Consider the following 55,408-nt stretch of genomic DNA (forward strand, 5'->3'; position numbering starts at 1 on the left):
CACTATCTCGATATCGGCACCAGTGGCGGCGTGCACGGGCTGGAGCGCGGCTATTGCCTGATGATCGGTGGCGACAAGGAGACCGTCGCACGGTTGGACCCGCTGCTGAAGGCGCTCGCGCCCGGCAAGGGCGATATTCCTGAGACCAGCCATCGCGACGGTCGCAACCCGACCAGCGAGGAAGGCTACCTGCATTGCGGGCCGGTTGGCGCGGGCCATTTCGTCAAGATGGTCCATAACGGCATCGAATACGGCATGATGCAGGCCTTCGCCGAGGGCTTCGACCTGCTGCGCAACGCCTCCGCCAAGGAGGGCCTGCCGCCTGAATACGGCTTCGATTTCGATGTCGCCGAGATTTCCGAGGTCTGGCGGCGCGGCTCGGTCGTGACCTCCTGGCTGCTCGACCTGACGGCATCGGCGCTCGCAGCCGACGAGGATCTGTCGGCCTATACCGGCAATGTCTCGGATTCGGGCGAGGGACGTTGGACGGTGCAGGCCGCGATCGAGACCGCGACGCCGGCCGAGGTCCTGACCTCCTCGCTTTATACCCGCTTCCGCTCACGCAAGGATCACACCTTTGCCGAGAAGGTGCTCTCGGCCATGCGCGCCGGCTTTGGCGGCCATGTCGAGCCCAAGAAGCCGGTCTGACGCGCCATGATCAATTCGAAGAAGGGCGGCGGGCCTGCCGCCATCGTCGTCATGGGCGTCGCGAGCTCGGGCAAGACCTCGCTGGGCGAACGCCTGGCCGAGCATCTGGGCTGGCCGTTCCGCGACGCCGATTCGTTCCACCCGCCGCAGAATGTCGCCAAGATGGCGGGCGGCACGCCGTTGAACGACGAGGACCGCAAGCCCTGGCTCGCAGCCATCGCCGCCTGGATCGACGAGCTTCGCGCTTCCGGCAAGAACGGTATCGTCACCTGTTCGGCGCTGAAGCGGGCCTATCGCCGCGTCATCATCGGCGATCGGCCCGATGTCGCGCTGGTCTACCTCAAGGGCTCGCGCGAATTGATCGGCGCGCGCATGGCGGCGCGGCAGCACCATTTCATGCCGCCCGCGCTGCTCGACAGCCAGTTCGCCGCGCTGGAGGAGCCCGGCGAGGAGGAACACCCGCTGGTGATGCCGGTCGAGCTGCCGAAGGATGAGATCCTGCGCGCGGTGCTGACGAGGCTTGGTTTGACGGAGCCAGGTTTGAATTGACCCTGTCAGGGCTGGCGCTGTCGCGCCGGCCAAGCGATCGTTCCAGAGCAGAACAGCGCCCACCAGATCAGGATCGGTTGCAGCGCCAGTCTCGGGCCGTGATACCACCAGCTCGTCGGCAGCCCTGGAACTGCAATGGCTTCCATGGCGTGCTTGATGTTGGCTGGAAAGACGCAAAGTGCGTAGAGCGCCAGCCCGATGCCTGCTGCTTTGCGCAGACTCGGGACCAGCAAACCCGCGGCACCGAGAATTTCCGCGACACCTGTCAAAATGACGACCTCGCGCGGCGCCGGCACCCAGCCCGGCATGATCGGCAGGAAGGCCGTGGGCGAGCGCAAATGCAACAGGCCGGCGGCAAGATAGAACGCTGCCATCAACCAGCGCATCGCGGCGCGCAAGTTCACGTTACCTCGAACCAGGACCAGAGCCCGAGATCGAAGCGCTCCAGGACCGTCGAAGAGATCATCCAGCGCCCCGGATTCTCGGCGATGAAGGCGATGTGCAGCCGCTTGCCCTCGGGAATCTGCACCGTGTCCATGAAATAGGGCTCCCAGCCATCGTCGAGCGGGTGCAGCAGCCGGAAGCAGTGGCCATGCACATGGATCGGCTGGAGGAAGGCCGTCCGGTTTTCGATCGCGAGCACGATCGGCGTGCCGCGCTTGACGCTGACGAGCGGCTTGCCGGCGTCTCCGACGCCGCCATTGATCCGCCAGGGTTTGGAGAGATCGAGGCCGGCGAGGTCCAGCTTGAGCTCGGGCATGACCTTCGCCCCGCCCTCGATGATGATCTGGGGGCGGACCGCATCCTGGAGGCGCACAGCGGCGGGAAGCGTCGGGTTGGGCTTCAGCGCGGCAGGCGCCGTCGCGGCCGCTTTCTTTGCGCCCTCGGCCACCAGCCGGACAAGCGGCACGCCGGCGCCGATCAATGCGGTCACGATCGCGGTCGCGCCCGGCTCCTCGGGCATGTCGACGATCAGATCGTAGCGCGTGCCCGGCGCGAAAGGTAGTTGCGCGCGCACCGGCTCGAAGGTGTCGGTCGGCTGTCCGTCGACGGCGACGACCGAGGCCTTCACCCCGTCGAAGCGCAGCCGCATGATCCGGGCGTTGCAGGCATTGGCGAGGCGCAGGCGGACGCGCGCGCCCGGCGCGACCGGAACGCGCTGCGGCGGCGGCGCGCCATTGACCGTCAGCCAGCTTCCGAGCCGGCCGCCGGCCGCGCCCTCGGAGCTTGCCGTGGCGAAGGGGCGGATGGCGTGGTCGTCGCCGAGCAGCCAATCCGCGACCAGCACCGGCAGGTCGAGGTCGACCGCCAGCGGTTCCGCCTCCTCGACGATTAGCAGTCCGCCAAGGCCCCGGCCGGCCGGCTCGGACGAGGCGCCGACGAGCAGCGGCCGATAGAGGAAGGTGCCGGCATCGGGCGGCGTCAGCCGGTATTCGAAGCTCGTGCCTGGAGCGACCGGCGGCTGACTGAAGCCGCCGACCCCGTCCATGGCGGCGGCGCCACGCAGGCCTTGCCAATGCAGGGACAGTGGCAAGGCGGTTCGGTTGTCGAGCTTGAGGCGCAGCGTCTCGCCCAACTTGATTCGCAGAGCCGGGCCTGGAGACGCCCCGTTCAGCGCCAGGATGTCCGTCTCGCCCGCCGGCGCCGGCCGCAGGCGCGCCTTGCCCGGTGCTGCAACCAGCAGGCTCAATGGCGGCTCGGCTCCGGCTGGGCCGGCTGGCGGCCTGGCCTGCGACGAGGCCCCACCGGCAAGCACGATCGTCGTCGTGGCGCCAAGGGTCGTGGCGCCAAGCCCGGCGAGCGTAGCGCGCCTTGTCGGCGCAAGGAGTGGTCGCATGGACGAAGTGAGGCCTTTGTCGGTCATGCGCCCGGCATAATCTGTGGCGTGCGATCTGGCGAGAGGCGGCCTTCGCACGGCCCGGCGATGTGTCGCGATACGGCGCGGTGGGGCCACCTTCGCAGAAACGTCGCATTTTTTTGCTGCATGGCCTGCTCGAAATGCGTATAGCACCGCGGCCCAACGATGGCCGCGCTGCGTTTGCTCGCGTGCAGCGCTATCGGGCCGGCGGGCGTGGCGGAATTGGTAGACGCACTGGTTTTAGGTACCAGCGGCGAAAGTCGTGGGGGTTCGAGTCCCTCCGCCCGCACCAGCAGGCGTGCGATCGCATCATGACGTTAGCGTCGTGGCGCGGGAATCGTTCGCTGAAGAAAAATGGATTTCGCGAGCGCGGCGGCGGTCACCCGGCGTCGCGCTTTGGACATTGAAGTAACGCTGTTGGCGGATCGAAAACGATGAACGTGACCGAAACCCTGTCCCAGGGCCTCAAGCGCGAGTTTCAGGTGGTGTTGAATGCCGCCGACCTCAAATCCAGGCTCGATGACGGCCTTCAGGGCCTGCAGGGCAAGGCCAAGATCAATGGCTTCCGCCCCGGCAAGGTGCCGGTTGCCCATTTGCGCCGTCTCTATGGCCGCTCGGTCATGTCCGACGTGCTGCAGAACGCGGTCAACGAGGCGAACCAGAAGATCGTCACGGATAACGGCCTGAAGCTCGCCTTCGAGCCGCAGATCCGCTTCCCCGAGAACAAGGACGAGATCGAGGCCGCGATGGAGGCCAAGGGCGATCTCGCCTTCACCGTCGCGCTCGAGGTTCTGCCCAAGATCGAGCTCGCTGACCTGTCGGACGTCGCGCTGACCAAGCCCGTCGCCGAGGTGCCCGATGCCGATGTCGATGCCGCGCTGGAGCGCATGGCCGGCCAGAATCGCACCTATTCGAACAAGGGCGAGAAGGCCAAGGCCGCCAGCGGCGACCGCCTGATGATCTCCTTTGTCGGCACGCTCGAGGGCAAGCCCTTCGACGGCGGCACGGGCGAGGGCATCCCGCTCGATCTCGGCGCCGGTCAGTTCATCCCCGGCTTCGAGGAGCAGCTCGAAGGCGCCAAGGCCGGCGAGACCCGCACGGTCAAGGTGACCTTCCCCGAGAACTACACCGCGACCCATCTTGCCGGTAAACCGGCCGAGTTCGAGGTCACGGTCACCGAGGTGCAGGCGCCCGAGGCCGTCAAGATCGACGACGAGCTCGCCAAGGCCTTCGGCATGGAGTCGCTCGATGCGCTGAAGACCGCGATCCGCGAGCAGATCGGCCGCGATTTCGGCGAGCAGTCGCGCCGCAAGCTGAAGAAGAGCCTGCTCGACGCGCTCGATGTGAAATACACCTTCGAATTGCCGCCGACCCTGGTCGAGCAGGAGTTCGCCAGCGTCTGGAGCCATGTCGAAGTCGACATGAAGGAAGCCAAGAAGTCCTTCGAGGATGAGGGCACAACCGAAGAAGCCGCCAAGGCCGACTATCGCAAGATCGCCGAGCGCCGGGTTCGCCTCGGCCTCGTGCTGGCCGAGATCGGCGAGCAGGCCAAGGTCCAGATCTCGGATGACGAGGTCACCAAGGCCCTGGTCGAGCGCGCCCGCCAGTTCCCCGGCCAGGAGAAGCAGGTCTGGGAGTTCTACCAGAAGAACCCGCAGGCCCTGGCCGAGATCCGCGCCCCGATCTTCGAGGAGAAGGTCGTCGACCACCTGCTGGAGCAGGTGAAGGTCGAGGATCAGAGCGTCACGCGCGAAGCGCTCTACGCCGACGACGAGGCGGACGAGACTGCCGAGGCCAAGCCGAAGAAGGCCGCCAAGAAGGCCAAGAAGGCTGACGCCAAGGGCGAGGACAAGGCCGAAGACACTTCGGCCTGATTGTCGGCAACCTTAATCGCAATATTCGCGCCGCCGAGCTTCATGCTGGGCGGCGCTTCTCTTTTCAGCCGCGTTTGCCGTGCTTATGTGGGTGTCCTCCGAGACATTCGCTGATTCTCCATCCGCCGAAGCCGGCGCTGCCACCCAAGGACGATTTTCATGCTGCGCGATCCGATCGAGACCTACAACAATCTCGTCCCGATGGTGGTCGAGCAGTCCAGCCGTGGCGAGCGCGCCTTCGACATCTATTCGCGGCTGCTGCGCGAGCGCATCATCTTCCTGACCGGACCGGTCGAGGATTATTCCGCCTCGCTCATCGTGGCACAGCTCCTCTTCCTCGAGGCCGAGAACCCCAAGAAGGAAATCTCCTTCTACATCAACTCGCCCGGTGGCGTTGTGACGTCGGGCATGTCGATCTACGACACGATGCAGTTCATCCGCTGCCCGGTCACGACCTTGTGCGTCGGCCAGGCCGCTTCGATGGGCTCGCTGCTGCTGACAGCCGGCGCCAAGGACATGCGTTTCGCGCTGCCCAACGCCCGCATCATGGTCCACCAGCCCTCGGGCGGCTTCCAGGGCCAGGTCACCGACATCCTGATCCACGCCCGCGAGGTCGAGAGCCTGAAGCGCCGGCTGAACGAGATCTACGTCAAGCACACCGGACGCTCCTATGCCGACATCGAAGCGGCGCTGGAGCGCGACAATTTCATGACTGCCGAGGCGGCGCGCGACTTCGGCCTGATCGACAAGGTCATCGACAAGCGGCCTGAAGAAGCAACGGCCTGATCGGCCGCGCGGGCTGCGACCAGCCGCCCCGTTGCCTGTGGGTTGGCGCGGCGGCTGTGAAGGCCCATATTGCAAGGGGACCGGCCCCATGTTTGCATGGGGAATCGGGCGAGCGGACTGGCGCTCCTAAACGGTCCGGTTTTGGGTCGGCTCTGTCCACCGGGTGTTCCGGAACAGGGCGTTAACCTAATGATCGTGATCTGAGCGTCTATTAATGACGGAGAGACGACGGTTGCATCCGCTCAGGCTGATGTGGTCGTCCGGCTCCGAGAATGGAGATGGACGATGAGTAAGGTCAGCGGCGGCGATTCGAAGAGCACCCTCTACTGCTCTTTCTGCGGCAAGAGCCAGCACGAGGTTCGCAAGCTCATTGCGGGCCCGACCGTGTTCATCTGCGATGAATGCGTCGAGCTCTGCATGGACATCATCCGCGAGGAATCGAAATCCGCGCTGGTGAAGTCGAAGGACGGGGTTCCGACACCGCGCGAAATCCGCAAGGTGCTGGACGACTACGTCATCGGCCAGGACCACGCCAAGAAGGTCCTCTCGGTCGCGGTCCACAACCACTACAAGCGCCTCTCGCACGCCTCGAAGCACAATGACGTCGAGCTGGCGAAGTCGAACATCCTGCTGATCGGCCCCACGGGCTCGGGCAAGACGCTGCTTGCGCAGACGCTCGCCCGCATTCTCGACGTGCCCTTCACCATGGCCGACGCGACGACGCTGACGGAAGCCGGTTATGTCGGTGAGGATGTCGAGAACATCATCCTGAAGCTGCTCCAGGCCTCCGACTACAATGTCGAGCGGGCGCAGCGCGGCATCGTCTATATCGACGAGATCGACAAGATCAGCCGCAAGTCGGACAACCCCTCGATTACCCGTGACGTCTCGGGCGAAGGCGTGCAGCAGGCCCTGCTCAAGATCATGGAAGGCACTGTCGCCTCCGTGCCGCCGCAGGGTGGGCGCAAGCATCCGCAGCAGGAATTCCTGCAGGTCGACACCACGAACATCCTGTTCATCTGCGGCGGCGCTTTCGCGGGGCTGGACAAGATCATCTCCAGCCGCGGCAAGGGCACCTCGATCGGCTTCGGCGCGACGGTGAAGGGGCCTGACGATCGCCGCACCGGCGCGATCTTCCGCGAGGTCGAGCCCGAGGATCTGCTGAAGTTCGGCCTGATCCCGGAATTCGTCGGCCGTCTGCCGGTCCTGGCGACTTTGGAGGATCTCGACGAAGCGGCGCTGAAGACCATCCTGACCGAGCCGAAGAACGCGTTGGTGAAGCAGTATCAGCGCCTGTTCGAGATGGAGGACACCGAGCTGACCTTCACCGACGAGGCCGTCAGCCTGATCGCCCGCAAGGCGATCGACCGCAAGACCGGTGCGCGCGGCCTGCGTTCGATCATGGAAGGCATCCTGCTCGAGACCATGTACGAGCTGCCGGGGCTGGAAGGCGTCGAGCAGATCGTGATCGGTCCTGAGGCCGTCGAGTCGAAATCGCGACCGCTCTTCATCTATTCGGAGCGTGAGGAAGAGGCGAAGTCGGCCTCTGCGTGAGATGCCCGCCAAGCATCCAAGACATTGCAAACGCGCGCCTGTTGGCGCGCGTTTTGCGTCGTGGGGCAGGTTGGGCGGTCGCCTGTTTCACCCCGCGACAATCCAGCCTGGGGATGCTTCGAAGGCTCGCTTGAAAGCCGGCGAGGAAGTCTCCACTTTAGGTGCACTTGCGAGAGTCGCATGCCTGTTGAGGGTGTGATGCGCGAGGGCGGACGTGGCGATAGTCGTCTCGGCCGCATACGTCAGGTGGCTCCGCCCATTTGGGGGTAGGCCTGGCGCAACCACAAAGGACAAGTCATGACTGGCTCGGCGCCCCGCGCTCCTTTCGTTCCCGGCGAGACCGGCCTCTACCCGGTGCTCCCCCTGCGCGACATCGTCGTTTTTCCGCATATGATCGTGCCGCTCTTCGTTGGCCGCGAGAAGTCCATCCGCGCCCTTGAGGAGGTCGTGAAGACCGATGGCCTGATCCTGCTCGCCACCCAGAAGAATGCTGGCGACGATGATCCTGCGACCAAGGATATCTATGAAATCGGCACGCTTGCCCGCGTGCTGCAGCTGCTGAAGCTGCCCGACTCGACCGTGAAGGTCCTGGTCGAGGGCGTCGGCCGCGCCAAGGCGACCGCTTACGTTGCCGATGACGCCTTCTACCAGGCCGAGGCCGTTGGCCTGGCCGAGGAAGACGGCAAGAAGGTCGAGGTCGAGGCGCTGGGCCGTTCGGTCGTCAGCGAGTTCGAGAGCTATGTGAAGCTCAACAAGAAGATCTCGCCCGAGATCGTCGCCGCCGTCTCGCAGATCGACGAAGCCTCCAAGCTCGCCGACACTGTCGCCTCGCATCTCGCCGTCAAGATCGCGGACCGCCAGGCGGTGCTCGAGATCACCCATGTCGCGCATCGGCTGGAGAAGGTTCTCTCGCTGATGGAAAGCGAGATGTCGGTGCTCCAGGTCGAGAAGCGCATCCGCTCGCGCGTCAAGCGCCAGATGGAGAAGACACAGCGCGAGTACTATCTCAACGAGCAGATGAAGGCGATCCAGAAGGAGCTCGGTGACGGCGAGGAAGGCCGTGACGAGTTGGCCGAGCTGGAAGAGCGCATCGCCCGCACCAAGCTCTCCAAGGAGGCCCGTGACAAGGCCGTCGCGGAGATGAAGAAGCTGCGCCAGATGTCGCCGATGTCGGCCGAGGCGACGGTGGTGCGCAACTATCTCGACTGGATGCTCGGCATCCCGTGGAACAAGCGCTCCAAGATCAAGAAGGATCTCTCGGTCGCGCAGGGCGTGCTCGACGACGATCATTTCGGCCTCGACAAGGTCAAGGACCGCATCGTCGAATACCTCGCCGTGCAGCAGCGGACGAACCGGCTCGCCGGCCCGATCCTGTGCCTCGTCGGTCCTCCCGGTGTCGGCAAGACCTCGCTCGGTAAGTCGATCGCCAAGGCGACTGGCCGCGAATTCGTGCGCATGTCGCTCGGCGGCGTGCGTGACGAGGCCGAGATCCGCGGCCATCGCCGGACCTATATCGGCTCGATGCCCGGCAAGATCATCCAGTCGATGAAGAAGGCCAAGACCTCCAACCCGCTCATCCTGCTCGACGAGATCGACAAGATGGGCCAGGACTTCCGCGGCGACCCCTCGGCGGCCCTGCTGGAGGTGCTTGATCCCGAGCAGAACGGCACCTTCAACGATCATTACCTCGAGGTCGATTACGACCTGTCGAACGTGATGTTCGTCACCACGGCCAACACGCTGAACATCCCGCCGGCCCTGCTGGACCGGATGGAGGTGATCCGCATCGCTGGCTACACCGAGGATGAGAAGACCGAGATCGCCCGGCGTCACCTGATTCCGAACGCGATCAAGAAGCACGGCCTCGAATCCAAGGAATGGTCGATCGACGATGAGGCGCTGATGACGCTGGTCCGCCGCTATACGCGGGAGGCGGGTGTCCGCAACCTCGAGCGCGAGCTCTCCAACACCGTCCGCAAGGCGGTGAAGGACATCGTTCTCTCGAAGAAGAAGAAGGTCGCCGTCACCACGCCGGTGCTTGAGGAGTATCTCGGCCCGCCGCGCTATCGCTATGGCATGGCGGAGACTGAGGATCAGGTCGGCGTCGTCACCGGGCTTGCCTGGACCGAGGTCGGCGGCGAACTCCTGACGATCGAAGGCGTGATGATGCCCGGCAAGGGCAAGATGACCGTCACCGGCAACCTCAAGGATGTGATGAGGGAATCGATTTCGGCGGCGGCCTCCTATGTCCGCTCGCGTGCCATCGATTTCGGCATCGAGCCGCCCTTGTTCGACCGGCGTGACATCCACGTCCACGTTCCCGAGGGCGCGACCCCGAAGGATGGTCCGTCGGCAGGCATCGCGATGGCGACCACCATCGTCTCGATCCTGACCGGCATCCCGACCCAGCGCGACGTCGCCATGACCGGCGAGGTGACGCTGCGGGGCAGGGTGCTGCCGATCGGCGGTCTCAAGGAGAAGCTCCTGGCGGCTCTGCGGGGCGGCATCAAGAAGGTGCTGATCCCGGAGGACAACGCCAAGGACCTGATCGACCTGCCCAAGTCCGTGAGGGAGGGCATGGAGATCATCCCGGTCTCGCGGATGGAGCAGGTGCTGCAGCATGCGCTGACGCGCCAGCCCGTTCCGATCGTCTGGGAAGAGGATCTGACGGCGCTGCGGCCGAAGGCCGGCGAAGAGGATGCCGCGGGCGGCCTCGTCGCCCACTGAGTTCGTCGCTCATGAGTTAAAGAGGCCGCAGGCATTGCCGGCGGCCTCTTTCTTTGGCAGGCCGCTTGAACAAGACCCTGCGTTCTGATCCGTCCGCGACGAACAGGGCGGCTCTACGGCACCGCCGAGGTCGAGCGGTTGCGCGAAATCCTGGCGCTGAAGCGGCTGGGTCTCAGCGCAGGGGATCGCCGCGCTCCTGCACGGCAAGGCGATAGATTTCGCGGTGCATGCGCTCTGGAGGCTGTCGGCGCGAACTCAGGCTCGCAAGCCCAGCCTATGGCTTGCGAACTTGCCCTCATGGCCTTAAACGGCGGGCAAGGGCGGTTAGCTCAGTCGGTAGAGCGCCTCGTTTACACCGAGGATGTCGGCGGTTCGAGCCCGTCACCGCCCACCAACCTCGCATTGCACGTGTCAGACTCTGGGCGCTCGTCCGACAGGTTCAGCGACTGCGGGTGTAGATCATTGCGTAGCGGTCGGAATAAGCGCGCGTCCAGCCGGGCAATTCATCAAAAAACGGAATGCGGCTGTCCCCGGCCGACAGCAGCGCCCAGTCGATTCCATACTTGCGCAACTGCGTTTCCAGAAGGGGCTTGCCCGTGCTGCGCCCCGTCGCGTCGTTCGCTTGCGTGAAACCGTTCAGGAACAGCTGGTCGGTGCGGCCATCGATGAAGGTCTTGATGCCGTGGAAAATGAGGGTTCCGCCGAAATCGTAGGAGTTGAAGACGGGCCCCGACAGATTGTGCTGCGCAGCGAAGGCGAGCGCGTCTTTCGCCGATGTCTTTTGGCCAGGTTCGACGGCGGCTCCACCTACCAGGATGACACCGACGCCGATGGCGAGAGCAACACTCGCGGCCAAGGCGCGCCGGTACTGCCCGAGCAGGAAGCGCTCCAGTCCGTCGCGCTGCTCCATCATCCATGTCCGGATCGACAGGGCGGGAAACTGCTCCGCGACCGGCGCCGCCAGCACCAAGGGAACCAGCAGGAAGAACACATAAACGAAGCGCTCGTGCGTGAGATAGAGATGCAGCGCGAACAGAGCAAAGAGCGCCCTCGCCAAGCCGAAGCGGAGGCCCGATAAGAGCAGCCCGAGCAACATCAGCAACAAGGCCGCCTCGCTCAGAGGATTGGCGGAGGCGTTGAAGGGCTGCCACTCCATTATGAGCGGCACGGCTTCGTTGGCGCCGGCGACGGCGAAGGTCGCCAGGATTGCCTTGAGACCATAAGGGTTGACCAGGCTTACCAGCGGGCACAGTGCGCCGAAGATACACCATTGAGCCAGGAGACGCGGCCGCGCTAGCTGGTATCGGATGAGGATATCCAGCCCAGCGAAGGCCGCGATGACGAAGCCGAGCGTGAACGAGGCGTGGAGATTGGTCCACAGCCAGAGCAGTCCAAGCAGTCCGAAGCTAGGTGGTCGGCCGGCGCCTGCTGCCCGGAACAGCGAGGCCGTCCAGACCACAATGATGGGCAGGGTGAAAACATGCGGTCGGGCGGTGAAGACGGGGGCGGACAGAAGGGCCAGGCTCACAGCCAGCGCTATCGCAGTGGTCGGCTTCAGGGTCTCGCCGAGCTGCCAGGCGAGCAGAAAGACCATCAGCGAGATCGCTGCGGTTATGACGAGTGCGACACCGTTCCAGCCGGCGCTCTTATAGGCCAGCGCAAGGAGCACCTGGCTCAGCCATTCCTTTGCAATCCAGGGCTGGCCGGCGAAGCTGTGCGAGTAGCTGTCGAAGGTTGGGAAGGTGCGGGTGGCGAGCATGTCTAGCCCGACGCGAATGTGCCACCAGCTGTCGGGATCCTGAAGAAGGGCTGGGGCGCGGACGAGCAGAACCGTGGCCACGATGGCGGCCGAGAGCAGGCTGAAGATCAGCCTCATGCGCCAGGCTTCCGCAGCGAGCGACGGTGAGCCAGCCATGGGCTGGATGGGTTGACTAGCGTTCATGGCTTTGAACCATAGCCTCAGGTGGCGACGGCACCCGTAAATCGGGACCGGCGACAAACACATACCGGGAAGAGCCGAGATAGAAGAGGACGGAATAGCTGCAGAGGCCCGCGAGCTGGGCCAAGGGCGACTCTACAAAGCCGAGCGATTTAGCCAGGGTCAGGACCGCGAGATTCATGCAGTAGGCAACGAGGAAGACGAGTGCATAGCGGCGGCCTTCTCCCGTGCTTGAGCCTGCCTCGCTGCGGAAGGTCCAGCGCCGATTAAGCGCGAATCCAGCGAGGAGACCAGCAGCATAGCCGGCCACGTTCGAGGTGATATCGCCCCAGCCTAGGGCAAGGCCCGCCAAGATGACGGCGTAGCCGAGTGCCGTGTTGACAAGCCCGACCACCCCAAATCGCAGCGCGCAGCCGCTCAGGCAGCGGATTTAACCGCATGGACAAAATACTGCGCTCCGAGAGGGCAACGGGTGAGATAACGCTCGAGCGGTCGCAGCCACGCTAGCGGCCGCGGAAAGAAGATTCTGTAGACGGCCTTGGTCTTCGGCAGGCCGGCGGCCGCGATTCTCGCGCGCATTTCGTTTGCTGCGATCAGAACGGCATGCTTGTCGAAGGGGCAGTTCCGCACCGCATGCCGGGTCAGCGGGTTGAGAGGGTTATGTTCGAACAGGAAAAGGCTGCCGCGGGGAGCGAGTACCCGCGCGATCTCGCCAAGCAATCCGGCGTGTAGCTGCTCGGGAATATGGTGAAAGACGCAAGCAGCGAAGACGACATCGAATCGTCCCTCAGGAAAAGGGATCGTTTCGCCGTCGAACGGCATAAAGCGCGCCTGTCCGGGGAAGCGTTTTGCTGCCATGTTGAGCGATTGTGCCGAAGGGTCCAGCAACACGATCTCGGCGTCGGGAAAGATCGAGCGCATCGGCCCCAGAGAGTTGCCGATGCCGGCTCCGAAATCCAGAATCCGGTTTGGACGACGTCCCGACTCCATGAGGGTCGCCGCGACGTCCTCGATCTTGTACTTCGCGAAGAAGTCGAGCGTTTCGCCGCTCATGCGGATGCTGGCGGCGTGCTGCTCTTGATAGTCCAGAGCGACCTGGTCGAATTCTGCCTTAGGCACTGACAGCATCCTTCACCCGTTCTTGTAGCTCGTGCACGGGACTTCCCTGAGTTCCCGTCGCGCCGTCGCAGACGATTTCGGCGACGATGTAGAGGGGGCGGCGCTTCGTCTCCATGTACATGCGTCCGAGATACTCGCCGAAGATGCCGAGCATGAGCAGCTGCACGCTCCCAAGGATGAGTATGATTGCGGCAAGGCTGGTCCAGCCGGGAAGAACATTGCCGATCAGCCATGAGATGATGGTGTAGCCGAGGACACCCAACCCCAGCAGGCCGAAGCCCATTCCCAGATGCGAGGCGAATCGCAAGGGCGCGATGGAGAAGCTCGTCATCGCATCGAAGGCCAGGAGCAGCATCTTCTTCAGCGGGTAATGCGTCGTTCCCGCAAAGCGAGGGTGCCTTTCATAGGGGAACGCCGTCTGTTGCAAGCCGATCCAGCTCACCATGCCGCGCACGAAGCGATAGCGCTCCGGCATCGCGTTCAGATGGTCGAGCGCGCGCCGGCTCATCAGGCGGAAATCCCCGGCGTCTGCGGCAATCTCGATATCGGCCATTCGCCGCAGCAGGCGATAGAACAGGGCGGCGCTGGAGCGCTTGAACAAGCTCTCGCCGTCGCGCTTCAGGCGCTGGCCGTAAACGACGTCGAAACCTTCATCCATCTTCGCCATCATCGCGCCGAGGAGTTCCGGCGGATCCTGGAGATCCGCGTCGAGAATCAGGCAGCGTTCGCCCCGGCAAAACTCGAGCCCCGCGGTGAGCGCGACCTGATGACCGTAGTTGCGCGCCAAATCCATGCCGACAACATGGCTGTCCCGGCGAGCGAGATCGAGAATCGCCTCTCGGGTGCCATCGGTCGCGCCGTCAATGATGAGGACGATTTCGTAAGATGGCCCGACGGTCGCCAGGCAGGCGGCGCTCACGCGTCGGTGCAACTCTACGAGGCCGTCCCGCTCGTTGTAGCAAGGCACCACGACCGACAGCGCTATGCTGCGTCGAAAGGCTCCATGATAAGGTTCGGCCATGAGCTGCATCCAAGTTTGCGCGAGGATGGAGCAGTTCAGTTGGAGAATCGTTAAATTCGAGAAGAGAGGGCGCGGTATCGGCTATGAACAAATTTGGCGGCTTCGGTGCTTGACAGTCAGGGCCCGGGGCCATAATCCCAACCCCGCTGAGGCCGAGGCCTTAGCCGCCCTGCGCGGGTGTAGCTCAGTTGGTTAGAGTGCCGGCCTGTCACGCCGGAGGTCGCGGGTTCGAGCCCCGTCACCCGCGCCATTTTCCCCTTACATCGCAATTCGATAGGCAAGTCGCCCGGCGCCGTTTTCGGTTTGCACGGCGCGGACCGCTTGCCGCGTGGCCCGACTGGCTTAATCTCCCATCGCCTTGAGCTGCCATGAGATGGCGGCGGCCGGAGATGTCCATGCGCCTCACACTTGTCGCCAGCTTCATGATCGCGAGCCTTTGCGCCTGGGGGCCTGCGGGAGCCGCCGAGGTCAAGGTTCTGACGGCGGGAGCTTTCAAGCCGATCGTGCTGGCCGTCGCCGCTGATTTCGAGAAGCAGAGCGGCCACAAGCTCGTCATCGAAAACGATACCGCCGGCGGGTTGCTGCGCCGCATCACGGGAGGCGAGGCGTTCGATCTCGCCGTGCTGACGCCTGCGGCGGTGAAGGAACTCGTCGAGGCCGGCCGGATCGCCTCGGGCACGCCGAGGAACCTGGCGCGGACCTCGGTCGGCGTGGCGGTCAAGGACGGCGCCCCGCGCCCCGACATCGCGACTGTCGCGGCCTTCAAGGCCACGCTGCTCGCCGCCGGCAAGGTCGCCTATATCGATCCTGCGGCCGGCGGCTCGAGCGGGATCTATTTCGCCAAGCTGCTGGAGACGATGGGCATTGCGGATGCGGTCAAGGCCAAGGCCGTGTTGGTGCCGGGCGGCCTGGTCGCGCAGCGCCTCGTCACCGGGGAGGCCGATCTCGCCATCCACCAGATCAGCGAGATCCTGGCCGTGAAGGGAGCGACGCTGGTCGGGCCGCTGCCGGCTGAGATCCAGAACTACACCACCTATACCGGCGGCATCGCAGCGGCGAGCCCGCAGCCGGAGGCGGCCAAGGCGTTCCTCGCCTTTCTCGGTGGCGATGCTGCCAAGCGCGTCCTGGCCGAGAAGGGCATGGAAAGCGCGCCGAACTGATCACGCGCCTTGTTGCATCGGCCCGAAAAGTGGGAACCGATTTTCGGGGCAAGCCGATGCAAGATAAAACCCCACGTCATCAGACCGAATGCGAGATTCGGTCTGATGACGTCACCGGCTTCACCAGGGGCGGCGCGGTCCGGTGTCGATATGGATCAGCCCGTTCCAATAGACCTTGTTGCCGCCGACCTCAGGTAGCGAGCGGGCATAGTCCAGCACGACGCGCGGGCGCACGCCCGGAACACGGAAGTCCATCGCCTCGCAGCGCTTGTGGTAGGAGCCGCGCCGGGCACGCCAGGGCGGCCGCCAGGTCGATGTCACCTTCACGGCCCCGTATTTGTCGACGACCTTGCCGAGAATGTCCTTCAGCCGTTGCGGCAGGCAGATGATGGAGGTGCCGGGATCGGTCGAGATGCCGGGCCGCTCGGGCTTTTCATTGGGGTCGAACTGCGGCTCGGCGCCGGCCTTCTGACCAGGCGAGAGCTTGGGCCATTCCGGCCCTTCCTCATCTTCGGGCTCGGCGGCGACCGGCGAGCTCGGGCTTGGGCTTGGGGCAGGCGCTGCCGGTGGCGGAACCACGATGGCAGGCAAGGTCGATTGCGCCGGCAAATCCAGATCGAAGGGGCGCTGCGGCGGCAGGGGTGCGCGCATGCTCTGCCCTTCCTGCGCCAAGGCAGACATGGGCTGCAGGGCGCAGGCGAGGACCAGCGCCGCCAGTGGCAAGGAGAATGACTTCACGCTCAGGGCGCCGGGGTCGGCAGGAAAACGGCGCGGGTTTCGGCGCCGACCAGCGGCAGCTGCGGCGTCTTGGCGCAGAGCGCGGCGAGCTCGGCGGGCGCGCTCATGATCTTGGCGAGGTCGAGCAGGGGGCGCTGGGCGCCGCCGGCATAATATCCGGCGAGCCAGAGCGAGAGCTGATCCTGGTCGTTGCCATTCATCGCGACGAAGTCGGCGCAGGTCGCGCGCATCAGGTCGAAGGCTTCGGCACTGGCGCGATCACTCCCCGAAATGGCGGCGGCAAGCGCTGCGGCGAGCAGAAAAGAGCGTTGCATGGGCAGCACCATGGCGGTCTTTCTCCCTCCAGAGGCGGCGGCGGCCGCAAGACGTCGATTCGGCGCGAGTGTGTCGCCATTGGCGGCAAACGGCCAGTCGGAAGCCTGCGGTATGCTGCAAAAAGCACCCGCAGTCGATGCGGAACGGCGAGCCGTGCGAAGAGGCACTGCGACATCCGCGCCAATCTGCGTCGAAATCAACCCTCTCGCGCGATTGTGCAGCGCGGCGGAGTCTTGCTTCATTCTAATGCAGGGTCTAATCGACTGAGCCAGCGCGCCGTCGCCTGGCCGCCCGAAGCGGGGACATGTCCATGCAAACACTCCCAGTACCGTCCCTGCTGAACGACTATCTGCCGCTCGTCATTTTCCTGGGCGTCGCGGCCATCATCGGCATTGCCTTGCTGGTGGCTCCCTTCGCCATCGCCTATTCGAAGCCCGATGCCGAAAAGCTCTCGGCCTATGAGTGCGGCTTCAACGCCTTCGACGATGCGCGCATGAAATTCGATGTCCGGTTCTATCTGGTCGCGATCCTGTTCATCATCTTCGATCTTGAGGTCGCCTTCCTGTTCCCCTGGGCCGTCGCGTTTGGCGGGCTCGGCTGGTATGGCTTCGTCTCGATGATGATCTTCCTGGGCGTGTTGACCGTCGGCTTCGTCTACGAGTGGCGAAAAGGGGCGCTGGAGTGGGACTAGTCGTCCGGCCGCTGCACTGATTTCGCGACTTATCTGACGGTTACGGGTTACAAGGGTTCAGATCATGGCAACAACAGCGATCGATCGCGGCGACCCGCTGGTCGCGCCTGCGCCCAAGGGCCTGCTCGGCCCCGACGGCTTGCCCGTCGGCGCGCGCGATCCCTTCTTCACCGAGATCAACAGCGAGCTCGCCGATAAGGGCTTCCTGGTCACGGCGACGGACGACCTGATCAACTGGTCGCGCACCGGCTCGCTGATGTGGATGACCTTCGGGCTCGCCTGCTGCGCCGTCGAGATGATGCAGCTCTCGATGCCCCGCTATGACGTCGAGCGCTTCGGCTTTGCGCCGCGCGCCTCACCGCGCCAGTCCGACGTGATGATCGTCGCGGGCACGCTGACCAACAAGATGGCCCCGGCGCTGCGCAAGGTCTACGACCAGATGCCGGAGCCGCGCTACGTCATCTCGATGGGCTCCTGTGCCAATGGCGGCGGCTATTACCACTACAGCTATTCGGTGGTGCGCGGCTGCGACCGCATCGTGCCGATCGACATCTATGTGCCGGGCTGCCCGCCGACGGCGGAAGCGCTGCTCTATGGCGTGCTGCTGCTGCAGAAGAAAATCCGCCGCACCGGCACGATCGAGCGCTGAGGGCCTGTCATGAGCGATCTCCTTGCTCTCGGGGAAGACATCAAGGCCGCGCTGCCCGGCGCGGTGACGCAAGCCGTCGTCGCCTTCGACGAACTGACGATTAACGCTGAAGCCGCGTCGATCGTGCAGGTTCTCAAGGTCTTGCGCGACGATCCGCGCTTCCGCTTCGTGAACTTCACCGATATCGCCGGTGCCGACTATATCGAGCGCGAGAAGCGCTTCGACGTGGTCTATCATCTGCTCTCGCCGCGCCATAACCACCGGGTCCGGGTCAAGATCCAGACCGACGAGGCGACGCCCGTTCCCTCCGTGATCGAGATCTTTCCGGCGGCGAACTGGTATGAGCGCGAGGCTTACGACTTCTACGGAATCCTGTTCTCGGGCCATCCCGATCTGCGCCGCATCCTCACCGATTACGGCTTCGAGGGTTACCCGCTGCGCAAGGACTTCCCGCTGACCGGCTTCGTCGAGGTCCGCTACGACGACGAGCAGAAGCGCGTCGTCTACGAGCCGGTGAAGCTGAACCAGGAATTCCGGAATTTCGACTTCCTCTCGCCATGGGAAGGCACTGACTATGTGCTGCCGGGCGACGAGAAGGCGAAGACAGCCTGATCGGAGCCGGACATGACCGAACACAACATCCGGAATTTCTCGATCAATTTCGGCCCGCAGCACCCCGCGGCCCACGGCGTGCTCCGCCTCGTGCTGGAGCTTGACGGCGAGATCGTCGAGCGCGTCGACCCGCATATCGGCCTGCTGCATCGCGGCACCGAGAAGCTGATCGAGGCCAAGACCTATCTGCAGGCTTTGCCCTATTTCGACCGGCTCGACTATGTCGCGCCGATGAACCAGGAGCATGCCTATTCGCTCGCGGTCGAGAAGCTGATGGGCGTCACGGTGCCGCGCCGGGGCCAGCTCATCCGCGTGCTCTATTCCGAGATCGGCCGCATCCTCTCGCATATCCTCAACGTCACCACGCAGGCGATGGACGTCGGCGCGCTGACGCCTCCGCTCTGGGGCTTTGAGGAACGCGAAAAACTGATGATTTTCTATGAGCGGGCCTGCGGCGCGCGCATGCATGCGGCCTATGTTCGGCCCGGCGGCGTCCACCAGGACCTGCCGGTCTCGCTGATCCACGACATCGCCGAATGGTGCGACCCGTTCCTCAAGGTCTGCGACGATCTCGAGACCCTGCTCACCGACAACCGCATCTTCAAGCAGCGCAATGTCGATATCGGCGTCGTCGATCTCGATACCTGCTGGAAATGGGGCTTTTCGGGCGTGATGGTGCGCGGCTCGGGCGCCGCCTGGGATCTGCGCAAGTCGCAGCCCTATGAATGCTATGAGGAGATGGATTTCGACATCCCCATCGGCAAGAACGGCGATTGCTACGATCGTTACTGCATCCGCATGGAGGAGATGCGCCAATCCGTCCGCATCATGAAGCAGTGCTGCGAAAAATTGCTAGCGGCTGACGGCGGCGGGCCGATTTCCTCGCTCGACGGCAAGATGGTGCCGCCCAAGCGCGGCGAGATGAAGCGCTCGATGGAAGCGCTGATTCACCATTTCAAGCTCTATACCGAGGGCTACAAGGTGCCGGCCGGCGAGGTCTATGCGGCGGTCGAGGCGCCCAAGGGCGAGTTCGGCGTGTATCTCGTCTCCGACGGCACCAACAAGCCCTATCGCTGCAAGATCAAGGCCCCGGGCTTCGCCCATCTCCAGGCCATGGATTTCATGTGCCGCAAGCACATGCTGGCGGATGTCAGCGCGATCCTGGGCTCCCTCGATATCGTCTTTGGTGAGGTGGACCGCTAATGTCCGTCCGTCGTCTAGCCCCCGATCACGTCCAGCCCGCCTCCTTCGCCTTTGATGCGGCGAATGAGAACTGGGCCGACCAGCAGATCGCCAAATACCCGGCAGGCCGGCAAGCCTCGGCCGTGATCCCGCTGTTGTGGAAGGCGCAGGAGCAGCATCAGGGCTGGGTGCCGCGTGCCGCGATCGAGGCGGTGGCCAGGAAGCTCGACATGGCGCCGATGCGCGTCATGGAGATCGCGACCTTCTACACCATGTTCAACCTGCAGCCGGTGGGTGAGCATTTCATCCAGCTCTGCGGCACCACGCCCTGCGCCTTGCGCGGCGCCGAGGCGCTGAAGAAGGTCTGCGAGGACGTGATCGGCCCACAATCGACCGTGAGCGCCGACGGCAAGCTCTCCTGGCTCGAGGTCGAGTGCCTCGGCGCCTGCTGCAACGCCCCGATGGCGCAGATCAATTTCGACTATTACGAAGACCTGACGCCCGATAATTTCCGCGCGCTCCTCGACGATTTGCGCCAGGGACGGCCGACCAAGCCAGGCCCGCAGAATGATCGCTCCTGCTCGGAGCCGCTCGGCGGCGGCGAGACCTTGAAGGATCCCGCGCTCTATGACGGCACCGTGATCGGCGCCGGCGACTGGCAGAAGCGCATTGCCGAACAGCGCAAGGCTGCCGCTGAAGCCGCCGCGGCCAAGGCTGCGGCCGAAGCGGCCGCGAAAGCCGCCGAGGCGACGCCAGTCGCAGTGGAGACCAAGCCCGCGAGCGAGACGGCGGCTGCAAGCCGGCCCAAGCCCTCCGCTCCGGCCCAGCCCTCGAGCGCGGCCAACGACACGCCTGCCGCCAGCGGCAAAGTCGAGGCGAAGGCCGTCACGGAATCTGCCAAGCCGGCGGCCAAGGCCCCCGTCAAGCCGAAGGCCGAACCGGAGCCGGCCTCGGCCGTCGCGGAGACGAAGCCCGAATTGCTGACCGCTGCGCGCGGGGGCAAGGGCGATGATCTCGAACTGATCTGGGGCGTCGGCCCCAAGCTTGCGACGATGCTCAACGAGATGGGTGTCTGGCATTTCGACCAGATCGCGAGCTGGAAGGCCGAGGAACTCGCCTGGGTCGATGCGCGACTGACCGGCTTCAAAGGCCGCGCCACGCGCGACGACTGGATTTCGCAGGCGAAAAAACTTGCGACAGGCTGGCGGCCGGAATCGGCCCTCGGCGACAAGCCGGTGAAGTGAGGCGAAGACGATGCTTGCTGATCGCGACCGCATTTTCACCAATCTCTACGGCCGGCACGACCTTTCGCTGAAGGGCGCGATGGCGCGTGGCGCCTGGGACGGCACCAAATTCCTGCTCGAACAGGGCAAGGACTGGATCATCGACGAGATGAAGAAGTCCGGCCTGCGTGGGCGCGGCGGCGCGGGCTTCCCGACCGGCCTGAAATGGTCGTTCATGCCCAAGGTCAGCGACGGCCGGCCGAGCTATCTCGTCGTCAATGCCGACGAGTCGGAGCCGGGCACCTGCAAGGATCGCGAGATCATGCGCAACGACCCGCATACGCTGGTCGAGGGCTGCCTGATCGCCTCCTTCGCGATGGGCGCGAACGCGGCTTACATCTATATCCGCGGCGAATATGTCCGTGAGCGCGAGGCGCTGCAGCGCGCCGTCGACGAGGCCTATGAGGCAAACCTCATCGGCAAGAACAACAAGCACGGCTATCCCTTTGATCTTTATGTGCATCACGGTGCAGGCGCCTATATCTGCGGCGAAGAAACGGCGCTGTTGGAGAGCCTCGAAGGCAAGAAGGGCATGCCGCGGCTGAAGCCGCCATTCCCGGCCAATGTCGGCCTCTATGGCTGCCCGACCACCGTGAACAACGTCGAGTCGATCGCAGTCGCGCCGACCATCCTGCGTCGTGGCGCGGCCTGGTTCTCCTCGCTCGGCAACCCCAACAATGTCGGCACCAAGCTGTTCTGCGTCTCCGGCCATGTGAACAAGCCCTGCAATGTCGAAGAGGTGATGGGCATCCCCTTCCGCGAACTGATCGACCGCCATTGCGGCGGCGTGCGCGGCGGCTGGGATAACCTCATGGCAGTCATTCCCGGCGGCTCCTCGGTCCGCATGGTTCCGGCCGAGCAGATCATCGACACGCCGATGGATTTCGATTCGCTTTCCAAGCTGAAGTCGGGCCTGGGCACGGCGGCCGTCATCGTCATGGACAAGTCGACCGACATCGTCCGCGCCATCGCCCGCATCAGCTATTTCTACAAGCATGAGAGCTGCGGCCAGTGCACGCCTTGCCGCGAGGGCACGGGCTGGATGTGGCGCGTCATCAGCCGAATGGCCGAGGGCAGGGCGCAGAAGCGCGAGATCGACATGTTGCTCGACGTCACCAAGCAGATCGAGGGCCACACCATCTGCGCGCTCGGCGACGCCGCTGCCTGGCCGATCCAGGGCTTGATCGCGCATTTCCGTCACGAGATCGAGAAGCGCATCGACGATTATGCCGCGAACCCGCATTCCGAGCCGGTTCGACTGATGGCGGCGGAGTGATGGCGATGAAGCTGGAAGGCGCGCGCGAACGGATCGAGGCGGCGAAGTCGGAGCTGTCTGGCTCGATGTTCGACGATGTGAATCTGTCGGGTTCGACATTCCACAACGCGAACATGTCGGGTGCGTCCTTCGACGATATCAACATGTCGGGTTGGACCGTGCACAACGCGAACCTATCCGGCTGGAAGGTGAGCAAGGTCAACCTTGCCGGAGCCTCCTTCAGCGAAGGGCGCTATGACGGCATGACAATCGACGGCATTCCGGTGACCGATCTTCTCGAAGCCTATCGCGCGGCGCAGGCAAGCTAATGACAAAACTCCTCATCGACGGCATCGAGGTCGACGTTCCCGCCGACTACACCGTGCTCCAGGCCTGCGAGGCCGCCGGCGCCGAAGTGCCGCGCTTCTGCTTCCATGAGCGGCTCTCCATCGCCGGCAATTGCCGCATGTGCCTGGTCGAGGTGAAGGGTGGCCCGCCCAAGCCCCAGGCCTCCTGCGCCATCGGCGTGCGCGATCTCCGCCCCGGCCCCAATGGCGAGCCGCCGGTCGTCTCGACCAAGTCGCCCATGGTCAAGAAGGCGCGCGAGGGGGTGATGGAGTTCCTCCTGATCAACCACCCGCTGGATTGCCCGATCTGCGACCAGGGCGGCGAATGCGACCTGCAGGACCAGGCCATGGCCTATGGCGTGGATAATTCCCGCTATGCCGAGAACAAGCGCGCGGTCGAGGACAAATATATCGGCCCGCTGGTGAAGACCTCGATGACGCGCTGCATCCAGTGCACGCGCTGCGTCCGCTTCACCACCGAAGTCGCCGGCGGCACCGATCTCGGCGCGATCGGTCGCGGCGAGGACATGGAGATCACGACCTATCTCGAACAGGCGATGACCTCCGAATTGCAGGGCAACATCGTCGATCTCTGCCCGGTCGGCGCGCTGACCTCGAAGCCCTATCAGAACAAGGCCCGGCCCTGGGAGCTGACCAAGACCGAATCCATCGACGTGATGGATGCGGTCGGCTCGGCGATCCGCGTCGATTCCCGTGGCCGCGAGGTGATGCGCATCCTGCCGCGCATCAACGAGGCGGTGAACGAGGAGTGGATCTCCGACAAGACCCGCCACATCGTCGACGGCCTGCGTACGCAGCGGCTCGACCGGCCCTATATCCGCCAGAACGGCGCACTGAAGCCGGCAAGCTGGAACGAGGCCTTCGCGCTGATCGCGTCGAAGGTGAAGGCAGCCAAGCCTGAGAAGGTCGGCGCGATCACAGGGGATCTCGCCGCAGTCGAGGAGATGTTCGCGCTGAAAAGCCTGATGGCTTCGCTTGGATCAGCCAATCTCGACGGCCGCCAGGATGGCACGAAGCTCGATCCGAAGTTCGGCCGCGCCTCCTACATCCTGAACGCCGGTATCGCCGGCATCGACGAGGCGGATTCGCTGCTGATCATCGGCGCCAACCCGCGCAAGGAAGCGCCGATCCTGAATGCGCGCATTCGCAAGCGCTGGCTGCGCGGCGATTTCAAGGTCAGCCTGATCGGCGAAAAGGTCGATCTGACCTATGATTACGACTATCTCGGCGCCGGCAGCGATACGCTCGCCGAGCTGATCAAGACGGCGACCGCGGCCAAGGCCAAGCCGATGGTGCTGGTCGGGCAGGGCGCTCTCGCCCGTGCCGACGGCGCCGCGATCCTCTCCATGGCCGCCAAAGCGGCGCAGGTGTTGGGTGGTGCGGGCGAAGGCTGGAACGGCTTTGGCGTGCTGCACACGGCGGCCGCCCGCGTCGGCTCGCTCGATCTCGGCTTCGTGCCAGGTGAGGGGGGCTTGGATGTCGCCGGCATGATCGCGCCAGGCGCACTCGATGTGCTCTTCCTGCTCGGCGCCGACGAGATCGACGTGCCGGCAGGCGCTTTCGTGATCTATCAGGGCACGCATGGCGACAAGGGCGCTCATCGCGCCGATGTCATTCTGCCGGGCGCTGCCTATACCGAGAAGTCGGGCACCTATGCCAACACCGAGGGCCGGGTGCAGATGACCGATCGCGCCACCTTCCCGCCGGGCGACGCCCGCGAGGATTGGGCGATCCTGCGTGCGCTTTCCGCCGCGCTCGGCAAGACCTTGCCCTTCGACTCGCTCGCGGGCCTGCGCAAGGCGCTCTACGAGGCCTATCCGCACTTTGCGGCTCTCGACAGCCTGCCAGCGTCGGATGCGAGCGGGCTTGGCAAGCTCGCCGGTCTCGGTGGCAAGGCCGAGAAGGCGGGCTTCGTCTCGCCCGTCAGTGATTTCTACCAGACCAACCCGATCGCGCGCGCATCCGCCGTGATGGCCGAATGTTCGGCGCTGGCCTCGGGTCGGCTTCGGCAGGCGGCGGAGTAAGCGGCCATGAACTGGGATCTCGTCCTCGACCTCGCGATCATGCTCGGTAAGAGCCTGCTGCTGCTGGTCTGCCTGCTCGTCTTCATCGCCTATATCCTGCTCGCCGACCGCAAGATCTGGGCGGCGGTGCAGTTGCGTCGCGGCCCCAACGTGGTCGGGCCCTTCGGCCTGTTCCAGAGTTTCGCCGATCTGCTGAAATTCGCCTTCAAGGAGCCGATCATCCCGTCCAGCGCCAATAAGGGCGTGTTCCTGCTGGCGCCGCTGATCTCCTGCTTCCTGTCGCTGGGCGCCTGGGCGGTCATTCCGGTGGCGGAAGGCTGGGCGATCGCGGACATCAATGTCGGCGTGCTCTACATCCTGGCGATCTCGTCGCTGGGGGTCTACGGCGTGATCATGGCCGGCTGGGCCTCGAACTCGAAATATCCCTTCATGGGCGCGCTGCGCTCGGCGGCGCAGATGGTTTCCTACGAGGTCTCGATCGGCTTCGTCATCATCACGGTGCTGCTCTGCGTCGGCTCGCTGAACCTGACGGCGATCGTCGAGGCGCAGAACACCAGCTGGGGCATGCTGCGCTGGTACTGGCTGCCGCTCTTCCCGATGTTCATCGTCTTCTTCATCTCGGCCCTGGCCGAGACGAACCGCCCGCCCTTCGACCTGCCGGAAGCGGAATCGGAGCTCGTCGCCGGCTTCATGGTCGAGTATTCCTCGACGCCCTATCTGCTGTTCATGCTCGGCGAATACGTGGCGATCATGACCATGTGCTCGCTGACGACGATCCTGTTCCTGGGGGGCTGGCTGCCGCCGTTCCCGATCGCGCCCTTCACCTGGCTGCCCGGCGTGTTCTGGTTCGCGCTCAAGGTCTGCCTCGTTTTCTTCATGTTCGCGATGGTGAAGGCCTTCGTGCCGCGCTACCGCTACGACCAGTTGATGCGCCTGGGCTGGAAGGTCTTCCTGCCGCTCTCGCTGGTCTCGGTCGTGGTCGTGGCCTTCGTGCTGCAGGTCACGGGTTGGGGGCCGGTGCATTGATGACGACCACCCTGACGACGCATAAGGATTTTGCGCGATGACATTCGCTCAAGCCGCCAAGGGTTTGCTCCTCAAGGAGTTCGTCGGGGCGTTCGTCCTGTCGATGCGCTATTTCTTCAAGCCGAAGGCGACGCTGAACTATCCCTTCGAGAAGGGCATGCTCTCACCGCGCTTCCGGGGCGAGCACGCTTTGCGCCGCTATCCCAATGGCGAGGAACGCTGCATCGCCTGCAAGCTCTGCGAGGCGATTTGCCCGGCCCAGGCCATCACCATCGAGGCCGGCCCGCGCCGCAATGACGGCACGCGCCGCACGACGCGCTACGACATCGACATGACGAAGTGCATCTATTGCGGCTTCTGCCAGGAGGCATGCCCGGTCGACGCCATCGTCGAGGGGCCGAATTTCGAGTTCGCGACCGAGACCCGCGAGGAGCTGTTCTACGACAAGGACAGGCTGCTCGCCAACGGCGCGCGCTGGGAGCGCGAGATCGCGCGCAACATCGCGATGGACGCTCCGTATCGGTAGGAATTGGGCAATCGGCAGTGGGCAGTAGCAAGCGCGATCCAACGACTGCCGATTGCCTACTGCCAACTGCCCTGACTATAGACGCTCCAAACTGCGCCCGGCCCGAGAGTCGGTCGCTTTGCAACGAGGACCGCTCGCAAGGGCGGAAAGGCTGGCCAGGATGAACGCCTCAGCGGCTTTCTTCTATCTCTTCGCAGGCGTCACCGTCGCTTCGGCGTTCATGGTGGTGACCTCGCGCAATCCCGTTCATTCCGTGCTGTTCCTGATCCTGGCCTTCGTCAACGCGGCGGGGCTGTTCATGCTGCTCGGCGCCGAGTTCCTGGCGATGCTGCTGATCGTGGTCTATGTCGGCGCGGTCGCGGTGCTGTTCCTCTTCGTGGTGATGATGCTCGACGTCGATTTCGCCGAGTTCCGCCAGGGCTTCCTGAACTATCTGCCGATCGGGGCGCTGATCGGCCTGATCTTCGCGGTCGAATTGCTGCTGGTGGTCGGAGCCTGGGTCATCGATCCGAAGATCGTCAGCACGCCGGTGGCGCCGATCCCGGCCAACCTGACCAACACCGCGGCGCTCGGCCAGGTGCTGTACACGCAGTATGTCTACTACTTCCAGGCAGCCGGCCTCGTCCTGCTCGTCGCCATGATCGGCGCCATCGTGCTGACCCTGCGCGAGCGCGTTGGCATCAAGCGCCAGGACATCACCCAGCAGAACGCTCGCACCAAGGCGACTGCGATGGAAGTGAAGCAGGTTCCTTCCCGCGCCGGCATCGAGGAGACGGTCTGATGATCGGACTGGGCCATTATCTCGCGGTCAGCGCGATCCTGTTCACGCTCGGCGTGCTCGGCATCTTCATCAACCGCAAGAACGTCATCGTCATCCTGATGTCGATCGAGCTCATCCTGCTCGCGGTCAACATCAACCTCGTCGCCTTCTCGAGCTTCCTGAACGACATCGTCGGCCAGGTCTTCGCGCTTCTGGTGCTGACGGTCGCGGCGGCTGAAGCCGCCATCGGGCTCGCCATCCTCGTCGTCTACTTCCGTAACCGCGGCACGATCGCGGTGGAAGACATCAACATGATGAAAGGCTGAGCGCAGCACGCGCCCGGATCCAGCCCATGTATCACGCGATCGTCTTCCTCCCTCTGATCGGCTTCCTGATCGCTGGCCTGTTCGGCCGGCTGATCGGCGCGCGCGGCTCGGAGATCGTCACCACCTCTTTGCTCGTCGTCTGCGCGGTCCTATCCTGGATCGCCTTCTTCCAGGTCGGCTTCGGCCACGGCACCACCCGCGTCCAGATCGCGACCTGGATGGCCTCGGGCGATCTGCGCGTCGACTGGGCCTTCCGCGTGGACACGCTGACCGCGGTGATGCTGGTCGTCGTCAACACCGTCTCCTGCCTCGTGCACCTCTACTCGATCGGCTACATGCATGAGGATGCGCATCGGCCGCGCTTCTTCGCGTATCTGTCGCTCTTCACCTTCGCCATGCTGATGCTGATCACCTCGGACAACCTCGTCCAGATGTTCTTCGGCTGGGAAGGCGTGGGTCTCGCCTCCTATCTGCTGATCGGCTTCTGGTACCAGAAGCCCTCGGCCAATGCGGCGGCGATGAAGGCCTTCATCGTCAACCGCGTCGGCGATTTCGGCTTCGCGCTCGGCATCTTCCTGGTCTTCGTGCTGTTCGGCTCGGTCGGATTCGACGCCATCTTCCCGCGCGTCGGCGACCTGACCAATCAGAGCTTCAAGTTTCTCGGCCATGATTGGCATGCGCTGACGCTTGCCGCCCTGCTGCTGTTCATGGGCGCCATGGGCAAATCGGCGCAGTTCCTGCTGCACACCTGGCTGCCCGACGCGATGGAAGGCCCGACCCCGGTCTCGGCGCTGATCCATGCCGCGACCATGGTCACTGCCGGCGTCTTCATGGTGGCGCGGCTCTCGCCGATCTTCGAATATGCGCCGGTCGCGCTGACCGTCGTCGTCGTCATCGGCGCGACGACCGCCTTCTTCGCCGCCACGGTCGGCCTGGTGCAGAACGACATCAAGCGCGTCATCGCCTATTCGACCTGCTCGCAGCTCGGCTACATGTTCGTGGCGCTCGGCGTCGGCAATTACGGCGCAGGTATCTTCCACCTGTTCACCCACGCCTTCTTCAAGGCGCTGCTGTTTCTCGGCGCCGGCTCGGTCATCCATGCGATGCATCACGAGCAGGACATGCGGAACATGGGTGGCCTGCGTAAGCACATCCCCCTGACGGCCGCGGCCATGACCATCGGCACGCTCGCGCTGACCGGCTTCCCGGGCTTCGCCGGCTACTTCTCCAAGGACGCGATCATCGAGAGCGCCTATGCCTCGGTGTCGCATGGCGGCTTCGCCAGCTCCTATGCCTATGTGCTGCTGGTGGTCGCGGCCTGCATGACCTCATTCTACTCCTGGCGCCTCTATTTCATGACCTTCGAGGGCAAGCCGCGCTGGGGCGCGGACGCCCATGCCGTTCACGGCCACGATGCTCACGGCCATGACGATCACGCTCATGCGGCCCATGGTCATGACGACCACGCCCATGACGATCATGGTCACGACCACACGCCGCATGAGAGCCCGTGGGTGATGCTGATCCCGCTCGCCGTGCTCTCGCTCGGTGCGCTCGCTGCAGGCTTCGTCTTCAAGGACGCCTTCATTGGCCACGACTTCGAACATTTCTGGAAGTCGGCCTTGTTCATGGGCAAGGACAACCACATCCTGCACGAGATGCACGAAGTGCCGGGCTGGGTCGCGACCTCGCCATTTGTGGCGATGCTGATCGGCTTCGCGCTTGCCTGGTACATGTATGTCCGCCGGCCGGAGATTCCGGGCAAGCTCGCGGCCGCCAATCCGGCGCTCTACAAATTCCTGCTGAACAAGTGGTATTTCGACGAGCTCTACGACTTCCTGTTCGTGAAGCCGGCGATGTGGCTCGGCAAGTTCCTTTGGAAGAAGGGCGACGGCTTCGTCATCGACGGCATGGGGCCGGACGGGATTTCCGCCCGCGTCGTCGACGTGACCAACCGGGTGGTTCGCCTCCAGACCGGCTATGTCTATCACTATGCCTTCGCCATGCTGATCGGCGTCGCGGGCTTTGTGACCTGGTATCTCGTGGCGCGCGGGTGAGATGATGTTCGGCTTCGGTATCCTCACCGGTCTTCTCGTCCTGCCGCTGGTCGGCGCGGCGTTCATCCTGGCGCAGCGCGGCGACGAGGCTTCGGTCGACTCGAATGCGCGCTATGCGGCGCTGGCGGCGACGATCGCGACCTTCGTGCTGGCGCTGGTCGCCTGGGGCCGCTTCGACCCCGCCAATCCCGGCTTCCAGATGGTCGAGACCCATGGCTGGGTCTCCGACGCGATCAAGTTCAAGCTCGGCGTCGACGGCTTCTCATTCCCGTTCGTGGTGCTGACCGCCTTCCTGATGCCGTTCTGCATCCTGGCGTCGTGGACATCCGTGACGAAGCGGGTGCGCGAATACATGGTCGCGTTCCTGATCCTGGAGACGCTGATGATCGGCGTCTTCGTGGCGCTCGACCTCGTGCTGTTCTACCTGTTCTTCGAGGCCGGCCTGATCCCGATGTTCCTGATCATCGGCATCTGGGGCGGCAAGCGCCGGGTCTACGCCTCCTACAAGTTCTTCCTCTACACGCTGCTCGGCTCGGTCCTGCTGCTGCTGGCGCTGATGGCGATGTACTGGAACGCCGGAACCACCGACATCCCGACGCTGCTGGCGCACCAGTTCCCGGGTGGCATGCAGACCTGGCTGTGGCTCGCCTTCTTCGCCTCCTTCGCGGTGAAGATGCCGATGTGGCCGGTCCATACCTGGCTGCCTGACGCCCATGTCGAGGCGCCCACCGCGGGCTCCGTCATCCTGGCTGCGATCCTGCTGAAGATGGGCGGCTACGGCTTCATCCGCTTCTCTATCCCGATGTTCCCGGAGGCGTCGCAGTATTTCGCACCCTTCGTCTTCGCGCTCTCGGTCATCGCCATCGTCTACACCTCGCTGGTGGCTTTGATGCAGGAGGACATCAAGAAGCTGATCGCCTACTCCTCGGTGGCGCATATGGGCTTCGTCACCATGGGTCTGTTTACCCTCACCGCGCAGGGCATCCAGGGCGCGATGTTCCAGATGGTCAGCCACGGGCTGGTCTCGGGCGCGCTCTTCCTGTGCGTCGGCGTCGTCTATGACCGCATGCATACCCGTGAGATCGCGGCCTATGGCGGGCTGGTCAACCGCATGCCGATCTACGCCGTCATCTTCATGGTCTTCACCATGGCCAATGTCGGCCTTCCCGGCACGGCCGGTTTCGTCGGCGAGTTCCTGACGCTGTTGGGCGCCTTCAAGGCGAATCCCTGGGTTGCCTTCATCGCGACCTCTGGCGTCATCCTCTCGGCCTGTTACGCGCTCTGGCTCTATCGCCGCGTCATGTTCGGCGAGCTGGTCAAGCCGGAGCTCAAGGGCATCATGGATCTGAACCGCCGCGAGATCGTGATCCTCGTGCCGCTCGTCCTGCTGACGGTCTGGTACGGCATCCGCCCCGGCACGATCCTCGATGCTTTTGCCGCGCCGACCGAAGCCCTCATCAAGAATTATCAGGCCGCACTCACCGCCGCGAAAACGGCGATGCTGGTCGTTCATTAGGCATGCTCCCGAAAAGTGGCCTCCGGTTTTCGGACAAGATCATGCCAGTAGAGAAAGTCGCTCTGTGATGACCGTTCCCGCCCTCGGCCCCGCTCTGCCGGAAATCATCCTCGCGCTTGGCGCCATCGCCATGGTGCTGGTCGGTGCGATCAAGGGTGAGCGTTCGACGCGCCTGCTCGAAGGCGCGGCGATCGCGCTCTTCGTGCTGGCGCTCGTCCTGGTGCTCTCGGGCGAGGGCAAGCTCATCACCTTCAATGGCAGCTTCGTCGCCGACGGGTTTGCCCGCTTCATGAAGGTGCTGACGCTGCTGGGCGCGGCGGCCACGATCCTGCTCTCCTCCGATGCCTTGCGCCGCAGCGGCTCGATGCGCTTCGAATTCCCGATCCTTGTCGTGCTGGCGACGGTCGGCATGATGATGATGATCTCGGCCAACGACCTGATCAGCCTCTATGTCGGCCTGGAACTGCAGTCGCTGGCACTTTACGTCGTTGCCGCTTTCGACCGCGACAATGCGAAGTCGACCGAGGCCGGCCTGAAATACTTCGTCCTCGGGGCGCTCTCTTCGGGCATGCTGCTTTACGGTTCGTCGCTGGTCTACGGCTTCACCGGCACGGTGAATTTCCCGGGCATCGCCGCTGCCACCCAGGGCGGTCATGCCGGCATCGGGCTGATCTTCGGCATCGTCTTCATCGCGGCGGGCGTCGCCTTCAAGATCTCGGCCGTGCCGTTCCATATGTGGACGCCCGACGTCTATGAGGGCGCGCCGACACCGGTCGCGGCCTTTTTCGCCTCGGCCCCCAAGATGGCCGCGATGGCGATGGTGGTGCGCGTTTTCGTCGGCGCCTTCCCGGGCGCGCTGCATGACTGGCAGCAGATCATCATCTTCATCGCGATCGCCTCTATGGCGTTGGGCGCCTTCGCGGCGATCGGCCAGAGCAACATCAAGCGCCTGCTCGCCTATTCCTCGATTGCCAATATGGGCTATGCGCTGGTCGGCCTCGCCGCCGGCACCGCCAATGGCGTGCAGGGCGTCATGGTCTATATGGCGATTTATCTCGCTACGACGCTGGGCGCCTTCGCCTGCGTCCTGCTGATGCGCCGCGACGGCAAGCCGGTCGAGAATATCAGCGAGCTCGCCGGCCTCTCGCGCACCAATCCCTGGATGGCGTTTGCGCTGTCGATGATGATGTTCTCGCTCGCCGGCATTCCGCCTCTGGCCGGCTTCTGGGCGAAGTTCTACGTCTTCCTCGCTGCGATCGAGGCCAAGCTCTATGTGCTGGCCGTGGTCGGCGTGGTGACCAGCGTGGTCGGCGCCTATTATTATCTGCGCCTGGTCAAGATCATCTATTTCGACGATGCCAAGCCCGCCTTCGAGAAGGGTGATATCGGCGTGCGCGCTGTGCTGCTGATTTCGGCGGCCTTCGTGCTGGTGCTGTCGCTGGCCCCCGCGCCGCTGCTCAATTCGGCGGCTGCGGCGGCGAAGTCGCTGTTCTGAGCTTGCGGCTTCAGGTTTCTCTCCCGAACCACCGGCGTCATCCCGGACAAGCGGCGCAGCCGCGCCGATCCGGGATCCATGCCGGAGCGTATCCGACAAAGGTTCCGGCATGGATCCCGGGTCTCCGCTTCGCTGCGCCCGGGATGACGGAGAGGGGGTGGTTCCGTCTCATGCTCTCTGAAGCAGCCCGCGCCGCCGGCTACCGCCTGATCATCCGTGACGAGGTCGGCTCCACCATGGAGGAGGCGCGGCGCGCGCTCGACCAGGGCGATGCCGGCAAGCTCTGGATCGTCGCGCGCAGCCAGAACGCCGGTCGCGGCCGCCATGGCCGGCAATGGGGTTCGCCGCCCGGCAATCTCTATGTCAGCCTGCTGTTGACCGCACCTTGCGAGCCGGCGCTCGCGCCGCAGCTCGGCTTCGTCGCCGGTTTAGCGCTGCATGACGCCGCCGCCGCCGTCACGGGGCTTACGGCTCCCGGCCTTGCTCTGAAATGGCCCAACGACCTGCTGATCGAGCGCGCCAAGACGGCCGGCCTCTTGCTGGAAGGCGAGAGCCGGGCAGGGCAGCTCAATGTGATCATCGGCTTTGGCGTCAACATCGCTTCCTGTGCGCAAAACACGCCCTATCCGGCGAGTTTCCTGAAGCAGCATCGGCCTGCCGCCAGCATCGAGGCGATGCTGACGGCGCTCAGCGAGGCCTGGGTTGCGCGCTTGCGCGCCTGGCAGCAGCCCGGCGGCTTTGGGCCGACGCGCGCCGCCTGGCTGGAGCGCGCCGCCTTTCTCGGCGAAACGATCACGATCAGGCTGCCGGAAGGCCCGCTCGAAGGGCGCTTCATCGGGCTCGACCCATCCGGCCGGCTCGAAATGGAAACCGCCACCGGCCGCCGCGCCATCGATGCCGGCGATCTGTTTTTCGGCCCGCCGGCCTGAACCACACGCATTGGGCGCGCCCGCGCTATGGAGACCTGCCGCCCGGCATGGTAGGGCTCCCGCACATCTCCCGCGTTCATACGCCGATCCATATTCCAGTCAGGATATTCAGTGACCCGTTCCAGCGATCAACTCGTCTTCGTTCCCCTCGGCGGCCTCGGCGAGATCGGCATGAACGCCGCGCTCTACGGGTTCGGCCCGGAAGGGCGGCGGAAATGGATCCTGGTCGATTGCGGCCTGTCCTTCGCCGGCCCCGAGGTTCCCGGCGTCGACATCATCCTGCCCGACCTGCGCTACATCATCGAAGAGCGTGCCAATCTGCTCGGCATCATCATCACCCACGCGCATGAGGACCATATCGGCGCGCTCGCCGCCTTGTGGCCCAGCTTGCGCGCGCCGGTCTATTGCACGCGTTTCGCCGCCGGCCTCCTGGCGACGCGCCGGCTCTCCGAGCCGGGCGCGCCCAAGGTGCCGATGCATGTGGTGGCGCAGGGCGGCCGCGTGACGCTTGGCCCCTTCGACATCGAATTCGTGCCGGTGGCGCATTCGATCCCCGAATCGAACGCGTTGGCGATCCGCACCCCGGTCGGCCTCGTCGTCCATACCGGCGACTGGAAGATCGACCCGACGCCTCAGGTTGGCCTGCCGACGGATGAGAAGCGGCTGCGCGAACTCGGCGACGAGGGCGTGCTCGCGCTGATCTGCGACTCGACCAATGTCATGCGCGACGGCACCAGCCCGAGCGAGGCCGAGGTCGCGGCCAAGCTGAAGGAACTGGTTCATTCCGCTCCGGGCCGTGTTGCCGTCACCACCTTCGCTTCGAACGTGGCCCGCCTGCGCGCTGTCGCCGAGGCCGCGATGGCCGACCAGCGCGAGGTCGTCGTCGTCGGGCGCGCCATGGACCGCGTCATCGATGTCGCGCGCGAATGCGGCTATCTCGACGGCATCCCGGCCTTCCGCTCGGCCGACACCTATGGCTATCTGCCGCGCGACAAGGTCGTGGCGCTGCTCACCGGCAGCCAAGGCGAGCCGCGCGCGGCGCTCTCGCGCATCGCATCGGACGATCATCCCGAGATCGCGCTCTCGCCCGGCGACCGGGTGATTTTCTCATCGCGCACCATTCCCGGCAATGAGAAGGCCGTCGGCAACATCCTGAACGCGCTCGCGCGCGACAATATCGAGATCATCACCGACCGCACCCATCTCGTCCATGTCTCGGGGCATCCGCGCCGCGAGGAGATGGCCAGGCTTTATGGCTGGTTGAAGCCGAAGATCGTCATCCCCGCCCATGGCGAGGATCTGCATCTGTCGGAGCATGCCATCTTCGCCCGTGGGCTCGGCGTCAAGACCGTGGTGCGCGCCGGCAATGGCGATGTCGTCGCGATCACAGCCGACGGCGCCAGCAAGGTCGACGAAGTCACGCATGGCCGCCTTTATCAGGACGGCACGCTGCTCGTGAACGCGCTGGAGAAGACCATCTCCGAGCGCCGAAAACTCTCCTTCGCCGGCATGATCTCGGTCGCGGTCGCTATCGACGAGAAGGGCGGGCTTGCCGGCGATCCCGAGATCGCGGTGCTGGGCTTGCCACCGAGGACGCGCGACGGCACCGATTTCGACGAATATGTCGCCGAGGCCGTCTCCGAATTGATCGACGGCATCCCCAAGGCGCGCCGGCGCGACCCCGAGGCGCTCCGCAATGCGCTGGAGCGCGGCCTGCGCAGCGCCGTCAACGAGGAATGGGGCAAGAAGCCGCTGGTGCATGCGCTGGTGATCGAGGTTTAAGCTGGCACGACTTTGCTCGGAACCACCGCGTCATCCCGGACGCAGCGAAGCGGAGATCCGGGATCCATCGTAGGGAACCGCGCTCTACGATGGATCCCGGATCAGCGCCGCTAACGCGGCTTGTCCGGGATGACGCGGAGGTTCAGAGCCAGGATGGTAAGCTCGATGAAGGGAAAGCCATGATCGGACGCCTCAACCACGTCGCCATCGCCGTGAAGGATCTCGCGGCCTCGACGGCGCTTTATCGCGATACGCTGGGCGCGCGGGTCTCGCAGCCGCTGCCGCAGCCTGAGCATGGCGTGACGGTGGTCTTCGTGGAGCTGCCGAATACCAAGATCGAATTGCTGGAGCCGACGGGCCCTGACTCGCCCGTCGCGAAATTCCTCGAGCGCAACCCCGATGGCGGCATCCACCATATCTGCTACGAGGTCGACGACATCCTGGCTGCCCGCGATCGATTGAAGGCGACAGGCGCGCGCGTTCTGGGCTCCGGAGAGCCGCGCATCGGCGCCCATGGCAAGCCGGTGCTGTTCCTGCACCCCAAGGATTTCTGCGGCACACTCGTCGAGCTCGAGCAGGCCTGAGCGCGATGGACGAGATCACCTTCTTCGGCGAGCCGGAAGCGGGATCGCCGCGCCCCTTCAGCGCCGCGACGCGGGCCGGCGGCCTGGTCTTCGTCTCCGGCCATTCGGCGCCGCATGATCCCGAGCGTGGCGTCTTTCGCGGCGATACGCCGGCCGAGGAGGTCCGCAACGCATTGGCGAAGATCACCGAGATCCTGGTGCAGGCGGGCAGCAGCCTCGATCGCGTCGTGCAGGTTTCGATGCTGATCACCAACCCCGACGACTATGCCGCCTGCAACGCCGAATATGTGAAGCATTTTCCGGGCGGGTTGCCGGCGCGCCATACGGCCCGTTTCGGCGTGCCGACGCAGGCGCGCGTCGCTTTTTCCTGCATCGCGCTCGCCACTGATGCGACAAGGGATGACCGCTCATGACCATTGCCGGCGGGCTCGCCGTTTATTTCGTGATCTGGTGGACGGTGCTGTTTGCCGTGCTGCCCTTCGGCGTGCGCAGCCAGGCTGAGGCCGGCGAGGTCACGGACGGTACGGAACCGGGCGCGCCGGTCCTTCCAGGCCTGCTCAAGAAGGCCTTGATCACCTCGGTCATCGCCGGCGTGGTCTTTGCGCTGGTCTGGTATATCTGGGCGAAGTTCGACCTCTAATCTTCGCGCGCTGGACTTCAAAAAGAAAAAGGCAAGGCCAATGCCTTGCCTTGGAAGTCTGTTTTTACCGCAGTAACGGCACGCATCTGATCGCGCGCGACTCATATACTAGGCGGGCGTTTGTTCCTCCCGAGACCTGGTCCGCGGCGCTTCGATAATCGCAAAGCGTGTCCAGCCAGGAATGATTAGCGGATTATGACGGGTCTGTCACCACTTTAGGCATGCGCAGCCTGATCTTTTTGCAAGTTTATTCTGTGCTGCACTTGTGCAGTGCAGCAAAGTTCTATCTGGGGCCTTTTCCCGCCTTGTTCCGGCCAAAGGATGCCGCTAGGCGAGTGCCAGACCAGCCGGGCCCGCCGGTTGCCATGGAGATCGTCTATGCTGCGCAGCTCTCTCGCCGCTCTCGCCCTCATCGCCTCGCTCGGCATGGCCCAGGCCCAGGCGCCGGACCCGACCAATACACTGGTTCTGGAGACCAAGGATGGGCCGGTGACGATCCGGCTGCGGCCCGATCTCGCGCCCAAGCATGTCGCGCAGATCAAGGCGCTGACCAAGCGCGGCTTCTATGACGGCATCGTCTTCCACCGCGTCATCGACGGCTTCATGGCCCAGACCGGCGACCCGACCGGCACCGGCACCGGCAAGTCCGATCTGCCGAACCTGCCGGCTGAATTCACCCCGACGCCTTACAAGGTCGGCTCGGTCGGCATGGCCCGTTCGCAATCGCCCGATTCCGCCAATTCCCAGTTCTTCATCTGCTTTGAGGGCTGCGGTTCGCTGACAGGCCAGTACACACTGTTCGGCGAGGTCGTCTCGGGCATGGACGCCGTGCGCAAGATCAAGAAGGGCAGCCAATCGGCCAATGGCCAGGTCACGAACCCTGACAAGATCGTCCGCATGCGCCTGCAGGCCGACGCCAAGTAACGGCCGACCACAAGTAGGGCCAACGAGGGGAGGGCCGTGACAATGCTGCGTGCGGCTCTCACCTGTCTCGCTCTGCTGCTGGCCGCCGGCTCAGCCGGCGCGCAGGACACGCGCGATCTCGGCCTGCCGCCGCCCTCCGGGTCGCAAAATCCCGTTCTGCCGCCGCCATCCGGTTCGCAGAACCCCATTCTGCCGCCGCAGTCGGGGCAGCGCTACATGCCAGGTGTCGGTGGCCCATTCCGCGGGGATGACATACCCGGCAGCGGCTACCGCAGGATCACGCCGCCCGCCGAGTCGCGCAGCGGCGAGATCGGCGTCGTGGGTGCGCTCGCGCCTTCGACGAAACCGCTCGAAGGCGAGGCGCTCGCTCGCCTCGCCGATATCGCGCCCGCTTTGCGGCGCTGCTGGCAACCTCCCGTCATCGATGGCCCCGATACGGGCGTCATGGCGACGGTCAGGTTCAGCCTGCGCCGTGACGGCTCGCTCTTCGGCCAGCCACGTGTGACCTGGGAAACCAGGCGGACCGATCCGGCCCTGCGCCAGCGTTTCACAGACTCGGTCGTCGCCGCTGTTCGCGATTGCACACCGATGAGGTTGTCGCCGCAGCTCGGAGCGAGTATCGCGGGGCGACCTTTTTCCATTCGCTTCCACGGCCGCGCGCCGTCCACAGAAAGGCAAACCTGATGTCGCTCGATCCCGAGAACACCCTCGTCATGGAAACCACCAAGGGCAAAGTCGTCATCAAGCTGCGCCCCGACCTGGCTCCCGGCCATGTCGAGCGCCTGAAGACGCTGTCGCGCCAGGGCTTTTATGATGGCATCGTCTTCCACCGCGTCATCGACGGCTTCATGGCCCAGGTCGGCTGCCCGCATGGCACCGGCACCGGCGGCTCGGACCTGCCCGACCTGAAGGCCGAGTTCAATGCGCAGCCGCATGTGCGCGGCATCTGCTCGATGGCCCGTTCGCAGAACCCGAACTCGGCCAACAGCCAGTTCTTCATCGTCTTCGACGATGCTCGCTTCCTCGACAAGCAGTACACCGCCTGGGGCGAGGTCGTTGAAGGCATGGAGAATGTCGACAAGATCAAGCGCGGCGAGCCGGTGCGCGATCCCGATTCCATCGTCTCGATGAAGGTTCTGGCCGACGTGGCCTGATCCAAGCCGTGGATGTCGGGCTCTTCAATTTCGACCTCCCCGAAGACCGCATCGCGCTGAGGCCCGCCAGCCCGCGCGATGCGGCGCGTCTGCTCGTCGTCAGGCCTGATGCGCCTGAGCCTTTCGAGGATCGCGGCATCCGCGACCTCGTCGGCCTGCTCCAGCCGGGTGATGCGCTTGTCCTGAACGACACCCGCGTCATCCCCTCGCGCCTGCGCGGCCGTCGCTTCAGGGGCGAGACCTCGGCCGGCATCGAGATCATGCTGCATAAGCGCGAGGCGGCTGATCGCTGGCGCGCCTTCGCCCGCCCGGCCAAGAAGCTCACCATTGGCGAGATGATCGTCTTCGGCGAGCCTGGAGCAGGTAATGTCTGCGAACTCGGCCGGCTCGAAGCCGAGATCCTGTCGAGAGGCGAGGGCGGCGAGGTCGAGTTGCGCTTTGCTCTGTCAGGGCCAATGCTCGACGAGGCTATCGCGCGGCTAGGTGAACTGCCGCTGCCGCCCTATATCGCCGGCAAGCGCCCGACCGACCAACAGGATGCGAGCGACTACCAGACCATGCATGCCCGCGAGGACGGCGCGGTCGCCGCTCCGACGGCTGGCCTGCATTTCACACCGGACCTCGTCGCCGCGCTCGAGGCGCGCGGGGTCTCGCGCCACCTCGTTACGCTGCATGTCGGAGCGGGGACCTTCCTGCCTGTGAAGGCGGACGATACAAGCGAGCACCGCATGCATGCCGAATGGGGCAGCGTCTCGCCCGAGACGGCCGCTGCGCTGAATGCGGTCAAGGCGAAGGGTGGGCGCGTCGTCGCGGTCGGCACGACCTCGCTGCGCCTGCTCGAAAGCGCCACTGGCGAGGATGGCGTCATCGCGCCTTTCTCCGGCGACACCGCGATCTTCATCACGCCGGGCTATCGTTTCCGCGCCGTCGACCTGCTGCTGACCAATTTCCACCTGCCGCGCTCGACGCTGTTCATGCTGGTCTCGGCCTTTTGCGGTCTCGACATCATGAAACGCGCCTATGCCCATGCGATCGCGGACAATTATCGCTTCTACTCCTATGGCGACGCCAGCCTGCTATATCGCAGCGCATAGCCCTCATCCTGAGGAGGCAGGCCCGCGATGAATCGAGCGCTATCAAGGGTTTCTGATCGCCTACCATCACCCACGCCGTCATCCTGGGCGAAGCGAAGCTTCGGCCCGGAATCCATCGTAGGGAACCGCGCTCTACGATGGATCCCGGGACGCCCTGCGGGCGCCCAGGATGACGGCGCGTAGGTGATCAAGACAGAGCCATTGAAATCATCGGCTTCATTTCAGGCCCAGCTCTCAGGATGAGGGCTGGAGAGTTCAAAGCGTATGCAGGTCGGTGTCGTGTTCCGGCTCGCAATCGCCGCGCGGAAATGCTAACCGGCACGACAACAAGGGAATTCTGACGGGCCATGGCCGATATTTTTCGCGAAATCGATGAAGAGGTGCGCCGCGACAAGGCGGCGGCCATCTGGAGCAAATACGGCAATGTCTTCGTCGCGCTGGCCGTGCTGGCCGTGCTCGCCGTCGCGGGCTGGCAGTATTGGCTGCATCGCGAGAACCAGGCCTCCCAGGCTGTCGGCGCGCGGCTCGAAGCTGCGCTGAAATCCTCGCGCGACGGCAATGGCGCGGAGGCCGAGACGATCCTGAAGGAGCTCACTGAGGGCGCTCCCGCCGGCTATCGCCAGATCGCGCGCTTCCGCCTCGCTGCCGAGACCGCCAAGCGCGACGCCACTGCCGGTGTCGCGGCTTTCGACGCACTCGCCAATGATGGCGGGCTCGATGCGCTCTATCGCGATCTGGCGCGCCTGCGCGCCGGCATGCTGCGCGTCGATCTCGCGCCCTATGCCGAGGTCAAGACGGCGCTGGAGCCGCTGGTGACGCCTCAGGGCGTCTGGCGCCACTCGGCGCGGGAGATGCTGGGCATCGCGGCGCTCAAGGCCAATCTCTTCGAGGATGCCGGGCGCTGGTTCGATGCGATCGTCACCGACCCGCAGGCTCCGCAGGTGCTGCGCCAGCGCACCGATCTCTACCTCGCTCTGGTCCGTGGCGGCCCGGTCGAGACGAAGAACTGAAGAATAGAAGACTAGACGCCGTCATCCCGGGCGACCGCAGGGAGACCCGGGATCCATGCCTGAGCCTTGCCATGCTGCGCTCCGGCATGGATCCCGGATCTGCGCCGCTTCGCGGCTTGTCCGGGATGACGGCGTAACAGGATACGAAAATCGAATGACCGCCATCGTCGCCATCATCGGCCGCCCCAATGTCGGCAAGTCGACGCTGTTCAACCGGCTCGTCGGCAAGAAGCTCGCGCTCGTCGACGACCGGCCCGGCGTGACGCGCGACCGGCGCGAGGGCGAGGCCTCGCTCGGACATCTGCGCTTCACCATCATCGATACGGCCGGGCTTGAAGAGGCCGACAAGGAATCGCTTGCCGGCCGTATGCGCGCGCAGACTGAAACCGCGATTGAGCAGGCCGACGTCATCCTGTTCATGATCGACGCACGGCTTGGCATCACGCCGATGGACCAGCCCTTTGCCGACCTTGTGCGCAAATCCGGCAAGCCCGTGATCCTGCTCGCCAACAAGGCGGAAGGCAGGAAGGGGTTGGACGGCATCTTCGAATCCTATGCGCTGGGCCTCGGCGATCCCGTGCCGTTCTCGGCCGAGCATGGCGAAGGCACCTCGGACCTCTTGGAGGCGCTCGCACCTTTCGTCGATGTGGAGCCGGAAGAGGAAGAGGCCTTCGACGAGAGCTATGGCGACAAGCGTTGGGTCGATGCCCCGGCCGCCGCTGGCGAGGACGACGAAGAGTACAACGACCCGAACAAGCCGCTGCGCGTCACCATCATCGGCCGCCCCAATGCCGGCAAGTCGACCTTGGTCAACCGCATGATTGGCGAGGATCGCCTGCTCGTTGGCCCCGAGGCCGGCATCACGCGCGACACGATCTCCGTCGACTACGAGTGGCGCGGCCGGCCCGTAAAGCTGTTCGATACGGCCGGCATGCGCAAGCGCGCCCGGATCGAGGAAAAGCTCGAGAAGATGTCGGTGCAGGACGCACTGCGCGCGATCCGCTTCGCCGAGGTCGTCGTCGTGTTGCTGGATGCCACGATCCCGTTCGAGAAGCAGGATCTGACGCTCGTCGATTTCACCGAGCGCGAAGGCCGCACTGTCGTCATCGGCCTGAACAAATGGGATCTGGTCGCCGACAAGAACGGCCTCTTGGCGGAGTTGAAGGAGAAGGCCAAGCATCTGCTCGCGCAGGTGCGCGGCGTGCCGATCGTACCGCTTTCGGGGCTTGCCGGCGAGGGTATCGACCGATTGATGCAGGCGGTGTTCGAGAGCTACGACGTCTGGAATCGTCGCGTCTCGACGGCCCGAATCAACCGCTGGCTGGAAGGCGTGCTCTCGGCCCATCCGCCGCCAGCCGTCGCCGGCCGGCGCATCAAGATCCGCTACATGACGCAGGCCAAGGCGCGCCCGCCGACCTTCGCGCTGTTCGGCAACCAGCTCGACCATCTGCCGGTGTCCTACACCCGCTATCTGGTCAACAATCTGCGCGAGGCCTTCGAATTGCCGGGAACGCCGATCCGCCTGCATACGCGCGGCGGCGAGAACCCCTACGACAAAGGCAAGAAGTAGCGCGAAGCTAGGCGGATGCTCGCCGCTTCTTCCCTTCTCCCACCCATCTCGGGCTTGCCCGAGATGGGCAACTTAAAGTGTCAAAGTCGGCAACAGCCGACTTTGATGTGGGCGAAGGTGGCGCGCAGCGCCGGATGAGGGGGCGCCGTGCCCTGTCCGGCTTGCGTCGTGTTCGGCCAAGCGGAAAGCTCACAGCGCCCCCTCATCCGTCATGGCTTCGCCATGCCACCTTCCCCCGCCAGGGGGGAAGGGAAACGCCCCTTCGTCCAGCCGCATGAGTTTTAGTGGCCGGGGGATAAGTGCCGAAATTATCCCCGTGCCTTCTCCGTCGTTCTCAGCCGCCCGAGCGCCAAAAACCGTGCCGCCTACCGCGATGAGGGGGCGGTCTATCGAGACGATAGCTCTCTCACCTTGGCTTCGTCCGCTCGCGCCCCGTCCTGATCGCCGGCTGCCCGCCTGGCTGCGGCGCGGAAGCGATAATTCGCATCCGCATCGGGTGCGAGGCGGATGGCTTCCCCGAAATCGGCGATGGCCCGGGCAGTGTCGCCCTTGTTGAAATGGGTCAAGCCGCGAACGGTCCAGGCCTTTTCCAATGCGGGCGCCAGGACGATGGCATGATCGAGATCGACCAGAGCTTTGTCCGGCTCTCCGAGGGAGGCCTGAATCGATGCGCGCGTGACCAGGAAATCAGCCTGCGACGGGTCGAGGCGGATGGCCGTATCGAGGTCGCGCAAGGCTCGCCGAAGATCCCGCATATAGAGCAGATGAGCCTTGCCACGTTTGGCAAAGGCGATGGCCGCGGTCGGAGCAAGGGCGATGGCCCGGTCGTAATCGGCAAGCGCACGGGCGTAAGCATCGCCGGTTCCCAGCGCGAGGAGGTCTCCGCGATCGAGGAGGGCGGTCGCGAGCTCGCCGCCCGAGAGGCTTCCGCCATCGATCAGTCGGTTGCAGGCTGCGAGAGCCCGGTCATGGCGTGCGGTGATTGTCTGCGCTTGCGCGATGATCTCCTGCGCGTCGACTGGCCATTTCGCAGGCGATGGCTCGGGGCCCGAGCGGCAGGTTTGGCGCAATTCCTCAATCGGAGGGGAATCCGGCTTTGCGCGACTGCTATCTGCAACGGCTTGCCCCGTCAGCATCACGGCCGACGACAAACCGAGCGCGGCAAGGGCGGACAGCGGCAGGACGGAGCGCGTGAGTATCGTCATTCCAGCGATCGACCCGTCCGCCTGTCGATAAGGCGCCTTAAGCCGGCATTTGCGGCGTCAGAACTTTTCCCTGCGGGAAATCGAAGATCTTGCCGGTCTCGCTCCATGCGGGCGAGGCGATCTCGACCAGATGCGGCGCCAGCTCCTCCGGCGTCCTGAGCGTCAGCGGATCCTCGCCCGGCATCGCCTCGGCGCGCATTTTTGTCCGCAGCGGGCCGGGATTGACCAGCATCACCTTCAGCGGCGTCGTCACGGTCTCGGCCGCATAGGTGCGCGCCATTGCCTCAACCGCGGCCTTCGAGATCGAATACGGCCCCCAATAGGCCAGGCATTTATGCGCGGCTCCCGAGGACATCAGGATCACGCGGGCGGCGTCCGAGGCCTGCAGTGCCGGCTCGACCGATTTCAGCAAGCGCCAATTCGCCGTGACATTGGTGTCGAACACATTGGCCCATTCCTTCGGCGAGGCATGGGTCAGCGGCGTCAACGGCCCCAGAATGCCGGCATTGGCCAGGAGGATGTCGAGCTTGCCCCAGCGCTGCAGCAGGGCCGGGCCGAGCTTCTCGATCGCGGCGGTATCCGCGAGATCGACCGGGACGAGCGTCGTACTGCCGCCCAACGCCAGAATCTCGTCGTCCAGCTCTTCGAGCGCGCCAGCGGTGCGGGCAAGCGCGACGACATGTGCGCCGGCCTGGGCGAAGGCGAGCGCCGCCGCCCGGCCGATGCCGCGCGATGCGCCGGTGACGAGCGCGACGCGCCCTTCCAAAGGCTTGGACATGGAATTCCTTGAGCGGGAATCAGCCGGCTTCTGCCAGCAGCGAAATCTGCTGCTTGGCGCTCTCGCCGACCAGATCGGTCAGCGAGGTCGGGTAATCGCCGGTGAAGCAATGGTCGGTGAATTGCGGGCGGGCCGGGTCGCGCCCGGCATGGCCCATGGCGCGATAGAGCCCGTCGACCGACAGGAAGGCCAGCGAATCGGCGCCGACGAACTGGCGCATCTCCTCGAGCGAATGCGTCGCGGCGAGCAGCTTTTCGCGGTCGGGCGTGTCGATACCGTAATAATCGGGATGGGTAATCGGCGGCGAGGAGATGCGGAAATGCACTTCGCGCGCGCCGGCCTCGCGCATCATCTTGACGATCTTGAGCGAGGTCGTGCCGCGCACAATCGAATCGTCGACGAGCACGATGCTCTTGCCCTCGACCACCGAGCGGTTGGCCGAATGCTTCAGGCGCACGCCGAGTTCGCGGACCTTCTGCGTCGGCTCGATGAATGTGCGGCCGACATAATGGTTGCGGATGATGCCGAGCTCGAAGGGGATGCCGCTGGCCTGCGAGAAGCCGAGCGCGGCGGGCACGCCGGAATCGGGCACGGGCACGATCACATCGGCATTGGCCGGGGCTTCGGAGGCGAGCTGCGCGCCCATCTGCTTGCGGCGCTCATAGATGCTGCGGCCCTTCACGATCGAATCGGGGCGGGCGAAATAGATGTATTCGAAGATGCAGGGCCGCTCGGCGACCGGCGGGAAGGGCTTGTGGCTCTCGATGCCGCTCTCGGAGATGACGACGACTTCGCCGTTCTCGACCTCGCGGATGAACTTCGCGCCGATGATGTCGAGCGCGCAGGTCTCGGAGGTCAGGATCGGGCAGCCATCGAGCTCGCCCAGCACGAGCGGGCGGATGCCGAGCGGATCGCGCACGCCGATCAGCTTCTTGTTGGTGATGCCGACGAAGGCATAGGCACCCTCGATCTGGCGGATCGCCTCGACGAAGCGCTCGATGAAATGCGATTTGCGGCTGCGCGCGACGAGATGCAGCAGCACCTCGGTGTCCGAGGTCGACTGGTAGATCGCGCCGTCGCGGACGAGATTGCGCCGCAGGGTCAGGCCGTTGGTCAGGTTGCCGTTATGCGCGACCGCGAAACCGCCGCCATGGAGCTCGGCGAAAAGCGGCTGGACGTTGCGCAGGATGGTCTCGCCCGTGGTCGAGTAGCGCACATGGCCGATGGCCTGCTTGCCCTTGAGCTTCTCGATGACGGAGACTTCCGAGAAGGCGTCGCCGACAAGGCCGAGCCTGCGCTCGGAGTGGAAGCGCTTGCCATCGAAGGTCACGATGCCCGCGGCCTCCTGACCGCGATGCTGCAGGGCGTGCAGGCCCAGCGCCGTGAGCGCTGCGGCATCGGCATGTCCGAAGATGCCGAAGACGCCGCATTCCTCCCGCAGCCGGTCGGCATTGGGGTCAAAGGCAGCTTCGGCTTCGGTCTGCGGCGTCATCACGGGCTCCAATGCGTCAGGACTGGGAGGTCTCTACGCTCGAATTACGGACGGGGTTGGGCAGGCGTCGGTGCTTTGCCAGCTTCGATCACCCGCTGCAATGCCTGCTTGTCGTTGGCATCGGGCACCTGGGTGCGGCGCTGTGGGTCGGCGGTCGGGCTGGCGGGGGCGCGAGGCTCCTCGGCCGGCGCCTCTGTCGGCTCCTCACCCGTCTTGGGCTTGAGCATCTTCTTGATCATGTCGGAGTTGATGTCTTGCGGCAGCATCGTCAAGAGCGAGCGGCCGGTTTCCTCCAGAATCGGGCGGGCGCGCGCATCCTTGGCCCAGGACGGCAGGTTCTTCTCGGGCAGCAGCGCGCTGAAGAACAAATAGCCGACGACGGCGAGGAGCAGGCCGCGACCGGCGCCGAAGACGAAGCCGAGTGTCCGGTCCAGCGCGCCGATGCGCGAATCCAACACGAAGTCCGAAATCCGCGCGGTCACCAGCGACACCACGATCAAGGTCACCAGGAACAATGCCGCGATCGCCGCGATCAAGGCGATGGTTTCATTGGGGATATACTGCTTGGCGAGGGGCAAGAGCTGGGGGTGAAAGACCCAGGCCACGGCCGCAGCGGTGACCCAGGAGGCAATCGCCAGCACTTCGCGCGTCAGGCCGCGCACGGCGGCCAGCAATGCCGAGATCAAAACCACGCCGACAACGACGAGATCGAGGATGGTGACAGGCATGGACAAGCCGCTTCGCTTAAGAACTCAGGAAGGCCTGCGTGAAATGGGCGGGCCACATCGTTTTTGCTATACGCGCTCGCATGGCCTGCGTCACCATTGCGTCCGAGTCATTTCACATCTCTGCGAGGCGCCCGCGCCGCGATATCGGCAACGAGCTCCGTGACATGGCCGAAGCGCCGCAGCATCAGCCCGCCGCCATCGCCCGTATCCGCGCCGCCTGACGGCATCAATGCCGATTCGAAGCCGAGCTTGGAAGCCTCGCGCAGCCGCGCGGGCGCGACCGATACCGGCCGAATCGCGCCAGACAGCGCGATCTCACCGAAATAGACCGATTCCGGCGGCAGGATCGCCCCGCTCAGCGATGAGACCAGCGCGGCGGCGACCGCCAGATCGGCGGCGGGCTCGTTGACCCGCAGGCCGCCGGCGACATTCAGATAGACATCGTGCTGGCCAAGCTTGAGCCCGGCATGGGTCTCGAGCACGGCCAGCACCATGGCCAGGCGGCTGTTCTCCCAGCCGACGACGGCACGGCGCGGCGTGCCCAGCGAGGTCGGAGCGACCAGGGCCTGGATCTCGACCAGTACGGGCCGCGTGCCCTCGATCCCGGCGAAGACCGCTGCGCCCGGCGCCGCCTGATCCCGGTCCGCGAGGAAAAGCGCCGAGGGGTTGGTAACCTCCGACAGGCCCATCCCGGTCATCTCAAAAACGCCGATTTCGTCTGTGGGGCCGAAACGGTTCTTCTGGGCGCGCAGGATGCGGAAGGCATGCGCGCCTTCGCCCTCGAAGGAGAGCACGGCGTCGACCATGTGCTCGACGACACGGGGGCCGGCGATCTGCCCGTCCTTGGTGACATGGCCGACGAGAATCAGGCAGGCGCCGCTGGTCTTGGCATAGCGGATCAGCGCCTGCGCCGAGCCGCGAACCTGGGTGACGGTGCCCGGCGCGCTCTCGACCTCGCCCGACCACATGGTCTGGATCGAATCGATCACCACCAGGGCAGGGCGGCTGCCCTGGCCCAAGGTCGCGATGATGTCCTCGACATTGGTCTCCGCCGCCAGATCGACCGGGGCTTCGGCCAGCCCCATGCGCTCGGCGCGCAAGCGGACCTGGCCGGTCGATTCCTCGCCCGAGACATAGACGACGCGGCGGCCCGAAAGCGCGAGAGCGGCGCAGGCCTGCATCAGCAAGGTCGATTTGCCGATGCCGGGATTGCCGCCGATCAGCAGCACCGAGCCTGGCACGAAGCCGCCGCCGGTGACGCGGTCGAGTTCGCCGATGCCGGCCTTGATGCGTGGCGCGTCCTGCGTGTCGCCCTTCAGGGTCTCCAGAGCGAAGACGCGTCCGCGCGCCTTGCCGTTCGATGAGGTGCGGCCACCGGGAACAGGCGCGGCCTGCGCTTCCTCAGATAGCGAGGACCAGGTGCCGCAGGCGTCGCATTTGCCTTGCCAGCGATGATAGACCGCTCCGCAAGCCTGGCAGATATAGGTCGGACCGCGCTTGGCCATCGCGTCTTACGATGTCTTTCCGGGGCTTCGCGCTAGCGAAGAACCCGGAACCCACGACGGGACGCGACATTTTCCAAGCATGGTGGAAGGTGCGCGCCCGGTCGTGGGTTCCGGGTTCACGGCTGCGCCGTGCCCCGGAATGACAGTGGTGGGATCGCCTGCCAACGTGCTCACAACCCCACATAACGGCGCGCGTAACGCCGGCCGAGGCTGGTCAGGATCTCGTAGCCGACCGTCTTGGCCCCGGCGCCGACGGCCTCCAGGTCGAGTGGGCCGCCGATCAGCGTGACGGGCGCGCCGCGAACCGCCGCGCCGGCCGGGGCTTCGGTGACGTCGACGATGATCAGATCCATCGAGACAGAGCCGACAAAGGGGCAGGACACTCCGCCGACCAGCGCCGAGCCGCCCGTGACGGTATCGGTCCAGCTCGCATTGCGTGGGTAGCCGTCGGCATAGCCGAGGCAGATGGTGGCGAGCTTGCGCCGGCTCTTGGCCGTCCAGCGACCATTATAGCCGGCCTGCGTACCGGCCTCGACCTCGCGCAACTGGATGATGCGCGCCTCCAGGCCGATGACGGGCTGCATCGGGTTGGCCTGGCCCGGCATCGGGTTACCGCCATAGAGCGCATAGCCTGGCCGGGTGAGCTGATAGGACGGGCAGTCCTTCAGGAAATGGCCGGAGGAGTTCTTCAGCGAGGCCGCAGTGTCGGGGAATGCGGCTGCGATCTCGGCGAAGGCCGCGATCTGGCGGGCATTGGCCGGGTCCGCCTCATCCTCGGAGGAGGCGAAATGGCTCATCACCAGCCCGATCCCGGCCGCGGCGATCACGCCGCTGCGCTCGCGGGCCAGATTGAGTCCCTCGCCGGGCCAGAGCCCGAGCCGGTTCATCGCGGTATCGACATGCAGCGCCGCTGGTCGGACCTGCGCGCCGGTCTGGCGAAAGGAGGCCCATTCCAGCAGTTCCTCATGCGAACCGAGTACGGGCGAAAGCCCGTGCTCCGCATAGACGCCGCATGTGTCGGGTAAAAGCCCATTGAGGATATAGACCGCAGCATCGGGGGCAACGCTGCGCGCCCGGATACCCTCGGAGAGATGCGCGACGAAGAAGCTGCGGCAGCCGGCTTTGGCCAAGGCCGTCACTGCCGGTTCGATGCCGATGCCATAGGCGTTCGCCTTGACCACCGCGCCGGCTTCCGTGCCGGCACGCGCGCCCAGCGCCCGCCAATTGGCGACCAGCGCGCCGAGATCGATGGTGAGGATGGCGCCGACGGTCGCGGCGTCGGCTGAATCGAAAGTGCTCATTCGCGATCCGGGAGTCGGAGTTCGTCAGCGCGGTCGGAGAAGCGCGTCACCTCGGCGTCGAACTGGAGCGCGATCGCCCCGGTGGGGCCGTGGCGCTGCTTGCCGATGATGAGCTCGGCCACGCCATGGGCGGCTTCCATCTCGATTTGCCACTTGTTGTGTTCTTCGGTGCCGGGGCGCGGCTCCTTGCCCTTGAGATAGTATTCGTCGCGATAGACGAACATCACGACGTCGGCGTCCTGCTCGATCGAGCCCGATTCACGCAGATCCGAGAGCTGCGGGCGCTTGTCGTCGCGGCTTTCGACCTGACGCGAGAGCTGCGAAAGTGCGATGATCGGAACGGCAAGCTCCTTCGCCAGCGCCTTCAGGCTGGTGGTGATCTCGGTCAATTCCTGCACGCGATTCTGGCTGTTCTTGGACGAGCCGGAGAGGAGCTGCAGGTAGTCGATGAACAGGGCGTCGAGCCCCTTCTGACGCTTCAATCGGCGGGCGCGGGCGACGAGTTGGGCGATCGAGATACCGCCGGTCTGGTCGATATAAAGCGGCAGCTTCTCGATCTGCGCCGCGACATCGGTCAGCCTCGCGAAATCGGCCTCGGTGATGCGGCCCTGCCTGATCTTGTAGGAGGAGATGCCCGACTGCTCGGCGACGATACGCGTCGCGAGCTGGTCGGCCGACATTTCAAGCGAGAAGAAGGCGACGATGGCGCCATCGACGGTCTTGAGCGTACCGTCCGGCTGCCGCTCGCCGCGCCAGGCCTTCGCCATGTTGAAGGCGATATTGGTCGCAAGCGATGTCTTGCCCATGGCGGGGCGGCCGGCCAGCACGATCAGGTCGGAGGGCTGCAGGCCGCCCATGCGCTGGTCGAGATCGCGCAGGCCCGATGAAATGCCCGAGAGGCCGCCGGCGCGCGCATAGGCGTTGGCTGCCATGTCGATCGCGGTGCGCAGCGCGTTGTCGAATTTCTGGAAGCCGCCCTCGTAACGGCCCTTTTCGGCGAGTTCGTAGAGCTTGCGCTCGGCGTCCTCGATCTGCTCGCGCGGCGGCATCTCGACCGGCGCGTCATAGGCGACATTGACCAGCTCCTCGCCGACGCCGATGAGCTGGCGGCGAATGGCGAGGTCATAGACCGTGCGGCCGTAATCCTGCGCGTTGATGACCGTCGTTGCTTCGGCCGCAAGGCGGGCGAGATATTGCGAGGCGGTGATGCCGCCGAGGTCCATCTCGCCGACGAAGGTCTTGAGCGTGATCGGCGTCGCGATCTTGCCGGCGCGGACAAGGCTCGACATCAGCTCGAAGACGCGCTGGTGGATAGCCTCGAAGAAATGGTCCGGTAGCAGGAAGTCGGAGACGCGATAGAAGGCGTCGTTATTGACCAGGATTGCGCCCAGCAGCGCCTGCTCCGCCTCGATGTTGTGGGGCTGGACGCGGTACTCGGCCTCGCGGTTCTCGAGGCGGGCAACGAGGGCGGTGGCGGTGGCCATGGTCTGCGGACAGGTTCTGTCAAGGATGAGTCGGAACGTAGGTTAGTCTAGCACCCTGACGGTTTGCGCCAGCACCGAATCCGCAATCCACGGCACTCCACAGCCGCCAAACGAAAAGGGCGCCATGTTGCCATGGCGCCCTTGACTCGATGCGAAATCGAGAAAGCTCAGCGATCGTCCTCGCCGGCTTCCGCCAGGGCTGCGCCGACCTCGAGGCCGAGATCGTCGAGGTCGAATTCCTCGCGGGCCGTGACGTTCTCGCCGCGCACCTGGCGCACGGCCTCTTCCGCCGAACGGGCGACGTTGATCGTGACCGTCACCGAGACTTCCGGATGCAGCACGACCGGGACGGTGTGCAGGCCGAGCGTCTTGATCGGGGCGTTCAGCGTCACCTGGCTGCGGGCGACGTGGAAACCGTCGGCGGTCAGGGATTCGGCGATGTCGCGGGTCGAGACCGAGCCGTAGAGCACGCCGGACTCGCCGGACTGGCGCAGGATCACGACCGAGTGGCCGTTCAGCGTCTCGGCGACGGTCTCGGCTTCCGACTTCAGTTCGAGATTACGGGTCTCGAGCTCGATGCGCTGGGTCTCAAAGCGCTTGCGGTTGTCTTCGGTGGCGCGCAGCGCCTTACCGCGGGCGAGCAGGTAGTTGCGGCCGAAGCCGTCGCGGACGCGGACGACTTCGCCCATCTGGCCGAGCTTGGCGACGCGTTCGAGCAGGATCACTTCCATGGTCTTAATCTCCGTTTTGAGTGTGGTCGATGGGTTTAGGCGTTAGGGGATGGAGGCAGTGCAACCCGCTTGCGCAGGCCGAGAAGGGTGTCGAGCAGGCCCGCCAGAGCCAGCAGTGGCGTCAGGACGGCTTGCATGACGATGAGCGCGACATAGACCGAGACGAGCATCGGCGTGCGCCAGGCCTTGCCGCGTGAGGCGTCGTGCAGGAGCGCGAGCCCACTGAACATGAAGGCGGCAAGCAGGGCCCCGGTCATCGCCGCGCCGGCGACGCCGACGAAGCCGCCGAGCGAGGCCGTCACCAAAGCGAGCACCAGCAGCAGCAGCGCCTGGCGCGGCAATGTGGTGGCGGGGATGAACGGCCAGGGCCGCGGCAGCCGGCCGGAAATCCGGACCGCCTTGGCGGCGATCCAGAGATTGGCGGTGATCGTGGTGACGAAGGATGCGCCGATACCGACCGGAACCGCCGGCGCGAGGCTCTGGGCGAGCTCCGGCAGCCGGACATCGGCGGGCAGCGCGATCAGCTTGGCGCGTACCATTTCGGTGAGCAGGTTTTCGATGATCCGGGCGATGACGGAGCGATACGCCTCGTAATCCGTCGTCATCACGAGCGCGCTGCCGACGGTGACAAGCGCGGCCGTTCCGGCGATCCAGAGCAGCAACCGGCCGAGCGGATACCATTCGACAGCGCCTTCCTCCCCGCGCGCCAGCAAGGCGAGATAGGCGATCCACCAGGCCGGCACGGCAATGATGACGGCAAAGCCGACGCCGGCGGTGAGGCTGAGTGCCACGGCGACGGCAAGCGTGCCCGCGGCGATGGCCACGAGGCCCGCGCGGTGATTCCAGCCGAGCGCTGCGATGAAGATCGGGAGGGGAGCGGCGGAATACAGCAATGCCGCCAGCGGCGATCCAGTGATCACCACCGCGAAGAGCAGGGCCGCTACCAGGCCCGCGCCGATGCCGACGATCGGAAGCATGCTTTCGTCCTGCTGTCCCGCTGTTCGCAAGCCTTTCGGCCCGACAGGGTGAGAGGCTGTTCGCCTCAACATACCCGGTGGAGTTTCACCACTGGGCGACCATGGGTTGTCGTTTCGATGAACCGGCGGCGCTAATGCGCCGCCGGGGATTCTCAAATCCGCTCAGCGGATGACGTAGGGCAGCAGGCCGAGGAAGCGGGCGCGCTTGATCGCCTGGGCGAGCTCGCGCTGCTTCTTGGCGGAGACCGCCGTGATGCGCGACGGCACGATCTTGCCGCGCTCGGAGATGTAGCGCGAGAGCAGGCGCACATCCTTGTAGTCGATCTTCGGAGCGCCCTCACCCGAGAAGGGGCAGGACTTGCGGCGGCGGAAGAAGGGGCGGCGAGCGCCGGCTGATGCAGTCGACATGGCTCAGACCTCCGCGCCAGTGGTTTCGGTGACTTCGTCGTCGCGACGCGGACGGTCGCGGCGCGGGCCACGATCGCGGTCGAAACGGTCACCGCCACCGCCCGGGCCTCCACGGTCAAAGCGGTCGCCCCGATCGCCACGGTCGTCGCGGTCACGCTTCTGCAGCATGGCCGACTGGCCCTCTTCGAGTTCCTCGACGCGAACGGTCAGGAAGCGCAGGACGTCTTCGTTGATGCGCATCTGGCGCTCCATCTCCAGCACGGCGGCGGAGGGGGCGTTGATGTTCAGCAGCGAGTAATGCGCCTTGCGGTTCTTCTTGATGCGGTAGCCGAGCGACTTGACGCCCCAGTACTCCACCTTTGGAACCGAGCCGCCATTCGCCTCGATGATGCCCTTGAACTGCTCGACAAGGGTTTCGACCTGCTGCGCGCTGACGTCTTGTCGCGCGAGCAGGACATGCTCGTACAATGCCATTGAGTGGCCTTTCTGTTTCACCCTGCTTCGCCCGGCGCGGAGCCCTCCGAGCCCTGGAACAGGCCCGACAGGATTTCATCGAAGGCGGAGACACGGGATGACGGTCCTGATTAGGAACCTGCGGGCGTAAGCCCGCCATCCGTTCAGCCTCCGGCCGAACAAGCAGAAGCGGGTCGTTACAGGCTGACGACGCCTCGCGCAACCAAAATCAGTGCAAAGAACCCATCTGGACAGCGGAAATGTTGCATGAGTTGCTTGACGGGACCTCTCCAGCAATGTGACAGCGCCGTCTTGATCACTATGGCGTGACGATCGAGGTTAGCCTGAAATGACCACAGCGTTCATCTTTCCCGGCCAGGGTTCCCAGGTCGTGGGCATGGGCAAGAGCCTGACCGAGGCCTTCCCCCAGGCGAAAGCCGTGTTCGACGAGGTCGATGCGGCGCTCTCGCAGAAGCTCTCGACCCTGATGTGGGAAGGGCCTGCCGAGGAATTGACGCTGACCGCCAATGCGCAGCCGGCGCTGATGGCCGTCAGCCTCGCCGTCATTCGCGTGCTCGAGGCCGAGGCTGGGCTCGACCTGAAGCGCGACGCGGCCTTCGTCGCCGGCCACTCGCTCGGCGAATATTCGGCGCTCGCTGCGGCCGGGACCTTCAGCATCACGGATGCGGCGCGCCTGCTGCGGATCCGGGGCGACGCCATGCAGAAGGCCGTGCCGGCGGGGCAGGGCGCCATGGCCGCGCTTTTGGGGGCGGAGCTCGATCTCGCGCGCTCCATCGCCAACGACGCCGCGCAGGGCGAAGTCTGCGAGGCGGCCAATGACAACGGCGGTGGCCAGGTCGTGCTGTCGGGCGCCAAGGCGGCGATCGAGCGCGCCATCGCGCTTTCCGGCGAGCGCGGCGTCAAGCGCGCCATACTGCTGCCGGTTTCCGCGCCCTTCCATTGCGCCCTGATGCAGCCTGCGGCCGAGGCCATGCGCGCCGCGCTGGCTGCGGTCTCGATGCAGGCGCCGGTCGTGCCCGTGATGGCGAATGTCGGCGCCGCGCCGCTGAGCGATCCGGCCGCCATTCGCGCCTCATTGGTGGCGCAGGTCACCGGCACGGTGCGCTGGCGCGAATGCGTGCTGGCGATGGCCGATGCGGGCGTCAGCCAATTCGTCGAAGCCGGCAGCGGCAAGGTGCTGGCCGGCCTGATCAAGCGGATCGCGGCGGGAGCCGCCACCATTTCCGTCGGCACGGCCGACGATATCGCGAATTACAAAACCCGGAACGGGTGAAACGGCGAGGCGCCGAACACAGGGAGAGACCATGTTTGATTTGACGGGCAAGAAGGCTCTGGTTACCGGCGCGACCGGCGGCCTGGGTGGCGCGATTGCGCGGCTGCTGCACAGCCAGGGCGCGACTGTGGCGCTCTCTGGCACGCGGCTCGAGGCTCTGGAGGCTCTGGCCGCCGAACTTGGTGAGCGGGCTGTGATCGCGCCGTGCAATCTGTCCGACAAGGAATCGGTCGAGGCGCTGGTGCCGGCGGCGGAAGAGAAGCTCGGTGGACTCGATATCCTCGTCAACAATGCCGGCGTCACGCGCGACAACCTGTTCCTGCGCTTGAAGGACGAGGATTGGGACAGCGTCATCGCCGTCAATCTGACCGCGGCCTTCAGGCTCTCTCGCGCGGCCGTGAAGACGATGATGCGCCGCCGCTATGGTCGTATCATCTCGATCGGCTCCGTCGTCGGGACGACCGGCAATCCCGGGCAGGGCAATTATGCGGCCTCCAAGGCCGGGCTGATCGGTATGTCGAAAGCGCTCGCGGCCGAAGTCGCCAGCCGTAACATCACCGTCAATATCGTCGCACCGGGGTTCATCGAGTCGCCGATGACGCAGGCGTTGAACGAAAAGCAGCGCGAGGGCATCTTGTCCGACGTGCCGATGGGCCGGCTGGGCTCGGGCGCAGATGTTGCTGCCGCGGTTGCCTATCTCGCCAGCAATGAGGCCGCCTACGTGACGGGGCAGACACTGCACGTCAACGGCGGAATGACAATGATTTGAATGGCTTGATAAAGCTTTTCAAAAGTTTTTAAAGAGGGTTTTGCACTCTCGCCAGCCTCCGCGGCCTGTGTTACTGAGCGCCGTCGCGCTGCAGCGCAGGAGCCGAGGGGACTTGACGAGGACCCGGTTGTTGCGTTTGTGCAGGCTTCGAGAGTTCCGGCCCGCCGGCACCATTCTGGTGAGGTGGGATACGGGAAGTGCAATTCCCCTATACGCGTCGCGATCCAGCGGTGTGTTTCAAGCTTTAAGGAAGAGACCCATGAGCGATGTCGCCGAGCGCGTGAAGAAGATCGTGGTCGAGCATCTCGGCGTCGAGCCGGAGAAGGTCGTGGACGGCGCGAACTTCATCGAAGACCTGGGCGCTGACAGCCTCGACACCGTCGAGCTCGTGATGGCCTTCGAGGAAGAGTTCGGCGTCGAGATCCCCGACGATGCAGCCGAGACGATCGTGACCGTCGGCGACGCCGTCAAGTTCCTGTCGAAGACTGCCTGAGCAGCCTTCAGGTCGCTCGCCGCCGAAAGTCCCATGGTTTCACGC

General features: G+C 65.0%; 55 protein-coding genes and 3 tRNA genes (1 of these 58 only partly in view). 39 read left to right on the forward strand and 19 right to left on the reverse strand.

Annotated features, from left to right (window positions below):
* Nucleotides 1–648 carry the 3' portion of a phosphogluconate dehydrogenase (NAD(+)-dependent, decarboxylating) gene (gene gnd, locus RMR04_RS13345; RefSeq protein ID WP_311915095.1) on the forward strand. It extends 339 nt beyond the left edge of the window, so only the last 648 of its 987 coding nucleotides appear in the window; the start codon falls outside the window, past its left edge; the stop codon is at nt 646–648.
* 6 nt (nt 649–654) lie between these two features.
* Nucleotides 655–1,197, forward strand: coding sequence for a gluconokinase (locus RMR04_RS13350; RefSeq protein ID WP_311915096.1), 543 nt, complete (start codon nt 655–657; stop codon nt 1,195–1,197).
* A 5-nt stretch (nt 1,198–1,202) separates the two neighbouring features.
* Here RMR04_RS13350 and RMR04_RS13355 read toward each other — a convergent pair whose 3' ends face one another.
* Both RMR04_RS13355 and RMR04_RS13360 read right to left on the reverse strand, forming a co-directional pair.
* Complete coding sequence (locus tag RMR04_RS13355) at nt 1,203–1,595, reverse strand: DoxX family protein (RefSeq protein ID WP_410492242.1); 393 nt, start codon at nt 1,593–1,595, stop codon at nt 1,203–1,205.
* Between the two features lie 2 nt (nt 1,596–1,597).
* Nucleotides 1,598–3,034: a multicopper oxidase family protein gene (locus tag RMR04_RS13360; RefSeq protein WP_311915097.1), complete on the reverse strand. Its 1,437-nt coding sequence runs from the start codon at nt 3,032–3,034 to the stop codon at nt 1,598–1,600.
* Nucleotides 3,035–3,262: 228 nt separating this feature from the next.
* Between RMR04_RS13360 and RMR04_RS13365 the strand changes: the two genes are divergently transcribed.
* The 6 genes from RMR04_RS13365 to RMR04_RS13390 all read left to right on the forward strand — a co-directional run bounded on the left by RMR04_RS13365 (nt 3,263) and on the right by RMR04_RS13390 (nt 10,390).
* A tRNA-Leu gene (locus RMR04_RS13365) sits at nt 3,263–3,347 on the forward strand.
* Between the two features lie 142 nt (nt 3,348–3,489).
* Nucleotides 3,490–4,929: a trigger factor gene (gene tig, locus RMR04_RS13370; protein ID WP_311915098.1), complete on the forward strand. Its 1,440-nt coding sequence runs from the start codon at nt 3,490–3,492 to the stop codon at nt 4,927–4,929.
* Nucleotides 4,930–5,088: 159 nt separating this feature from the next.
* Nucleotides 5,089–5,715 carry an ATP-dependent Clp protease proteolytic subunit gene (locus tag RMR04_RS13375; protein WP_410492243.1) on the forward strand — a complete coding sequence of 209 codons (627 nt, stop codon included), beginning with the start codon at nt 5,089–5,091 and terminating at the stop codon, nt 5,713–5,715.
* Between the two features lie 285 nt (nt 5,716–6,000).
* Entirely contained in the window at nt 6,001–7,269 is a 1,269-nt protein-coding gene (clpX, locus tag RMR04_RS13380) for an ATP-dependent Clp protease ATP-binding subunit ClpX (RefSeq protein WP_069691738.1), read from the forward strand.
* A gap of 297 nt (nt 7,270–7,566) precedes the next feature.
* Nucleotides 7,567–9,996, forward strand: a complete 2,430-nt coding sequence (gene lon, locus RMR04_RS13385; RefSeq protein ID WP_311915099.1) for an endopeptidase La — start codon at nt 7,567–7,569, stop codon at nt 9,994–9,996.
* Nucleotides 9,997–10,314: 318 nt separating this feature from the next.
* Nucleotides 10,315–10,390: transfer RNA gene (locus RMR04_RS13390), tRNA-Val, on the forward strand.
* Nucleotides 10,391–10,435: 45 nt separating this feature from the next.
* Here RMR04_RS13390 and RMR04_RS13395 read toward each other — a convergent pair.
* Genes RMR04_RS13395 through RMR04_RS13410 form a run of 4 tightly spaced genes read right to left on the reverse strand, consistent with a single transcriptional unit; the run spans nt 10,436 to nt 14,075 of the window.
* Nucleotides 10,436–11,995, reverse strand: a complete 1,560-nt coding sequence (locus RMR04_RS13395) for a hypothetical protein (protein ID WP_311915100.1) — start codon at nt 11,993–11,995, stop codon at nt 10,436–10,438.
* Entirely contained in the window at nt 11,928–12,329 is a 402-nt protein-coding gene (locus tag RMR04_RS13400) for a GtrA family protein (protein ID WP_311915101.1), read from the reverse strand. Before RMR04_RS13400 ends, RMR04_RS13395 begins: the two co-directional genes overlap by 68 nt.
* Nucleotides 12,330–12,352: 23 nt before the next feature.
* On the reverse strand, nt 12,353–13,063 hold the full coding sequence (locus RMR04_RS13405) for a class I SAM-dependent methyltransferase (RefSeq protein WP_311915102.1): 711 nt from the start codon (nt 13,061–13,063) through the stop codon (nt 12,353–12,355).
* Nucleotides 13,047–14,075, reverse strand: coding sequence for a glycosyltransferase family 2 protein (locus RMR04_RS13410; RefSeq protein ID WP_311915103.1), 1,029 nt, complete (start codon nt 14,073–14,075; stop codon nt 13,047–13,049). Before RMR04_RS13410 ends, RMR04_RS13405 begins: the two co-directional genes overlap by 17 nt.
* Before the next feature lie 173 nt (nt 14,076–14,248).
* Between RMR04_RS13410 and RMR04_RS13415 the strand changes: the two genes are divergently transcribed.
* Both RMR04_RS13415 and RMR04_RS13420 read left to right on the forward strand, forming a co-directional pair.
* Nucleotides 14,249–14,325: transfer RNA gene (locus tag RMR04_RS13415), tRNA-Asp, on the forward strand.
* A 145-nt stretch (nt 14,326–14,470) separates the two neighbouring features.
* Entirely contained in the window at nt 14,471–15,235 is a 765-nt protein-coding gene (locus RMR04_RS13420) for a molybdate ABC transporter substrate-binding protein (protein WP_311915104.1), read from the forward strand.
* 120 nt (nt 15,236–15,355) lie between these two features.
* Here the strand turns inward: RMR04_RS13420 and RMR04_RS13425 are convergent, their stop codons facing one another.
* Together RMR04_RS13425 and RMR04_RS13430 are read right to left on the reverse strand one after the other, a co-directional pair.
* A complete protein-coding gene (locus tag RMR04_RS13425; protein ID WP_311915105.1) occupies nt 15,356–15,973 on the reverse strand; it encodes a YcbK family protein in 618 nt (205 codons plus the stop codon).
* Between the two features lie 2 nt (nt 15,974–15,975).
* The gene (locus RMR04_RS13430; RefSeq protein WP_311915106.1) at nt 15,976–16,287 is read right to left on the reverse strand and encodes an HdeA/HdeB family chaperone; all 312 of its coding nucleotides are present in this window, start codon (nt 16,285–16,287) and stop codon (nt 15,976–15,978) included.
* Between the two features lie 311 nt (nt 16,288–16,598).
* On the opposite strand from RMR04_RS13430, the gene RMR04_RS13435 reads away from it, so the two are divergent.
* The 26 genes from RMR04_RS13435 (at nt 16,599) to der (ending at nt 41,745) form a co-directional block, all read left to right on the forward strand.
* A complete protein-coding gene (locus tag RMR04_RS13435) occupies nt 16,599–16,979 on the forward strand; it encodes an NADH-quinone oxidoreductase subunit A (protein WP_069693835.1) in 381 nt (126 codons plus the stop codon).
* Between the two features lie 64 nt (nt 16,980–17,043).
* Nucleotides 17,044–17,628 carry a NuoB/complex I 20 kDa subunit family protein gene (locus RMR04_RS13440; RefSeq protein WP_069691732.1) on the forward strand — a complete coding sequence of 195 codons (585 nt, stop codon included), beginning with the start codon at nt 17,044–17,046 and terminating at the stop codon, nt 17,626–17,628.
* Between the two features lie 9 nt (nt 17,629–17,637).
* Complete coding sequence (locus RMR04_RS13445; protein ID WP_311915107.1) at nt 17,638–18,240, forward strand: NADH-quinone oxidoreductase subunit C; 603 nt, start codon at nt 17,638–17,640, stop codon at nt 18,238–18,240.
* Nucleotides 18,241–18,252: 12 nt separating this feature from the next.
* Entirely contained in the window at nt 18,253–19,443 is a 1,191-nt protein-coding gene (locus RMR04_RS13450) for an NADH-quinone oxidoreductase subunit D (protein ID WP_092165910.1), read from the forward strand.
* On the forward strand, nt 19,443–20,666 hold the full coding sequence (nuoE, locus tag RMR04_RS13455) for an NADH-quinone oxidoreductase subunit NuoE (RefSeq protein WP_311915108.1): 1,224 nt from the start codon (nt 19,443–19,445) through the stop codon (nt 20,664–20,666). Before RMR04_RS13450 ends, nuoE begins: the two co-directional genes overlap by 1 nt.
* A 10-nt stretch (nt 20,667–20,676) precedes the next feature.
* Nucleotides 20,677–21,981 carry an NADH-quinone oxidoreductase subunit NuoF gene (gene nuoF, locus RMR04_RS13460; RefSeq protein WP_069691727.1) on the forward strand — a complete coding sequence of 435 codons (1,305 nt, stop codon included), beginning with the start codon at nt 20,677–20,679 and terminating at the stop codon, nt 21,979–21,981.
* Nucleotides 21,981–22,289 carry a pentapeptide repeat-containing protein gene (locus RMR04_RS13465; protein ID WP_311915109.1) on the forward strand — a complete coding sequence of 103 codons (309 nt, stop codon included), beginning with the start codon at nt 21,981–21,983 and terminating at the stop codon, nt 22,287–22,289. Before nuoF ends, RMR04_RS13465 begins: the two co-directional genes overlap by 1 nt.
* Nucleotides 22,289–24,352, forward strand: coding sequence for an NADH-quinone oxidoreductase subunit NuoG (nuoG, locus tag RMR04_RS13470; RefSeq protein ID WP_311915110.1), 2,064 nt, complete (start codon nt 22,289–22,291; stop codon nt 24,350–24,352). Before RMR04_RS13465 ends, nuoG begins: the two co-directional genes overlap by 1 nt.
* A gap of 6 nt (nt 24,353–24,358) precedes the next feature.
* Nucleotides 24,359–25,378 (forward strand): NADH-quinone oxidoreductase subunit NuoH, encoded by a 1,020-nt coding sequence (gene nuoH / locus RMR04_RS13475; RefSeq protein ID WP_310149331.1) that lies wholly within the window; start codon nt 24,359–24,361, stop codon nt 25,376–25,378.
* Nucleotides 25,379–25,415: 37 nt separating this feature from the next.
* A complete protein-coding gene (nuoI, locus tag RMR04_RS13480) occupies nt 25,416–25,904 on the forward strand; it encodes an NADH-quinone oxidoreductase subunit NuoI (RefSeq protein WP_311915111.1) in 489 nt (162 codons plus the stop codon).
* 160 nt (nt 25,905–26,064) lie between these two features.
* The gene (locus RMR04_RS13485) at nt 26,065–26,685 is read left to right on the forward strand and encodes an NADH-quinone oxidoreductase subunit J (RefSeq protein WP_311915112.1); all 621 of its coding nucleotides are present in this window, start codon (nt 26,065–26,067) and stop codon (nt 26,683–26,685) included.
* Nucleotides 26,682–26,990 (forward strand): NADH-quinone oxidoreductase subunit NuoK, encoded by a 309-nt coding sequence (gene nuoK, locus RMR04_RS13490; RefSeq protein WP_069691720.1) that lies wholly within the window; start codon nt 26,682–26,684, stop codon nt 26,988–26,990. Before RMR04_RS13485 ends, nuoK begins: the two co-directional genes overlap by 4 nt.
* 26 nt (nt 26,991–27,016) lie before the next feature.
* A complete protein-coding gene (nuoL, locus tag RMR04_RS13495; protein WP_311915113.1) occupies nt 27,017–29,047 on the forward strand; it encodes an NADH-quinone oxidoreductase subunit L in 2,031 nt (676 codons plus the stop codon).
* 4 nt (nt 29,048–29,051) lie between these two features.
* Complete coding sequence (locus tag RMR04_RS13500; RefSeq protein ID WP_311915114.1) at nt 29,052–30,563, forward strand: NADH-quinone oxidoreductase subunit M; 1,512 nt, start codon at nt 29,052–29,054, stop codon at nt 30,561–30,563.
* A gap of 67 nt (nt 30,564–30,630) precedes the next feature.
* On the forward strand, nt 30,631–32,058 hold the full coding sequence (gene nuoN / locus RMR04_RS13505) for an NADH-quinone oxidoreductase subunit NuoN (protein WP_311915115.1): 1,428 nt from the start codon (nt 30,631–30,633) through the stop codon (nt 32,056–32,058).
* A gap of 170 nt (nt 32,059–32,228) precedes the next feature.
* Nucleotides 32,229–32,987, forward strand: a complete 759-nt coding sequence (locus RMR04_RS13510; protein WP_311915116.1) for a biotin--[acetyl-CoA-carboxylase] ligase — start codon at nt 32,229–32,231, stop codon at nt 32,985–32,987.
* A 111-nt stretch (nt 32,988–33,098) separates the two neighbouring features.
* Nucleotides 33,099–34,769, forward strand: a complete 1,671-nt coding sequence (locus RMR04_RS13515) for a ribonuclease J (RefSeq protein ID WP_311915117.1) — start codon at nt 33,099–33,101, stop codon at nt 34,767–34,769.
* A gap of 179 nt (nt 34,770–34,948) precedes the next feature.
* Entirely contained in the window at nt 34,949–35,353 is a 405-nt protein-coding gene (gene mce / locus RMR04_RS13520; protein WP_069691715.1) for a methylmalonyl-CoA epimerase, read from the forward strand.
* 5 nt (nt 35,354–35,358) lie between these two features.
* The gene (locus RMR04_RS13525; RefSeq protein WP_311915118.1) at nt 35,359–35,766 is read left to right on the forward strand and encodes a RidA family protein; all 408 of its coding nucleotides are present in this window, start codon (nt 35,359–35,361) and stop codon (nt 35,764–35,766) included.
* Nucleotides 35,763–35,993 carry a DUF1467 family protein gene (locus RMR04_RS13530; RefSeq protein ID WP_069691713.1) on the forward strand — a complete coding sequence of 77 codons (231 nt, stop codon included), beginning with the start codon at nt 35,763–35,765 and terminating at the stop codon, nt 35,991–35,993. The genes RMR04_RS13525 and RMR04_RS13530 overlap by 4 nt, the downstream gene beginning before the upstream one ends.
* A gap of 378 nt (nt 35,994–36,371) precedes the next feature.
* Entirely contained in the window at nt 36,372–36,917 is a 546-nt protein-coding gene (locus RMR04_RS13535; RefSeq protein ID WP_311915119.1) for a peptidylprolyl isomerase, read from the forward strand.
* A 42-nt stretch (nt 36,918–36,959) separates the two neighbouring features.
* Nucleotides 36,960–37,601 (forward strand): hypothetical protein, encoded by a 642-nt coding sequence (locus RMR04_RS13540; RefSeq protein WP_311915120.1) that lies wholly within the window; start codon nt 36,960–36,962, stop codon nt 37,599–37,601.
* Nucleotides 37,601–38,071, forward strand: coding sequence for a peptidylprolyl isomerase (locus RMR04_RS13545; protein WP_092165863.1), 471 nt, complete (start codon nt 37,601–37,603; stop codon nt 38,069–38,071). Before RMR04_RS13540 ends, RMR04_RS13545 begins: the two co-directional genes overlap by 1 nt.
* Before the next feature lie 8 nt (nt 38,072–38,079).
* Nucleotides 38,080–39,165: a tRNA preQ1(34) S-adenosylmethionine ribosyltransferase-isomerase QueA gene (gene queA / locus RMR04_RS13550; protein WP_311915121.1), complete on the forward strand. Its 1,086-nt coding sequence runs from the start codon at nt 38,080–38,082 to the stop codon at nt 39,163–39,165.
* A gap of 347 nt (nt 39,166–39,512) precedes the next feature.
* On the forward strand, nt 39,513–40,175 hold the full coding sequence (locus RMR04_RS13555) for a tetratricopeptide repeat protein (RefSeq protein WP_311915122.1): 663 nt from the start codon (nt 39,513–39,515) through the stop codon (nt 40,173–40,175).
* 154 nt (nt 40,176–40,329) lie between these two features.
* Entirely contained in the window at nt 40,330–41,745 is a 1,416-nt protein-coding gene (der, locus tag RMR04_RS13560; protein ID WP_311915123.1) for a ribosome biogenesis GTPase Der, read from the forward strand.
* A 386-nt stretch (nt 41,746–42,131) separates the two neighbouring features.
* On the opposite strand, the gene RMR04_RS13565 is transcribed toward der, so the two are convergent.
* The 11 genes from RMR04_RS13565 to rpsF form a co-directional block, all read right to left on the reverse strand.
* Nucleotides 42,132–42,950 (reverse strand): tetratricopeptide repeat protein, encoded by an 819-nt coding sequence (locus tag RMR04_RS13565; protein WP_311915124.1) that lies wholly within the window; start codon nt 42,948–42,950, stop codon nt 42,132–42,134.
* Between the two features lie 37 nt (nt 42,951–42,987).
* On the reverse strand, nt 42,988–43,728 hold the full coding sequence (locus RMR04_RS13570; RefSeq protein WP_311915125.1) for an SDR family NAD(P)-dependent oxidoreductase: 741 nt from the start codon (nt 43,726–43,728) through the stop codon (nt 42,988–42,990).
* Nucleotides 43,729–43,747: 19 nt separating this feature from the next.
* The gene (gene purF / locus RMR04_RS13575) at nt 43,748–45,220 is read right to left on the reverse strand and encodes an amidophosphoribosyltransferase (RefSeq protein ID WP_311915126.1); all 1,473 of its coding nucleotides are present in this window, start codon (nt 45,218–45,220) and stop codon (nt 43,748–43,750) included.
* Between the two features lie 44 nt (nt 45,221–45,264).
* Entirely contained in the window at nt 45,265–45,948 is a 684-nt protein-coding gene (locus tag RMR04_RS13580) for a CvpA family protein (RefSeq protein ID WP_311915127.1), read from the reverse strand.
* Nucleotides 45,949–46,055: 107 nt separating this feature from the next.
* A complete protein-coding gene (gene radA / locus RMR04_RS13585; RefSeq protein WP_311915128.1) occupies nt 46,056–47,453 on the reverse strand; it encodes a DNA repair protein RadA in 1,398 nt (465 codons plus the stop codon).
* A 170-nt stretch (nt 47,454–47,623) separates the two neighbouring features.
* Entirely contained in the window at nt 47,624–48,754 is a 1,131-nt protein-coding gene (alr, locus tag RMR04_RS13590; RefSeq protein ID WP_311915129.1) for an alanine racemase, read from the reverse strand.
* Entirely contained in the window at nt 48,751–50,238 is a 1,488-nt protein-coding gene (locus tag RMR04_RS13595; protein WP_311915130.1) for a replicative DNA helicase, read from the reverse strand. Before RMR04_RS13595 ends, alr begins: the two co-directional genes overlap by 4 nt.
* 167 nt (nt 50,239–50,405) lie before the next feature.
* Nucleotides 50,406–50,969: a 50S ribosomal protein L9 gene (gene rplI, locus RMR04_RS13600; RefSeq protein WP_311915131.1), complete on the reverse strand. Its 564-nt coding sequence runs from the start codon at nt 50,967–50,969 to the stop codon at nt 50,406–50,408.
* A gap of 35 nt (nt 50,970–51,004) precedes the next feature.
* Nucleotides 51,005–51,946 carry a DUF2232 domain-containing protein gene (locus RMR04_RS13605; RefSeq protein ID WP_311915132.1) on the reverse strand — a complete coding sequence of 314 codons (942 nt, stop codon included), beginning with the start codon at nt 51,944–51,946 and terminating at the stop codon, nt 51,005–51,007.
* A 162-nt stretch (nt 51,947–52,108) separates the two neighbouring features.
* The gene (gene rpsR, locus RMR04_RS13610) at nt 52,109–52,354 is read right to left on the reverse strand and encodes a 30S ribosomal protein S18 (RefSeq protein ID WP_038367644.1); all 246 of its coding nucleotides are present in this window, start codon (nt 52,352–52,354) and stop codon (nt 52,109–52,111) included.
* A gap of 3 nt (nt 52,355–52,357) precedes the next feature.
* Nucleotides 52,358–52,828, reverse strand: coding sequence for a 30S ribosomal protein S6 (gene rpsF / locus RMR04_RS13615; protein WP_069691695.1), 471 nt, complete (start codon nt 52,826–52,828; stop codon nt 52,358–52,360).
* Between the two features lie 328 nt (nt 52,829–53,156).
* Here rpsF and fabD point away from each other — a divergent pair, with 328 nt between their 5' ends.
* The 3 genes from fabD to RMR04_RS13630 all read left to right on the forward strand — a co-directional run bounded on the left by fabD (nt 53,157) and on the right by RMR04_RS13630 (nt 55,363).
* Nucleotides 53,157–54,101 carry an ACP S-malonyltransferase gene (gene fabD, locus RMR04_RS13620; protein WP_311915133.1) on the forward strand — a complete coding sequence of 315 codons (945 nt, stop codon included), beginning with the start codon at nt 53,157–53,159 and terminating at the stop codon, nt 54,099–54,101.
* A 31-nt stretch (nt 54,102–54,132) separates the two neighbouring features.
* The gene (fabG, locus tag RMR04_RS13625) at nt 54,133–54,870 is read left to right on the forward strand and encodes a 3-oxoacyl-[acyl-carrier-protein] reductase (protein ID WP_311915134.1); all 738 of its coding nucleotides are present in this window, start codon (nt 54,133–54,135) and stop codon (nt 54,868–54,870) included.
* 259 nt (nt 54,871–55,129) lie between these two features.
* On the forward strand, nt 55,130–55,363 hold the full coding sequence (locus RMR04_RS13630) for an acyl carrier protein (RefSeq protein WP_054207921.1): 234 nt from the start codon (nt 55,130–55,132) through the stop codon (nt 55,361–55,363).
* Nucleotides 55,364–55,408: the final 45 nt, after the last annotated feature.

The sequence above is a fragment of the Bosea sp. 685 genome (genome assembly GCF_031884435.1).
Lineage (GTDB): Bacteria > Pseudomonadota > Alphaproteobacteria > Rhizobiales > Beijerinckiaceae > Allobosea.

What these genes read in the sequence shown, in the direction of transcription:
- RMR04_RS13350 (WP_311915096.1), top strand. Translation starts at nt 655, where the DNA reads ATGATCAATTCGAAGAAGGGCGGCGGGCCTGCCGCCATCGTCGTCATG.
- RMR04_RS13360 (WP_311915097.1), bottom strand. Translation starts at nt 3,034, where the DNA reads ATGCGACCACTCCTTGCGCCGACAAGGCGCGCTACGCTCGCCGGGCTT.
- tig (WP_311915098.1), top strand. Translation starts at nt 3,490, where the DNA reads ATGAACGTGACCGAAACCCTGTCCCAGGGCCTCAAGCGCGAGTTTCAG.
- RMR04_RS13375 (WP_410492243.1), top strand. Translation starts at nt 5,089, where the DNA reads ATGCTGCGCGATCCGATCGAGACCTACAACAATCTCGTCCCGATGGTG.
- clpX (WP_069691738.1), top strand. Translation starts at nt 6,001, where the DNA reads ATGAGTAAGGTCAGCGGCGGCGATTCGAAGAGCACCCTCTACTGCTCT.
- lon (WP_311915099.1), top strand. Translation starts at nt 7,567, where the DNA reads ATGACTGGCTCGGCGCCCCGCGCTCCTTTCGTTCCCGGCGAGACCGGC.
- RMR04_RS13405 (WP_311915102.1), bottom strand. Translation starts at nt 13,063, where the DNA reads ATGCTGTCAGTGCCTAAGGCAGAATTCGACCAGGTCGCTCTGGACTAT.
- RMR04_RS13410 (WP_311915103.1), bottom strand. Translation starts at nt 14,075, where the DNA reads ATGGCCGAACCTTATCATGGAGCCTTTCGACGCAGCATAGCGCTGTCG.
- RMR04_RS13420 (WP_311915104.1), top strand. Translation starts at nt 14,471, where the DNA reads ATGCGCCTCACACTTGTCGCCAGCTTCATGATCGCGAGCCTTTGCGCC.
- RMR04_RS13430 (WP_311915106.1), bottom strand. Translation starts at nt 16,287, where the DNA reads ATGCAACGCTCTTTTCTGCTCGCCGCAGCGCTTGCCGCCGCCATTTCG.
- RMR04_RS13435 (WP_069693835.1), top strand. Translation starts at nt 16,599, where the DNA reads ATGCAAACACTCCCAGTACCGTCCCTGCTGAACGACTATCTGCCGCTC.
- RMR04_RS13440 (WP_069691732.1), top strand. Translation starts at nt 17,044, where the DNA reads ATGGCAACAACAGCGATCGATCGCGGCGACCCGCTGGTCGCGCCTGCG.
- RMR04_RS13445 (WP_311915107.1), top strand. Translation starts at nt 17,638, where the DNA reads ATGAGCGATCTCCTTGCTCTCGGGGAAGACATCAAGGCCGCGCTGCCC.
- RMR04_RS13450 (WP_092165910.1), top strand. Translation starts at nt 18,253, where the DNA reads ATGACCGAACACAACATCCGGAATTTCTCGATCAATTTCGGCCCGCAG.
- nuoE (WP_311915108.1), top strand. Translation starts at nt 19,443, where the DNA reads ATGTCCGTCCGTCGTCTAGCCCCCGATCACGTCCAGCCCGCCTCCTTC.
- nuoF (WP_069691727.1), top strand. Translation starts at nt 20,677, where the DNA reads ATGCTTGCTGATCGCGACCGCATTTTCACCAATCTCTACGGCCGGCAC.
- RMR04_RS13465 (WP_311915109.1), top strand. Translation starts at nt 21,981, where the DNA reads ATGGCGATGAAGCTGGAAGGCGCGCGCGAACGGATCGAGGCGGCGAAG.
- nuoG (WP_311915110.1), top strand. Translation starts at nt 22,289, where the DNA reads ATGACAAAACTCCTCATCGACGGCATCGAGGTCGACGTTCCCGCCGAC.
- nuoH (WP_310149331.1), top strand. Translation starts at nt 24,359, where the DNA reads ATGAACTGGGATCTCGTCCTCGACCTCGCGATCATGCTCGGTAAGAGC.
- nuoI (WP_311915111.1), top strand. Translation starts at nt 25,416, where the DNA reads ATGACATTCGCTCAAGCCGCCAAGGGTTTGCTCCTCAAGGAGTTCGTC.
- RMR04_RS13485 (WP_311915112.1), top strand. Translation starts at nt 26,065, where the DNA reads ATGAACGCCTCAGCGGCTTTCTTCTATCTCTTCGCAGGCGTCACCGTC.
- nuoL (WP_311915113.1), top strand. Translation starts at nt 27,017, where the DNA reads ATGTATCACGCGATCGTCTTCCTCCCTCTGATCGGCTTCCTGATCGCT.
- RMR04_RS13500 (WP_311915114.1), top strand. Translation starts at nt 29,052, where the DNA reads ATGTTCGGCTTCGGTATCCTCACCGGTCTTCTCGTCCTGCCGCTGGTC.
- nuoN (WP_311915115.1), top strand. Translation starts at nt 30,631, where the DNA reads ATGACCGTTCCCGCCCTCGGCCCCGCTCTGCCGGAAATCATCCTCGCG.
- RMR04_RS13510 (WP_311915116.1), top strand. Translation starts at nt 32,229, where the DNA reads ATGCTCTCTGAAGCAGCCCGCGCCGCCGGCTACCGCCTGATCATCCGT.
- mce (WP_069691715.1), top strand. Translation starts at nt 34,949, where the DNA reads ATGATCGGACGCCTCAACCACGTCGCCATCGCCGTGAAGGATCTCGCG.
- RMR04_RS13525 (WP_311915118.1), top strand. Translation starts at nt 35,359, where the DNA reads ATGGACGAGATCACCTTCTTCGGCGAGCCGGAAGCGGGATCGCCGCGC.
- RMR04_RS13530 (WP_069691713.1), top strand. Translation starts at nt 35,763, where the DNA reads ATGACCATTGCCGGCGGGCTCGCCGTTTATTTCGTGATCTGGTGGACG.
- RMR04_RS13535 (WP_311915119.1), top strand. Translation starts at nt 36,372, where the DNA reads ATGCTGCGCAGCTCTCTCGCCGCTCTCGCCCTCATCGCCTCGCTCGGC.
- RMR04_RS13540 (WP_311915120.1), top strand. Translation starts at nt 36,960, where the DNA reads ATGCTGCGTGCGGCTCTCACCTGTCTCGCTCTGCTGCTGGCCGCCGGC.
- RMR04_RS13545 (WP_092165863.1), top strand. Translation starts at nt 37,601, where the DNA reads ATGTCGCTCGATCCCGAGAACACCCTCGTCATGGAAACCACCAAGGGC.
- RMR04_RS13555 (WP_311915122.1), top strand. Translation starts at nt 39,513, where the DNA reads ATGGCCGATATTTTTCGCGAAATCGATGAAGAGGTGCGCCGCGACAAG.
- der (WP_311915123.1), top strand. Translation starts at nt 40,330, where the DNA reads ATGACCGCCATCGTCGCCATCATCGGCCGCCCCAATGTCGGCAAGTCG.
- RMR04_RS13565 (WP_311915124.1), bottom strand. Translation starts at nt 42,950, where the DNA reads ATGACGATACTCACGCGCTCCGTCCTGCCGCTGTCCGCCCTTGCCGCG.
- RMR04_RS13570 (WP_311915125.1), bottom strand. Translation starts at nt 43,728, where the DNA reads ATGTCCAAGCCTTTGGAAGGGCGCGTCGCGCTCGTCACCGGCGCATCG.
- purF (WP_311915126.1), bottom strand. Translation starts at nt 45,220, where the DNA reads ATGACGCCGCAGACCGAAGCCGAAGCTGCCTTTGACCCCAATGCCGAC.
- RMR04_RS13580 (WP_311915127.1), bottom strand. Translation starts at nt 45,948, where the DNA reads ATGCCTGTCACCATCCTCGATCTCGTCGTTGTCGGCGTGGTTTTGATC.
- radA (WP_311915128.1), bottom strand. Translation starts at nt 47,453, where the DNA reads ATGGCCAAGCGCGGTCCGACCTATATCTGCCAGGCTTGCGGAGCGGTC.
- alr (WP_311915129.1), bottom strand. Translation starts at nt 48,754, where the DNA reads ATGAGCACTTTCGATTCAGCCGACGCCGCGACCGTCGGCGCCATCCTC.
- RMR04_RS13595 (WP_311915130.1), bottom strand. Translation starts at nt 50,238, where the DNA reads ATGGCCACCGCCACCGCCCTCGTTGCCCGCCTCGAGAACCGCGAGGCC.
- rplI (WP_311915131.1), bottom strand. Translation starts at nt 50,969, where the DNA reads ATGGAAGTGATCCTGCTCGAACGCGTCGCCAAGCTCGGCCAGATGGGC.
- RMR04_RS13605 (WP_311915132.1), bottom strand. Translation starts at nt 51,946, where the DNA reads ATGCTTCCGATCGTCGGCATCGGCGCGGGCCTGGTAGCGGCCCTGCTC.
- rpsR (WP_038367644.1), bottom strand. Translation starts at nt 52,354, where the DNA reads ATGTCGACTGCATCAGCCGGCGCTCGCCGCCCCTTCTTCCGCCGCCGC.
- rpsF (WP_069691695.1), bottom strand. Translation starts at nt 52,828, where the DNA reads ATGGCATTGTACGAGCATGTCCTGCTCGCGCGACAAGACGTCAGCGCG.
- fabD (WP_311915133.1), top strand. Translation starts at nt 53,157, where the DNA reads ATGACCACAGCGTTCATCTTTCCCGGCCAGGGTTCCCAGGTCGTGGGC.
- fabG (WP_311915134.1), top strand. Translation starts at nt 54,133, where the DNA reads ATGTTTGATTTGACGGGCAAGAAGGCTCTGGTTACCGGCGCGACCGGC.
- RMR04_RS13630 (WP_054207921.1), top strand. Translation starts at nt 55,130, where the DNA reads ATGAGCGATGTCGCCGAGCGCGTGAAGAAGATCGTGGTCGAGCATCTC.